We start from the raw sequence: 56,284 nt of genomic DNA, 5'->3' as shown, positions 1-56,284 counted from the left end.
GGCGACACGTTCGTCGTGCACCCGCGGGGCGACAAGGACATGGCCGACTGGGTCGACCAGACGGCCCGCAAGGGCGAGGTGGTCGAGATCGGCTCCGGGACGGGCAAGCCGATGCGGTGGACACTGCCCGCCGACTCCCCGACCGTGCAGGGCCGCCAGGACCCGATGGGCACCCCCCACTGGGGAATCATGGCCACCACCGGCGCGGTCGACGCGGGCAAGCTGCCCGGGGCGCAGATCACCGCCCAGATCCGGGTCGACAGGAGCGTGCCGGACGTCGCCGAGTACGTACGCAACACGGCCGCCCGGATCGATCCCGGCATGCGCTTCGTCACCCTCGACTCGGTGGAGCGCGACCGGCAGTACGCCAGCATCCAGACCGGCCTCCAGGTCGGGGCGACCGTGGTGCTGCTGCTGATCGCCGCCTCGATGCTGGTCTCCCAGCTGGAGCAGTTGCGCGAGCGCAAGCGGCTGCTGTCGGTGCTGGTCGCCTTCGGCACCCGGCGTACGACGCTGGGCTGGTCGGTCCTGTGGCAGACAGCCGTTCCCGTGGCCCTCGGCCTGGTGGTCGCGGTCGCGGGCGGGCTCGGTCTCGGCGCGACGCTCACCTGGATGATCGAGAAGAGCGTCTCCGACTGGTGGCTGTTCCTGCCGCTGACGGGGGCGGGTGCGGGGCTGATCCTGCTGGTGACGGTGCTGTCGCTGCCCTCGCTGTGGCGGCTGATGCGGCCGGACGGTCTGCGTACGGAGTAGGGGGTGCCGGTGCGGCCAGGGGGGAGCCCCCGGCCGCACCGGTTTCCGTTCACTCCCCGGAGGCCGCCACCACCCGCACCGGCAGCGGCTTCATCGCTCCCCGCAGCGCGGCCGCGAACTCCTCGAACTCACCGCCCCGCGCCGACCCGGTCCGCATCGCCAGCGCCACCCGCCGGGTGGGCGCCGGGTCCGCGAAGTACCCGGTGGCCAGCGCCTCGTTGCGGCCGGTCTCCACCGTCACCGCGGTGCGCGGCAGCAGCGTCACTCCGAGCCCGCCCGCGACCAGCTGGACCAGGGTGGAGAGCCCGGCGGCGGTCGTGGTGACCGGTGCGCCCTGGGTGCGGCCCGCCTCGCGACAGATGTCCAGGGCCTGGTCGCGCAGGCAGTGCCCCTCGTCCAGGAGGAGCAGCGGCAGCTCGCGCAGTGCGTCGCGCGGGATGTCGGCCCGGCCGCCCAGCCAGTGGTCCTGCTCCATGACCAGGACGAAGTCCTCGTCGAACAGCGGGATCTCGGTGACGCCGGGCACCCCGAGCGGCACGGCCAGGAGGAGCAGGTCGAGCCGCCCCGCCGCGAGCCCCTCCAGCAGCGAGGAGGTCTGCTCCTCGTGGACCTGGAGGTCGAGGTCCGGGTAGCGCTCATGGACCAGCCGGAGCACGGTCGGCAGGAGATACGGGGCCACGGTCGGGATCACGCCGAGCCGGAGGACCCCGGTGAACGGCGCCCGGACCGCCTCGGCCTCCTCCATCAGCGCGGCGACGGCGTCCAGTACCGTCCCGGCCCGCACCGCGAGCCGCTCCCCCGCGGGCGAGAGCAGCACCTTGCGCGTCGTACGCTCGATGAGCTGGACACCCAGTGCCTCCTCCAGGGTGGACACGGCCCCCGAGAGTGCGGGCTGACTCATCCCGATTGCTGCCGCGGCGTCCCGGAAGTGCAGATGCTCCGCCACGGCCGCGAAGGCGCGCAGCTGCGACAGGCTGGGCTGCTTGGCGGTCGGCTTACCGGACTGCTTGGGGCGTATGCCCTGTTTACCCTGGCCCACTGATAGGCACCTCCGATCATCACGACCGAGTGTAGCTATTTCCGCGATCAATGCACCCTGTGCCAAGGTGGAACCCGTCCAACCCTCAGGAAGACCCCCCAAAAAGGGAATTCCAGACGTTCCAAGGAGAGCGCGTGCTCACTGTCGGTGACAAGTTCCCCGAGTTCGACCTGACCGCTTGTGTTTCGCTGGAGAGCGGCAAGGAGTTCGAGCAGATCAACCACAAGACCTACGAGGGCAAGTGGAAGATCGTCTTCGCGTGGCCGAAGGACTTCACCTTCGTGTGCCCCACCGAGATCGCCGCTTTCGGCAAGCTGAACGAGGAGTTCGCCGACCGGGACGCCCAGATCCTCGGCTTCTCCGGTGACTCCGAGTTCGTGCACCACGCCTGGCGCAAGGACCACCCGGACCTGACCGACCTGCCCTTCCCGATGCTGGCCGACTCGAAGCACGAGCTCATGCGTGACCTCGGCATCGAGGGCGAGGACGGCTTCGCCCAGCGCGCCGTCTTCATCGTCGACCAGAACAACGAGATCCAGTTCACGATGGTGACCGCCGGTTCCGTGGGCCGTAACCCCAAGGAGGTCCTGCGGGTCCTCGACGCCCTCCAGACCGACGAGCTGTGCCCGTGCAACTGGACCAAGGGCGAGAACACCCTCGACCCGGTCGCGCTCCTCTCGGGCGAGTGAGCTGACAGCGACATGGCTCTCAACGAACTCAAGTCCGCCATACCGGACTTCGCCAAGGACCTGAAGCTGAACCTCGGTTCGGTCATCGGCAACAGCGAGCTCCCGCAGCAGCAGCTGTGGGGCACCGTGCTGGCCTGCGCGATCGCCTCGCGTTCGCCGAAGGTGCTGCGCGAGCTGGAGCCCGAGGCGAAGGCCAACCTCTCCGCCGAGGCCTACGCCGCGGCGAAGTCGGCCGCCGCGATCATGGCGATGAACAACGTCTTCTACCGCACCCGGCACCTGCTGTCGGACCCGGAGTACGGGACGCTCCGCGCGGGTCTGCGGATGAACGTCATCGGCAACCCGGGCGTCGAGAAGGTCGACTTCGAGCTGTGGTCGCTCGCCGTCTCCGCGATCAACGGCTGTGGCCAGTGCCTGGACTCGCACGAGCAGGTGCTGCGCAAGGCCGGCGTGGACCGTGAGACCATCCAGGAAGCCGTCAAGATCGCTTCGGTGATCCAGGCGGTCGGTGTGACCCTCGACGCCGAGGCCGTACTCGCCGAGTAGTCACACCGCACCACCCCTGCGTACGGGAAGAGCCCCGAGGACGACCGACCGTCCTCGGGGCTCTTCTTCTCCTTCGTCCAAGCGCTAGTCCTGCGGCGGCCGGTCGTCGGGGGCGCGTCCGGCCGGGCCCTCCTGGACCTCGCCGCTCCGGGTCTCACCGCTCCGGGTCTCGCCGCCCCCGACCTCCGCGCTCCCGGTGGCGGCCCCCGGCGTGGCGTGTGCCGGGCGCATCGACAGGGCTGTGGAACCGTGGCGTCCGCCGGTCTCGCTCGGTGAGCCGAAGGAGTCCGGCTGGGCGTACGAGCGCAGATAGCCGACCACCGTGTTGGTCACGGCGACCAGCGGTACGGCCACCACCGCGCCGCCGATGCCCGCTACCAGGCCGCCCGTCGCCACCGCGAGGACCACCGCGAGCGGGTGCACCCGGACCGCGCGGCCGAGGATGAACGGCTGGAGGATGTGGCCCTCGATCTGCTGCACCGCGAGGACCACCACCAGCACCATCAGCGCGGTGAACACGCCCTCGGTGACCAGCGCCACGACCACCGCCAGTGCCCCGGAGACCACGGCGCCGAGCAGCGGGATGAAGGCGAACAGGAAGATGAACACGGCCAGCGGCACCGCGAGCGGCACATTGAGGAAGTAGAGCCCGAGCCCGATGAACACGGCGTCGATCAGGGCGACGAGCACTGTGCCCCGCACATAGGCGGTGAGGGTGCGCCAGGCGCGCGGACCGGCCCCGGCGACCCCTGGCCGGGCCTGGGCGGGCACCAGCTTGAGCGTCCACTGCCAGATGCGCTTGCCGTCGTAGAGCAGGAAGAGCGTCGAGAACATCGCCAGCAGCAGCCCGGTGAGGAACTCCACCATCACCGTGACGCCCTGGAGCCCGGCGGAGGTGATCTCCTCGGTGTTGGTGCCGATGGTGTCGCTGAGGTTCTTGGCGATGTCGTTGATCTGCGACTCGGTGACGTGGAACGGGCTGTCCAGCAGCCAGCGCTTCAGCTCGTCGATACCGTCGCGGACCCGGTCGGAGAGCGTGTCCAGGTTGTCCATCACCTGCCACACCACGAACCAGCCGACCAGCCCGATGATGACGAAGCCGAGCACGGCGGTCACGGCGGTGGCGAGTCCGTGCGGCAGCCCGAACCGCTTGAGCCGGACCACGGTCGGCTGGAGCATCGCGGTGACGAGCAGCGCGGCCGCGAAGGCGAGGACGACCAGCTGCACGGCGCTGATCACCTGCATCAGCACCCAGAGGGTCCCCGCGAGGACGAGCAGCCGCCAGCCCGCCTCGGCCGCGACCCGCATCCCCCACGGGATCGCCGCGACCGGATCGGGCTTGGCCGCCACGGAGGGGGCGTACGAGGGCGGCGCGGGCACCTGCGCGGAAGCCGCCTCACTCTCCGCGGCGTCGACGGCCGGGTCGCCCGCCACCACGACTGTCCCGGCCACCACCCCGGCCCCGGGGCGCGGAACAGGCTCCTCCGGATCGTCCGAAGCAGCGGCCTGCGCCCGCTGTCGCTCCAGGCGCGCGCCCAGCTCGGTCAGTTCGGCCCCGAAGCGGCCCAGCCAGCCCGGCAGTCTCGACATGCTCTCGTTCCTTCCCCCATCGTGGCTCCCCAGCGTTCTCGGGGCCACCAGGATGCGACCGTACAACGCGCGAGGCCCCTCACCGTCCTGACGGTGAGGGGCCTCGCAAGGTTGAGTGCGCGGAGATACCGGGCCGCGCGCTCCTCCTCTAGTACCAGTTGTTGGCCTGCCAGAAGGACCAGGCGCCGCACGGGCTGCCGTAACGGTTGTCCATGTAGCTGAGGCCCCACTTGATCTGGGTGGCCGGGTTGGTCTGCCAGTCGGCGCCGGCGGAGGACATCTTGTGGCCCGGCAGGGCCTGCATCAGTCCGTACGCACCGGAGGACGGGTTGACCGCACGGTAGTTCCAGGTGGACTCGTGGTTCACGATGTTGCTGAAGCACTGGAACTGGTCGGCGGGCACCATCTGACGGGCCATCGCCTGCACCTGGGCCACGCTGTACGAGCCCTGCGCGGCGAACGAGGAGGCGTCGCGGACGGAGGACCGGCTGGCGCGCTCGGCGGCGTCCTTCTCCTTCTTCGCCCTCTCCGCGGCCTGGCGCTCGGCCTCGGCCTTCTCCTCGGCCGCCGCCTTCTTGGACTTGGCGTCCTTGGCAGCCTGGAGGCGGGCCGACTCCTCGGCCGACTTCTTGGCAGCGGCGTCGGCGGCGGATGCCTGGGCGTCGGCCTGCTGCGTCAGCGAAGCGGTCTGCACCTGGGCCTGCTGGCCCGCGGGGATGTCTGCGAGCAGCGTGGTGTCGGCTGCGGCCGCCTCGAAGTTGTTGTCGTCAGCGGCGGGAGCGCCGCCCGAAGCAACGCCTACGACGGCGCCTACGGTGGTGACCGCTGTGGCAGATGCCACGGCGAACCCCCGGACCGAGATCCGGCTCACATGATGTCCTTCCAGCATCGCCCGCTTAGGTGACCTCGCGGGCGCAATCGTGCCCCTGGCACTGGCCTCCCTACTGCGTGGGTCACGGGAGGCACGGGCCCGTTGGGCAACCCCCGCGAAGGGGCTGCCGCGTGGTGCTCGCGGGCGGCATACGGACGTCATGTGTTGAGTTGTGTGGTGCGTGGCGCCTCTGGAGGTGCCCAAGTGCCGTATGCGGGGCCTGACGGAAGCAAGACTCTGCCGGACAGGGCCGCCGGGAGGCAATTCTGTGCTGGGTGGGAAAGGTCACACCCCGTTTGGGTCACCGGTTTTGTGGAAATGACGGCGCAGCACAATGCCGCCCGGCTAAGCTGCTTGGCTTGCCGGGCGGCATCAATGGGACATGCGGGTCAGATCTGGCCTTCCTCCAGCATTTCGGTCACCAGCGCGGCGATCCGCGAACGCTCGGACCGGGTGAGCGTGACGTGGGCGAACAGCGGATGACCCTTCAGCTTCTCGACGACGGCGACGACTCCGTCGTACCGGCCGACCCGGAGGTTGTCCCGCTGGGCGACGTCGTGGGTGAGCACGACACGCGAATTCGTCCCGATCCGGGACAACACGGTCAGCAGGACGTTCCGTTCGAGCGACTGCGCCTCGTCCACGATCACGAACGCGTCGTGCAGCGAGCGGCCGCGGATATGGGTGAGCGGCAGGACCTCCAGCATCCCGCGCCCGAGTACCTCCTCGATGACCTCGCGCCCGGCGACCGCCGAGAGCGTGTCGAAGACGGCCTGCGCCCAGGGGCTCATCTTCTCGGCCTCGCTGCCGGGGAGATAGCCGAGCTCCTGCCCGCCCACCGCGTACAGCGGCCGGAAGACCATCACCTTCTTGTGCTGCCGACGCTCCAGCACCGCCTCCAGGCCCGCGCAGAGCGCCAGCGCCGACTTGCCGGTGCCGGCCCGGCCGCCCAGCGAGACGATGCCGACGTCGCCGTCGAGCAGCAGGTCGAGGGCGATCCGCTGTTCGGCGCTGCGGCCGTGGATACCGAAGGCATCCCGGTCGCCCCGCACGAGCCGTACGTTGCCGTCGGCCGTCACCCGGCCGAGCGCCTTGCCGCGCTCGGACTGGAGGACCAGGCCGGTGTGGACGGGCAGGTCGGCGGCCTCGGGGACGTACAGCCTCTCCTCACCGAACAGCAGGTCGACCTGCTCCCCGGAAAGGGATAGTTCACCCATTCCGGTCCAGCCGGAGTCGGTGATGGCGAGCTCCGCGCGGTACTCCTCGGCGAGGAGGCCGACGGAGGACGCCTTGATGCGCAGCGGCAGATCCTTGGAGACGACCGTGACGTCGAACCCCTCGGCCTGAAGGTTGCGTGCGACCGCGAGAATCCGTGAGTCGTTGTCCCCCAACCGGTAGCCGGCGGGCAGGACGCCGGGATCGGAGTGGTTGAGTTCCACACGGAGCGTCCCGCCCAGATCCCCGAGCGGGATCGGGGCGTCCAGTCGGCCGTACCGGACCCGGAAGTCGTCCAGCAGACGCAGGGCCTGCCGGGCGAAATACCCGAGTTCGGGATGGTGCCGTTTGGCCTCCAGCTCCGTGACCACCACGATCGGCAGCACGACTTCGTGCTCGTCGAAGCGGGCCATCGCGCCTGGGTCGGCCAGCAGGACGCTGGTGTCGAGAACATAGGTGCGCCGGTCGGGCATGCGGCGCTTAGTGCTGGTCACCACGGAAGGACGTACCCCCTCGGACGAGGTCGGGGAGTGCGACGAACGGTCGCGGAGCTTCCCGAAGGGAGAGGACGGACCGGGTTCTGGCCCCCGTGCGCGGGCCGAACCACGGCCTCCGCGTCGGCCGCACGCTGTGTACGGTCCTTCGTGTGCAAAGGGCCTCCCGGGCGAGCGGGCTGGGTGCCGCTCACTTGGATGCGACATCCGCCTGGTTGATGACCGGATGTCGCCCTGTCAGAGGTATTCCCTTCATCCCGGGAAGCCATGCCGCCGCATATGACACGGTGTGGAGAAGTCCCGGTGGACGCGCGATGACTCCCCTCTATATAGGGGAGTCGTCCCCGTGGGCCGTTCAGGCGCCGTAGCGCCGGTGGCGGGCGGCGTAGTCGCGCAGGGCCCGCAGGAAGTCGACCTTGCGGAAGGCGGGCCAGAAGACCTCGCAGAAGTAGTACTCCGAGTGGGCGCTCTGCCAGAGCATGAAGCCGGAGAGCCGCTGTTCGCCGCTCGTCCGGATCACCAGGTCGGGATCGGGCTGGCCGCGGGTGTAGAGGTGCTCGGAGATCAGGTCGGTGGAGACGACCTCGGCCAGCTCCTCGAAGGTGGTGCCCTTCGCCGAGTGCTCCAGGAGCAGGGAGCGCACCGCGTCCGCGATCTCCTGGCGGCCGCCGTAGCCGACGGCGACGTTCACGATTATCCCGTCGATGCCGGACGTCGACTCCTCGGCCTCCTTGAGCACCGTCTGCGTCTCCGGCGGGAGCAGATCGAGCGTGCCGACGTGGTGGACGCGCCAGCGCCCGTCCGCGGCGAGATTGCGCACGGTGTTCTCGATGATGCGCAGCAGCGGCTTCAGCTCGTGCTCGGGCCGGTCGAAGTTGTCCGTGGACAGCATCCAGAGGGTGACGACCTCGACATCGGTCTCGGTGCACCAGCCGAGCAGCTCGGAGATCTTGTCCGCACCGGCCTGGTGGCCCTGCACCGCCGATCCGCCGGAGGCCTTGGCCCACCGCCGGTTGCCGTCGAGGATGACCCCGATGTGCTTCGGCACCTGGTCGTGGTCCAGGCGGCCTTCCACCCGGCGCGCGTAGAGCCTGTACACCAGGTCGCGGAAGTTCACTGCGTTCACCCTCTCGGTTCCGTGCGGGCCCGGGGCCCGCCCTCCCCGTCGCCGGGGGTCCGGGGGCCACCCCCGCGGGGGAGCGCTGCACGGTCCGCACGCGCGCGGGTATGAGCCGCGCCGCACATCGGCATTCCCCGAAGCCGCCACATTACTGCGATCGGGTCACGGGGGCCCAACCCGGCCTGTCACAAGTCCGTGATAAGGAGAGAAACGTGACTGATTACCTCTCCCCCGACCTGTATTACCGCGCCGACGGTTCGCGCTACGACTCCATGGAGTACCGCCGGACCGGGCACAGCGGCCTCAAGCTGCCCGCCCTGTCGCTGGGCCTGTGGCACAACTTCGGCGACGACCGGCCCCTGGACTCCCAGCGGGCGATCCTGCGCCGCGCCTTCGATCTCGGGGTCACCCACTTCGACCTGGCCAACAACTACGGCCCGCCGCCCGGCTCGGCCGAGCTGAACTTCGGCAAGCTCTTCGCACAGGACTTCGCCCGATACCGGGACGAACTGGTCATTTCCACCAAGGCCGGCTATCTGATGCACCCCGGCCCGTACGGCGAGTGGGGCTCCCGGAAGTACCTGCTGTCCTCGCTCGACGCCTCCCTCAAGCGCATGGGCGTCGACTACGTCGACATCTTCTACTCGCACCGCTTCGACCCGCAGACCCCGCTGGAGGAGACGATGGGCGCCCTGGCGTCCGCCGTGCAGCAGGGCAAGGCGCTGTACGTGGGCGTCTCCTCGTACAACGCGGAACAGACCGCCGAGGCAGCCGGGCTGCTGAGGGAGATGGGCGTCCCGGCCCTGATCCACCAGCCGTCCTACTCCATGATCAACCGCTGGATCGAGGACGACAGCCTGCTCGACACCCTGGAGGCAGCGGGCATGGGCTGCATCTCCTTCGTGCCGCTAGCGCAGGGCCTGCTCACGAACAAGTACCTGAAGGGCATCCCGGAGGGCTCGCGCGCCACCCAGGGCAAGTCCCTCGATCCGGGCCTGCTCTCCGACGAGGTGGTCCGCCGCCTCAACGGGCTCAACGACATCGCGCGGAGCCGGGGCCAGTCGCTCGCCCAGCTCGCCATCGCGTGGGTGCTGCGCGACAGCCGGATGACCTCGGCGCTGATCGGCGCGTCGAGCGTGAAGCAGCTGGAGGAGAACGTCGCGGCGCTGGCGGGCCCGGCGCTGACCACCGAGGAGCTGAAGGAGATCGACACCTTCGCCGTGGACACTGCGGGTACGAACATCTGGGCCGGGCGCGGCTGACGCGTGGTCAACGGGGCCGCCGCAGAAGGGGGCTTCCGTGGAAAGGAAAAAACGGGCCGGTCCGTGGGGGGGGGATACGGACCGGCCCGAGGGGGGGTTTCCACCATAACCCTTCGTAAGTGATATCGCGCGCCACGCCACTCCACAATTACTCTCCGGATTCACCGGACTCCCTTCCGAGCACGGCGCACGCACCCCGGTGCCTGCGCTTCCCGGGGCAGGTTGAGGACAGACCCTGACCGGAAGGGGCTCTACGTTCGAGGTATGACGACACGAGCCCGTGCGACCGTGACCGTGAGCTGGCCCGAGGCGAACACCCGGCGGCTGGCCCGCCAGCACCTGACCGCTCCCGCCCCCTCCGCGCCTGCCTCCGCCCCCTCCGCGCCTGCCTCCGCCTCCACGGCGGAGGCGGTCGGCGCGATGCTCGGCGCGCATGCCCAGGTGCTGTCGGCTGCCGAGCTGTCGGTAGGGCTGCGGGGCGACGGACTGACCCGTACGGACGTGCGTGCGGCGCTGTGGGCGGAGGGGACCGGTGAGTCCGGGCGGACCACCCTGGTGAAGACGTTCGGGCCGCGCGGCACGGTGCATCTCCTGCCCGTGGCGGACCTGCCCCTGTGGACCGGCGCGCTGTCCGCCGTACCGACGGGCCCGAACCTCTTCTCCAAGGACGCCCGGATGACCCCGGACCAGGTGGAGGCGGTCGTCACGGCGGTCGGGGACGCGTTGCAGGGGGTGGAGCTCACGGTCGACGAGCTCTCCGACGAGGTCGTCGCGCGGACCGGTCCGTGGGCCGGGGACCCGGTGATGCCCGCCTTTCAGACGATGTGGCCGCGCTGGCGGCAGGTCCTGCACCTGGCGGGCCACCGGGGCGCCCTCGCCTACGCCCCGAACCGGGGCCGGAAGGCGACGTACACCAACCCCGGGTGCACCCCGATGCCCGGCCCCGCGGCACTGGCGGCCCTGGTCGAGCGGTACCTGTACGCGTACGGGCCCGCGACCCCCGCCCACTTCGCCCGGTGGCTCGCGGCACCGAAGCGCTGGGCGGCCGAGCAGTTCGCCGCGTCGGCCGCGTCGGGGGCGATCGAGGAGGTGGAGTTCGCGGACGAGGGGTCCGCCTGGGTGGTGGCGGGCGATACGGACTTCCCGAACGAGCCGGCGCGGGGCGTGCGGCTGCTCCCGTACTTCGACGCGTTCACGATCGCCTCGCACCCCCGGGGGCGGCTGTTTCCCGGCACCGCGTACGAGCGGGCGCTCGGCGGCGGGCAGGCGGGGAACTACCCGGTGCTGCTGGTGGACGGCACGGTGGCCGGGGTCTGGCACCAGCGCCGCTCGGGCCGCCGGATCGCGGTGACGGTGGAACCCCTGAAGCCGCTGACGGCCCCCCGGCTGCGGGACCTGGAGGAGCAGGTGGAGCGGGTGGCCGCGATCATGGAGGGAACGGCGGAGCTGACGGTGGGTACGGTGACGGTGGGACCGCACGCGTAGGAGTGCGGGAGGGGTGCGGGAGCGGCGCACGGATCGTGCGTACGGGCCTCCCTGCGGATCAGGGGTGGCTCTCTGCGGATCAGGGGTGCTGGTCGAAGCGGACCGCCATCGTCTCCCCGGCCTCGACCACGAAGTCCCCTTCCTGGCACCGGATCACGGCCTGCACCACCTCCCCGTTCGCGTGCCTGCGCTCCCGGGTGCCGACGACCGTCCAGGCTCCCCCGTACGGCACGGGCGGTAACAGGGCGGGCGGGGCGTGCTGCCACTGGCTCGCCGGTACGCACCAGTCGGGCAGCCGGGGCCAGGCGCCGGGGGTGACCCGGAGCGTCCCGTCGGAGGCACAGGTCAGCAGCACGGACTGGCCCTCCGCGAGCACGAACTCGACGGCCTCCGGCTCACCCGCGCGCCCCTCGGGCCGGTAGTACACCCCGAGGACGGCGGTGATCCGGGACCCCGTGAGCCAGTCGGCGTTGCCGTGCCGCGGGCGCCCGGTCCGCGCCGCACAGTCCTCCCGCTCCAAGGGCATGGCCACTCCCACTCCTTCGCTTCGCCGTGCGTGCTCCCGTCGAGTAGGACGGCGGCACCCGCGATCCCGTTGCCTCCGAGACAGGAGTGAACTGGCGTCCGGGGTAGGCGGGTTGACCGGGAGGCGGTCTCCCGGTCCGGTCACCGACCGCACCCCCGGGCCGGTCACCCCGGCTTGCGGGCCTCGATCAGGAAGCGGGTCGTGTGGGCGAGGAAGGGCCCCTCGTCCTCGATCCTGCGGTGCAGGGCGGCGAGTTGGGGCAGGTACCCCTCGACGGTGAACCCGGGCACCATCCAGATCACCTTGCGCAGGAAGTAGACGACCGCCCCGATGTCGAAGAACTCGGTGCGCAGGCTCTCGGCCCGCAGGTCCACCAGCTCAAGTCCGGCCGCCGTCGCGGCGGCGCGCGCGTCCTCGGGGTCACGGGCCCGGCGCACCTCGGGCGGCTGCGGGCCGAGGAAGAACTCGACGAGTTCGAAGACGCTCGCCGGTCCGACCTGCTGTGAGAAGTACGTACCGCCGGGGGCCAGGACGCGGGCGATCTCCGCCCACCAGGTGGTCACCGGATGACGGCTGACGACGAGGTCGAAGGCGGCGTCGCCGAAGGGCAGCGGCGGTTCGTCCTCGTCCGCGACGACAACCGCGCCCAGAGGATGCAGGAGCGCGGTGGCGCGGGCGATGTTCGGCGGCCAGGCCTCGGTGGCCACGGTCACCGGCGGAAGCTTCGGTGCGGCGGCCAGCACCTCGCCGCCCCCGGTCTGGAGGTCGAGCGCGGCACGGGCCCGGCCGAGCCGGTCGGCCATCGCGCGGGCGTACCCCCAGGAGGGTCGCTGCTCGGTGGCCCGGCCGTCGAGCCAGGAGAAGTCCCAGCCTTCGACGGGGACGGCGGCCGCCTCGGCGACCAGGGCCTCGAACCGGTCGCGGGAGGCGGCGGAGGAAAACGGGAGGGGGGTGGACTCTTCGGGCATAGGGAAATCGTGTCAGGTGAGGCAGGGGTACGCGAACGGATTCCGGGGCCGGGCCCGCGACGACCGGTCGGCACCCGCAAAGAGCCGTCGCCCCCGGACGAGCGGGCGCGCGCCGGACCTGGCGCACGTCCCGCTCGGGCGTCAGGCGGCGAGGGCTCCGAGCAGCAGCCCGGCCAGCGCCCCGGCGATCATGAACGGGCCGAACGGGATGCCCGTCCTGCGCCCCGCCCGGCGCAGGATCACCAGCCCCAGTCCGTACGCCGCCCCGAACAGGAACCCGGCGAACCCGCCGACGAACAGCACCTCCCAGCCGTACCAGCCGAGCGCCACGCCCAGGGCGAGGGCGAGCTTCACGTCACCGAAGCCCATGCCGTTCGGGTTGATCAGGAAGAGCAGGAAGTAGAAACCGCCCAGGGCCAGACCGCCCAGCAGCCCGGACGTCCAGGAACCCGCGTGTCCGGGGAACAGGGCCGCGCCGCCGAGCAGCAGGACGGCCGCACCGGCCAGGGGCAGGGTCAGCGGGTCGGGGAGCCGGTGGACGCGCCGGTCGACGACGGCGAGGAGCACGGCGACGGGGGCCAGCGCCAGCCATCCGAACAACTCGGGCCGGGCCCCTGTGGCGGCGGCCAGCACGACACAGGCGAGCACGGTGACCAGGGGGGCGAGGACGCCGGGGGCGTAGGGGGCGTAGTGCGTACGGGGAGGCGGACCGGTGCCGGGACGGGTGCCGGTGCCGGGACGGGTGCCGGTCGCCTCGGTGCCGTCCGGATCGGTGCAGACCGCCTCGATGCCGTCCGTGTCGGCGTCGGCGGGCGCTTCCGGGGCTGTGGCGCAGGGCGTGCAGCGGGCCGGGCCGAGCCAGCCGCCCGCCGGCCCGGTGAGCGGATGACCGGCGGGGCACGCGGTACGCCAGGGCTCCTCCGGCGCGACGGCGAACCGGTAGGCGGCACGCGGGATCAGCAGTCCGGTGGCGGCACCCCAGACAGCGGCGAGGGCGAGCAACGCGACGTCCACGGGGCGACCCTAATCCCGGTTGCCGCCAGGGGTCTTGGGCCCGGGGGCCCATACGTGGCCTTGGAGGCCCATGCGTGGTCGTCAGGGACCCGCGCGGGGCCGCCGGGGGCTACGGTCGGTGCCCATGTGGACAAGGACATGGCGCGACGGAGACGGAACGCTCACGGTCGGCGCGAACTCCGGCGAGGGGCCCCGGGAGGTCCCGCTGCGGATAGCGGCCTCGTACCGGGCACGCACCCGGGGGCTGCTCGGGCGGGACGGGATCGAGGGGGCGCTGATGCTCACCCCGTGCGGGAGTGTGCACACCTTCCGGATGCGGTTTCCCATCGATGTGGCTTATCTGGACCGGAAGTTCAGGGTGCTGGCGGTCCGCACGATGAAGCCGGGCCGACTGGGACTGCCCCGGCTGCGGGCCCGGCACGTGGTGGAGGCGGAGGCCGGGATGATGGAGCGGTGGGGGGTGCGCCCGGGCGTACGGGTGGAGCTGCGGGCGGCGGGCACCCCGTAGGCGTACGGCGGGCCGGGGCGGCCTACGGCGGGCCCGCGCCGAGCAGGGTCCAGGCGCCGTAACCGGCCGACAGGCAGGCGAGCACGGCGAGGACGGCTGCCGCGCGCCCGGTCGTCCGCAGCCGCATCAGGGCGACGGCGGGCGGCAGGAGCAGCGGGAACGCGGGCATCATCAGGCGCGGCCGGGAGCCGAAGTACCCGGCGCCGATCAGCGAGATGACGACGATCGCAAGGGTGTAGACGAGGACGGGGAGCGGCTGCCGCTGCCGTACGCAGAGCACCACGAGCCACCCGAGCAGCCCGAGCGCCGCGCACAGCCCGAGGGCGGCGGGCCACGGGAGACCGGCGATGAAGGAGGCGAGGGCGCGGCCGCCGTCGATGTTGTTGCCCCACTGCGCCTGGACGTCGAAGTACGCGAACGGGCTGCCTTCTCGTACGGCCACGAACACGACGTACGCCAGCCAGCCCAGCGGGGCGAGTGCCACGCCCGCGATCATCCGGTCGTTGCGGCGGAGGACCGGACCGGCACCGCCTCCGGCACGGCACTCCCGTACGAGGGTGACGGCGGCGGTGATCGCCAGGGCCGCGATGAGGGCGGCCGCCGACGGCCGGGTGAGCCCCGCCAGTGCGCACAGGGCACCGGCCGCGATCCAGCGGCTGGTGAGGACGGCGTACAGCGCCCAGGCGGCCAGCGCGGTGAAGAGCGTCTCGGTGTATGCCATCGACTGGACGAACGCCGTCGGATACACCCCCCACAGCGCGGCCAGCACCACCCCCGTGCGCCGCCCGTGAAGGTGCGCGCCGACGGCGAAGACGCCCCAGGCCGCGAGCAGCCCGGCCGACCAGGCGACCAGGAGTCCGGCGCCGCCGGGGGTGAGCGGAGTCACCTCTGAGATGCCGCGTTCCAGGGCGGGGAGGAGGGGGAAGAAGGCCAGGTCGGAGTGGAGGGCGCCGTCGGGGAGCGTGACGGTGTACCCGTATCCGTCCTCGGCGATGCGCTGATACCAGACGGAGTCCCAGCGTCCGCTGAGCCGCGTGAGTGCGTCCTTCCCGGTGGCCGAGGCGGCTGCCCAGAGGACCAGGAGCCCCAGGGCCCGCACGGCGGCGTAGACCGCGAGGGCGGGCGCGGCGGCCCGGAGCGCGGCGGTGGCCCGGGGCCCGGGAGCGATGGGCCTCGGGCCCGGGGCGTCGGGCGTCCGGGTACGGAGCTGGTTGTCGGACATACGGCCGATTATGACGCCGATGTCGGACACTCCTGGACGGCGGAAGGCCGGGCGCGCGGCTGGGCACGCGAGGCGGGGGACGTGGAGGGGCGCGACTGGGCATGCGAGGCGGGGGGCGTTGGGGGGCGCGACTGGGCATGCGAGGCGGGGGGCGTTGGGGGGCGCGGGGTGGGGGGCACGGGGTGGGGGGGGCACGGGGGGGCGCGAGGTGGGGTACTGAGGGTCACACGCCGAGCACCGCGTTCCCGAACACCTTCCAGGGCGAGATCTCCACCGCGTCCATGACAGCCAGCTGGGGGTGGCGGGCCGCCGTCTCGCCGCGTACGGCGACGGCGTCGGGCCAGGCGTCGAGGTGGGCGGTGCCGTCGATGACGACACCGTCCCAGTCGGTGGCGCCGGTCGCGCCGCTCCGGTCGACGACGAAGCCGATGCAGAGCACGGACGCCCGCCCGATCGTCCGCCGGATGGCGTTCACCGCGTGCTCCCGCTCCGGTGGGGGCAGCTCCCCGACGGAGAACTCGACGGCGACGACGCCGGCCCGCGCCCGCCGGATGCGCACCAGGAGGTCGAGGTCCCCGTCCGCCCACAACCGGAAGCCGACCTCCTGAAGCCGCTGGAGCCCGGCGACGGACAGCAGCTGTTCACGCGTGACCGGCGAACGAGCGCCGGAGGATGGGGAGTCGAGGCTGACGAGGACGATGCGGCCGGTCACCGGGTGCGCCGGACGGAGCCCCTCCGCCTCCAGGTCCCCCAGGAGCGCCCGGGCGTCCGGCCGGGACCAGCCCAGGTGGTACGAGTAGAAGAATCCGGCGCTCATCGACGCCCCACCCCATCACACGTCATCACGGTGTCGTGGTCGGCGACCACCGGCACCACCGAGCGTACTGAGCGGCGGCCGGGGTGGCATGGGCCCCCGGACCCACGGGCGGCCCAAAAGCGGAGCACCCGGCGAACAATTGGCACAACCCACGCCCGTCCCAATGGACTTGGGCCCATCTTTGGGACCGTGGACCCGGGCCGTCGCGGCATCCCGGCCGTACGCTCTCGGCCGTCGGACAACATGCGCGGGGTCGGATCCGGGTTCGGGTCCCACACCCAGGGAGAGGGTGCGGTGTGAGCGGTGGCGGCGGTGACGGACGCGGCGGAGGCAGTGGCTCCGTTGCGCACGGCCAACAGGACGGCCGGCTCTTCGCGTTGACGCGGAGCTGGGTGGCGGGCGCGCTCGTCTATCTCACCGCCGGGCTGCTGGTGAGCCGGATTCTGCTCGGACTACTGGGCACCGAGGCCCGGTTGGACACCTTCGGCTGGCGGCTGGCCCTGATCCACCTGCCCGCGCTCGCCGTGACGCTGCTGACGGTCCTGGCCGCGGCCCGTGTGCTCCCGGACGAGTACCGCGCGTCCTCCCGCCCGCTGTATCTGCTCGCCACCCTCACCGTACCGCTGGGCGGGCTGCTGTACGGCTTCGCCGTCTCGTGGGACGTGGTGGGGATCGAGGGGGTCCTCATGCCCGTGGTCTCGCTGGCGGCGGGGGCGGCGTCCGGGGTTGCGGTCGACCGGCTGGTGGCGGAACGCGCCACCCGGCCCCCGCCTCCGCCGCCGTCGTACTCGTACAACTGGCGTGACGGCGGCGCGACGGCGATGGAGTACCTGGGCGTCGTCGTCCTCGTCGTGCTGCTGATCGGCGCGATGGCGATGGCCGGGGTCGGCGGGCAGATCGGCGAGCGCATCCGGTGCGCGGTCACCTCCCTGGCGGGCGGCGGCTCGTGCGGCGGGGGCGGCCAGGACCCCGAGGCGCGGCCGAGGACGGACGCGGACTACGAGCCGAAGATGTGCCAGGTCTCCTCCATCTCCGACACCGCGGGGGGCAAGGTCAAGATCGGCTGGTTCGAGTGGGGCCAGGAGTACGGCTTCCAGCAGAAGGTCTCCCAGGCGAACACCGATGTGAACGGGGACGGCAAGGTCGACGGCAACGACAAGATCGTCTCCATGACCTTCACGGACGCGGCCTCCGCCGGGGTCACCGCCAGTACGCCCGGCGTCAAGCTCGGGAGCCTCGGCAAGGCGGATGTCGACATCGGCGGCGGCATCAAGATCACCAACGGTGACACCTGGATCTTCGCGAGCGAGGAAGAGGCTCAGCAGATGCGGGACGACATCGAGGAAATGAAGATGTGGGAGACCTCCACCAAGCACAGCGGGGCGTACGGCGGGGGCTGGTACTCCGCGATGAAGTGGGGGGAGAAGAAGGAGCAGGTCGAGCGGAAGATCGGCGACAAGAAGATCTCCTACTCGACCATCGGTCTCGACGCCTACGCCGACGGCGGCCTGTCCGTCAAGGGCGGAGACGAGGACGAGCTGGGTGCCAAGCTGGGCGGCAAGGCGAAGTTCTCGCCCGAGGTGACGATCACCAAGGACGACGTGAACGGCAACGAGTCGTACACGTACACCGCCAAGCTCGAACTGGAGGGCAAGGCCACCGGGAACGTGGGCCCGGTCAGGGGGACCGTGGGCGCCAAGCAGAACCGCACCGGCGCCATCACCGTCACCCGCGACCAGAAGACCGGGAAGATCGTCCGCATCGACATGACGCAGACCGTGGAGAACGGTTCGACGTCCGGCAAGGTCGAGGTGGGCGGCGACAACGGAGAGAACGGCCAGGACAAGCGCGGAGGCAAGGGCAGCGCATCCGACTCCTCAAGCGAGACCGGTATCGACGTGGTGACGAACTCGATCGTCTTCGGCAAGGAGACGGACGCGGCGACCGAGGCCGAGCGCGCGATCGCCGAACAGTGGCTGGACGGCTCCGGCAACAACACCGCCCCGTTCGAGTACCTCTTCGGCGACCAGGGCATGGACTCCCGCCCGCAGGGCAACGATCCTTTCCGGCAGCTGATGTTCGAGGACGGCCTGTCGAGCACGATGCGGTATCTCGGCGAGAGCGACGCCCAGGAGTTCGGCTTCGAGATCTCGCTCGGGATGAGCCTCGGCCTCTCCCTCTCCTCCGAGGAGAAGAAGGAGACACTGACGGACGCACGGTTCCTCGGGGCCCCGCAGGGCGACCGACGCACGTATCTTCCGTACAGCTACTGCGCGAACTGACCGAGAGGACGTGAGGGGCGGTGACAAGGGCGATGAGGGCCAGGACGCGGACGACCCAGGTGCGCGGGACGGCGGTGGCCGTCCTGGGGGCGGCGCTGCTGCTCACCGGGTGCGGCGGCGACGGCTCAGAGGGCACGGCGGAGGTGCCCGAGGGCTGGGGCACGCTGGACACCAAGAGCCTCAGCGTCGGCTACCCGAAGAACGAGGGGTACGCCGAGCAGCCGGCGGCCGAGCGTGCGAAGAGCAACGCCGCTGTCGCGCTCAAGGAGGAGAAGGGCATCCGTACCGGCATGGTCTCGGTCCAGCTGGACTTCGCCACCGGCGTGCGCGACGCGGCCGGGGCGGCGGCCGCCGCGGGCGCGGGCATCGGCCTGGGCTCCACCCGCAAGGCCACGGAGGACGTACGCCTCGCGGGCCCGGCGAGCGCCCGCGAGGCCCGCGATGCCCGTCGGATCGACTACGACTTCACGGCGGACGGCCGCGAGTCCACCCCGAACGCCGGTACACCGATGACGGGCGTGCTGGTCGCCGGGGTGGACTCGAAGGGCGTGCCGTTCGTGGTCCGTCTCAACGCGGTGAAGGACGCGGTGAGCGGGGAGGAGCTGGACGCGTTCGTGGGGTCGATCACCGTGAAGTAGGCCCTGCGCGCTCCGCGTTGGGGTGCGCGCAGGGCCGGGCTGGGGCTACTTCCTGGGGTGGCGCTCGCCCAGGCGGGCCTCCTGCTCGCCGCCGACGTTGTCGCGGACGCCTTGGAGCAGGAAGCCGATGTATTGGAGGTCGTCGAGCAGTTGCTCGTAGTTCGCCTGCGCCTGGATGTCGCGGAACTCGATGCGGCGGTGCGCGGTCTCCGTGTCCTCACCCATGTGCTCCAGGTTCACGGCCTGGTAGTGCAGCCGGTCCTCGGGGTGGGCGTCCACCTTCTCCCGGAGGTGCTGGGGGGCGTTCGCGTGCAGGGGGAGGTTCACCATGTGGGCCTGTAGCTCCCCGATCGCCTGCGGCAGATGCGTCCTTCCGCTCCGCGCCTCGGCGAGGATGCGGTCGAGGAGGTCCCGCACGGCGGGCAGGTGGTCCTGGGGCAGGCTTCCGGTCCACGGTGCGTTCACCACATCCGTCTCTCGCGGTTCGGCACCGAACTTCGCCACCCAGTTCTCCCAGTTGTCCTCCCATTCCCGCATGGACTGGACGAACAGCTCGACGCTTCCGCCGAACGCCGAGGCACTGTCCATGGAGATGTGGCCGCCACCACCGGCGATGCTCTGGTCCACGCGCAGGCCGGAGGCCTGGGCACCGCCGAATATGTGATTCTTGATGATGGTTCGCACGTGGGGGTCGCGCATGCTGCTGACCGAGGTCGGGTCGGTCCGCGTCTCCAGGCACGCATCGTCCATGGTGATCTCCCACCACCACCGGGTGTTGCCCTGGGAATACGTGAATCGCTTCCCGGCCTGGTCCTTCACGGTGACATCACTCACCGTCATGGTGAACCCGTTCGGCGGGGCGGTGCCCTGCACATGCGCGGTCCAGGCGTTCATCTTGTTCCGGGCGTAGGTGATCGCGGCCCTGGCGTTGGCGTCCGCCTGCCCGGTCAGTCCACCGATGTCCACGCGCAGCGGGTTACCTCCGGCGATCCCGTTGAGGGTGTCGTCCGTGAACGTGAACTCGGTCCCGATGACGCTTCCCGGCAGCGGATTGGCATAGTCCGGATCTTCCCTGACCTTGGCCGCCGTCGCGCACTCCTCCTCCATGATATTCAGGTACTTCACCACCGCGTTGAGCTCCTGGTCACTGACCTCGGCGCCACCGTTGGCCACGGCCCGGGACAGGATCTCGGGAAGGTTGTCCTGGGACGCCGCGCCCATCTGCCGAAGAACGCGCACCTTGGCCTTCTGCTCGACCGGCGCCGCCGCTTCCATTCCCAGCACCACACGCGTGTACTGCGTCACGATTCCCGCGTAGTTGCTCCTGATGTACTCCCGGGCGGTCTGCGCCCAGTCGGCCGGAGCGTTGTCACCGGCGAAGGGCCGGTGGAACCGCTGAACCGCTATGGCTGCGGCGTGCGCGGGGGCGGCTTCGTGCCGGGCCGGTGCGGGGGCCTGCTGGACGGAGGCGGGCTCGTGCGCTGCAAGGGCCGGGGCCTGCTGGACGGAGGCGGACTCCTGCGCTGCAAGGGCCGGGGCCTGCTGGACGGAGGCGGACTCATGCCGGTCCGGTGCGCGGCTCGCGCCACCCGGGCGGGAGAGGGCGCGGCGGGCGTTGGCCTCGGCTTCGCGTTCGAACCGGTCGGAGGGATCACTTACGGAGACCCCGTTGCCCTGATCGGTCCCGGACACCGGCCCCTGCCGCTGCTGGATCACATGGGTCAGCTCGTGGGCCAGAGTGTGCCGGTCACCGCCGCCTTCCCCGATGACGACATGACTGCCGGAGGTGTAGGCGCGGGCCCCCATGTCCGCGGCGGTAGCCTTCGCGGCGGCGTCGGTGTGAACCCGCACGTCGGAGAAGTCGGCGCCCAGCCGGGATTCCATGTCGCTACGGGTCGCGTCGTCCAGCGGCCGTCCGGGCGCACGCAGTACGTCGTGGACGGCGGCGCGCTGCACAGGGGCGGCCCGGTCGCCGTGGTGACCGCACCCTGCGGAGTGCTGGTGCTGCTCCTCACCACGGTCCTGGCCCTGGCCCTGGGCCCGAGGGTGTCCTGCCTCGCGCAACATCTGGACGACGGCAGCGTTGCCCGCGCGGGCCTGTAAGGCCGCCAGACCGGACGTCGCTGCCGCCGCCTGCTCTTGGGACGCGAACTGAGCCCGCGCCTGGCGTCGACCGGACCCCTCGGCGGCTTTGCCGGGCTCGTTGTGCAGATGGGAGTGGGACATCTCTACTGCCTTCGGGACGGCGACGTTCGCGCGGCGTCGGATACAGGACAATCAGCTAGCAGGGGAAATCAACTCGATACCAGGAAAATGCGCGTGTACCGGAGAGTATCGACTGTCAAACTATCGTGCGACTTACGCCGGCCCGCCGACAGTTGGCCGTCGGCCCGGGGCATGGCGAACGACGGGGGCTTCACTCGTCGCCGGACGCTTCGTCGGATTCGATGGATCGGCACCCAGGACCGGCACCATGCCGCCCGAACATCCCGTCACATGAGACTGCCTCTAAGCCTCGATCGGTGCGGCCGACCTGGCGGCCTGCTCGATCTTCGCGCAGTAGGCCGCACGGGCTTCCTCGTCGATCGGCTTCTCGTGTTCGGCGCGCAACCCGGTCCGGCCGTCGAGGCCCTCGCGCAGGATATCGGCGTGCCCGGTATGCCGGATGGACTCGCCGAGGACATGGACCATGATGGCGAACAGGTTCGTATTGGCCCAAGGCTCCGGCCACCACGGCACGTGGCCGGGGGCGTCGAGGGGAAGTTCGTTGATCGTCGCGTCCGAGTGTTCCCACGTACGCCGGTAGAACCCGATGATCTGATCGCGGGTCTCTCCCTCGGTCGCCCACAGATCGCTGCCGTCGGAGTCCTGCCACTGGGGCAGCGGTTCCGGGGAAGGGCGGTCGAAGACCTCGCCGAAGTACCTGGCCTCGACGGTGGCCACGTGTTTGACCAGGCCGAGGAGGTTGGTCCCGGTCGCTGTCAGCGGTCGGCGGGCGTCGTATTCGGACAATCCGTCGAGTTTCCAGAGCAGCGCCTGGCGGTCCCGCCGCAGTCTCCCGTGCAGGTTGTCCTTCGCGAATTCATCGATCACGCGCCACGAGCCTGCCATGCGCTGCTCGTGGCCTCAAGATCCCGTACGTGGCCCGCAATGACTGGCAGAGCCGAAGCCTGGCCACGGCCCTGGCCTGGCCTGCTACAGCCCGACCCGCCACAGCCTGACCCGCTAGAAGAAGTTCGCGACCCCCGGCGCACGTGACAACCTTCAGGAGGTTGCCCCTTCGCGCGTACCGGACTGTGAGGCGGCGGTAGCCGAAGAGCCGGGCGATCTCCCTCTCGACCTTCCACTGTCACGGCGGAGGCGCTCGATGGACTACGTACAACTCTCTGCCGGGCACCATCCGCGTTGCCACGGAGAGGAGTTCGCCCGGGGCCAGCGTGGCGGGCCAGGCGTAGCAGGTGAGCCCGCGAGTCCGCAGCGCTGCGGCGGGCAAGCCTCGCCCGGCCGCCGCGCTCCGCGGGTCGCCCAGCGGGTCCTGCTCGCCCATAGGCGAACTCAGGGCCGAAGAGGAGGAGACGACACCCCTCCCATCACATCCGTACCTCGTCCTCTACGAACGCCCCGCTATTACGCTCCCCGCTCTGGTGCCTGGAAGCCGCCGATCCTCTGCTCAAGCAGTTCGGCCAGGCGCAGAGGAGTACGGTCCTCGAACATCGGGCCTATGAGCTGCACTCCCACCGGCAGGCCCTCCGGGGATCGGCCCGCCGGGACGGCGGTGGAAGGCAGACCGGGCATGGTGGCCAGGCCGGCCCAGACGAGTTGGTCGAAGTACGGGTATTCGATGCCGTCGATGTCGATACGGCGTTGCCTCGGGTCGGGGTGATGGTCGTGCGGGAACGCCGGAGTGGGCGTGATGGGACAGACCACGGCGTCGAACTCGGCGAAGAGCTGTCGCCAGCCGTGGCGGTGGTACTCGCGACGGGTGTCCACCTCGATCCAGTCGCGGTGACTGAGCACCATGCCGCGCAGCCGCACCGCGTCAAGGCTGTGGTCATCCGTGCTCAGTCCGGCGGCCTGGGAGCGCAGTTGTTCGTAGGACTCGACAGGAAATCGTGCAACGGAGCCCGCGACCAGCAACTGCATGTAGATCGTCGCGGCCTCGGCCAGATCGGGCAGCAGCTGACTGTGCCACTCGACGCGGGCGCCGGCGTCGACCAGCGCGTCGGCCACCCGGTCCACGCCCGCCCGTACGGCGGATCCGGTCGGAATGAACGGATGCTCGTCGAGGACCAGGACCCTGAAGTCGCACAGCCGCTCGTGGCGCGCGGGCGGCAGCGTCACGTGGTGCGCCACACCGAACGTCAGCGGGTCCGGCCCGGCCATGACGTCGAGCAGGAGCGTGAGGTCGCGGGCGCTGCGCGCCATCGGACCGACGACGGCGAGGTCGGGGGCGACCGGCAACGCAGGTGTGTGGGGCGGGACCATACCGCGGCTCGACGCCAGCCCGAGCGTCGGTTTGTGTGCGTAGACACCGCAGAAATGCGCGGGGGTCCGCAAGGAACCGGCGAGGTCGGAGCCGATGGACAGCGCACCGAATCCGAATGCCAGGGCCGCCGCGGAACCGCCGGAGGATCCGCCCGAAGTGCGGCCGTGATCCCACGGGTTATTGGTGGTGCCGTAGATCTCGTTGAAACTCTGTATGTCTTGCAGCCCCAAAGGCACATTCGTCTTACCGAGCACCACCGCACCCGCGCTCTTCAGCCGTGAGACCTGCACCGCGTCCTCGGTGGGCAGGTAGTCCCGGTGCGGCGGCATGCCCCAGGTCGTGGGCAGCCCGGCCACGTTGTAGGACTCCTTGACCGTGACCGGTATGCCGAGCAGCGGCCGGTCCTCACCTCGGGCGCGTGCCTGGTCGGCATCGCGCGCGGCTGCCCGGGCGCGGTCGAAGTCCGGCACGCAGATGGCGTTGATCGCCTTGTCATCCCGTTCGATACGGGCTATCGCCTCGTCGGTCAGTTCCGCCGAGGTCACCTCACCGGAACGCAGGGCGGCCGCGATTTGTTCGGCCGTCAGAAACTTCCGCTCCATGAACTCCGTGAACTCCATGAATCCGAACGTATAGGCCTCCGGGACAGGGCACGAAACAGCGATTCACACAACGGGATGGATAGCCCGGTCCTCCACCATGAGCCGCGCCCCGCCGAGAACGCACGTACCCGCCACCGCTCAGTGAGCGATGGCGGGTACGCCGAACAGTGAACCTCTCGGCCCCACACAGTACGTGGGGGAAGAGGTCAGGATCCCTCCCCGCGCGGGAAGGAGACCTCCACGCGGCGGTTCTTCTTCCGGCCCTCCTCGTTGCTGTTGCTGGCGATCGGGTACTGCTCGCCGTAGCCACGGATCTCGTACGTGATCGAGGAGCCGAGCTGCTTCGACAGGACCTTGTGCACGGCGTCGGCACGCTGCTTGGAGAGGACGTCGCCGTGGGCCGAGGAACCGAGGTTGTCGGTGAAGCCGAAGACGCGGACCCTGGTGGCGTTCTGCTTCTTGATCTCCTCCGCGATGGCGGCGATCCGGGCGTTGGCGGCCGAGCCGAGCTTCGCGCTGTCCTTGCCGAAGAGGACTTCCGCCTGGAGGGCGAACTTGATGTTGGCGTTGCTGTCCTCACGGCGTTCCTCGCCACCGAGGTCTTCGACTACCTGGACGATGTCGAGGACCTTGGCCGGTCCGAGGGTTCCGCCGTCGGGCATCTTCAGGTCGGGGTCATTGGCATCGACCTGCACCGGTGGGACCGACTGCGCCTCGGTGCCCGGCGGAACGCTGGGGCTGTCATCGGCCAACGCGGGTGTCGTTCCGAAGAACGTGAGGCTCGCAACGACCAGGAGCGCTGCCGCCGACCGGCCACGCGGTCGCATTCGAGTGCGTGTGTGCGTCATGGCGGCCGTCACCCGGAGATCTTTACCGAGGTGGTCGCGAAGGTCGGAAGTGTGAAGTCGACCTCCGTCGTCGCCTCCGGCGGTGCCGGGAACTGCATGAACACGGAAGTGGTCTTCCCGGCCAGGAGGGGCGGAATACCGGTCGTGCACAGGCAGCGGTTCTCAGTGTCGCGCAGGATGTAGTAACGCTTCTTGCCGACCTTGTCGACGAGGGTCGCCCCAGCGACCGAGTTCGGGTTCTTCGCCAGGAGAGCGGTCTCCGTGCCCGCCCACGCAGTCGTGTTCTTGGACTGTGTGCCTTCGTTCTTGATCGACGCCTGGATGGTGACGAACCCTCCGGAGTCACGCTTGGCCTGATGGACGGTCAGCACAAGACCGTCGCCGCGGATCTCCGCCAGCTTCGCATTCGGGTCCACGTTCTCACCTGCGGCGGTGTCCGGCTGCTGCTCGCCTTTCTCTTCCGTGGACGGAGTGGTGGGCGCCGGAGGCTTCGCAGAGTTCTCGGTACCCTGCTTGGCCTCGTCGCTGCCGCCGCCGTCGTCACCGCAGCCGGTGAGGGCCAGGCTGAAGACGGCTGCCAGAGCGGCAGCCGCCAGCGCCCTTCGGCCTGTCGTGGTGTGCCGAATGCTCATGTTCGGATTCCTCTACTCATGGATCGCTGTCACTGGTCGACCAACCGCACATCAAAGAGGGTTCTGCTCACGCTCTCCCACGGGGGAGGGCTGCCCGGCGCGATCTCAAGGACCTCGCCGTTCCGGCACGTGAAGATGAAGAGGTCCTGGACTCCGTCGCTGTTGAAGTCCAGGGCTTTCGGGCGAGGGCAACGGAACTCGATGAGTGCGGTGGCCTTGGCCTTGGCGAACTTGCTCTCCGAGCCGGGCAGCACCGACGAGTCCACCGGTCGACGGCCCTCGACATCGACCGTGATCCGGTCACGCAGGTAGCCGTAGGCCGGGACGCAGGAACGCAGGTCGGTCCCATTGATGTCGGCCAGCCGCCCCGCCTCGTCGCAGCGCGGAGCGAAGGGCGCACCCAGGAAGAGGTCCAGCGTGTTGGCGGGAAGCGAGGCATAGAACTCCGTCCCGAGATCGTCACGTGCGCTCTGAGCGGCGGCGAGTGCGGCGGCGTCGGCAGCGCCCTGCGAGCCGTTGCGCAACGCGGAAGCCTTACCGACAGCAAAGAAGGCAAACGCGAGGAAGAGCAGGCCCGCCACCATCACTACGTAGATGGGGAAGGCCTGCCCTTCGTCGTTGCGAGAACGACTGATCATCACTGAGCCGTGATGGAATCCACCAGCCCGCTGATGCGCTCCGAGATCGCCCCGCCGATCCCCGTCGCCACGATCGCCCCGATGATCGCCACGACCACCAGGATGATCCCCAGGTACTCGAACGCCGTCTGACCCCGGTCCTTCGCCCCCGCGCGCTTCTGGATGCTGCTGACCGCGGTGCTCGCCCAGCCGTTGACGCGGACGGCGGTCTTCAGGGTGATGTTCGACATGGTGTGCCCCTCCTGGTTCGGCCGACCAGTTGCCGGCCGACTCGCACGCTTCTGCGGTGTCGTTCGCGGTACCGGCTTCCTCCTGGCCGGTTTCGCTGGCGACATGAGAAACATAGGGGGCCAACACCGTTCGGCCAGAGGGCCCGTGGGCCCATTCACGGGCCCAAAGGGCCGCCTGGGCCCGCGTGGGGGCCGTCGTGGGGGTGCGCTCGCTCATGGCCGCCGCCCCGGGGCCCTCGGCGCTGTGCCGAGCCAGTGGGCTATCGCCTCGCTGCGGGTGGCGCTGTGGAGCTTGGTGAAGATGCGGTTGATGTGGTTCTTGACCGTCTTCTCACTGATGAAGCAGGTGGCGGCGATCTGCTGATTGCTCATTCCGGACGCAATCAGGTCCATGACCTCCACCTCCCTCGAACTGAGCCCGTACTGCTGCCTGTTGGGGGCAGATACCGACCCCCCGCCTACCGAAGACTGTCCCACAACAGGTTGCAGTTGCGAAAGGCTTTCCGAAGGTTCAGCCGGGTGTGAAGGGGGTGGGGGCGGTGTTGCCGTCAGTGCCGAGCCGAGGCCCTCGGGGAGGGGTGCCCGGTGCGGGGCCGTGCCGTGGCGCATGTGGGCCAGGAGGGCGTCAGCGGCGGTGACCGTGAAGTTCGCGCGGCCCTCCTTCGTGTCGCGTACCGCCTGGACCAGCTGGTCGGCCGTGAACTCACCGTGCACCAGATAGCCGCCCGCCCCCAGCCGCAGGGCCTCGTGGACGATCTGGCTCTCCCTGCTGTACGTCAGCATCAGTACGGGGGCGATGCCCACCAGGTGCGGCAGGGCCGAGATGCCGTCCACACCGGGCATGCGGACGTCCAGCAGAACCACGTCGGGGCGGTGTTCGAGGGTCTTCTCGTACGCCTCTCGGCCGTCCGCCGCCTCCGCGACCACCTGGATGTCCGCCCGGCCCGAAAGCAGGACGCCCAGGCCCGCCCGGACCACCGGGTTGTCGTCCGCGACCACCACCCGGAGCCGCTCGGTCTCCGGTGCGGTGGGTCCGGAGGGAAAGCCGGAGGAGACGGGGGGCGCGGGGTTGATCGCAGAGTGCTGGGGGGTGCGGTGGTCAGGGTGGCCCGCGGGGCCGGGGTCCGACGCGAGCGGGATGTGCGACGAGGCGTGCTGGGAAGCGTGGGGGTGGGCCACCGCCCCGTGGGGGTGGCCCACCGCTCCGTAGCCACTCGTCGCGGGGGAGACATCGTCCGGCATGCTGCGACCTCCTCTCAGGGTTGGAAGTTATAGGGGCTGTGGGGGTTGTGGGGGTTGTGGGCGTGTTACTGGGTGTTTGCTGATGGCGGGTGGCTTCGGTCGAGCCGGACCGGGTTGGGGTGAGGTCGGCTTGGGTGGGGTCGGCTTGGGTGGGGTGTTCCTTCGCGCCCCCGCAAAGCCGCCAACGGCAGTTCCAGGCGCACCTCCGTGCCCTTCTCCGCCTTTCCCCGGCCGATCCTGATGCGGGCCCCGATCGACGCGGCCCTCTCGACCATGCCGACCAGGCCGAAGTGACCCGCCCGGCGCAGCCCTTCCAGAGTCGTACCGGCGGGGAGGCCCCGGCCGTCGTCGTACACGCTGATGCGGAGCACATCGCCCTTCACGCCCGCGAGAACGATCAGGTACGTCGGGCCCGCGTGGCGGTGGGCGTTCTCCAGGGCCTCGGAGGCGACGGTGAGGAGTTGCCGGGCGACCGCCTGCGGGACCGGGGGGACCGGGATCTCCTCGGACAGGCGGCGGAAGGTGGCCGTTACCGGATGGCGCTCAGTGAAGTCCTTCGCCTGGAAGGCCAGTTCGGCGACGATGTCCACGCCGCCCTCCAGGCCCTGCTCCCGCCGCAGGTCCGTCAGGAGTTCCCTCGATTCGGCCGCGGCCCTTCGCGCGGCTCGGGCCACCAGTTCCGCCTGGAGTTTCACGGTGGGCGGGTCCATGCGGTCCGCCGAGCCCGCCAGGCCGTCGGCGGCCAGCGCCAGGCCGTGCAGGGTCTTGGCGACCGAGTCGTGCATCTCCCGGGCCAGGCGGGTGCGTTCGCCCTCCACCGCCTCGTTCACCGCGAGCCGCGCCCGGGTCTCGGTGAGCGCCTGCGTGGCCGCCCCGAAGCGCAGGAGCAGGTTGCGCAGGGTGACCCCGACCGCCCCGGCCAGTACGCAGAAGCCGGGCAGCAGAAGGGCCGTCGCGCCGCCGCCCTCCAGCTTCGGCACGCTCGCGTACACGCCGAAGACGATCACCACCTGGAGCGCCGCGAAGACCGCCGCGCCCCGCCAGCCCTGGATCAGGCCCGCCAGCAGCGGGGTGCAGACGGTGACGTACGCGAGGGTCGACTCGGGGGTCGCCGTGACCAGCAGCAGGGCGCCGAAGAACACGTCGACGGCGAGCAGCCAGGGGCGGCGCAGCAGGAACGGGCCGAAACGCTCCCAGTCCCGGAACAGGAGGTACGAGCCCATGAAAGTGACCAGGATCGCCGTGCCGATGAACCAGGTGGGCAGACCGGGCGCGGTGTGGCCGATGGCGTACGGGGTCGCTATCGCGATCATCGCCAGACGGAAGCCGAAGACCTGGCGGCACATCGCCTGGAGCGCGTTGACCTGGATGGCGAAGGCCGGGCGGGCCGGGGTGCCGGTGTGTACGCGGGTCAGTTCCGCGCTCAGTCCGGGCTGGGCGCCGCTCAGCTGGTATGCCATGTGCCTGTCACCTCCGTCCCGTGCCCCGTACGGCCCCTGCATCCCGGGTATCCCGCACATCCCGCATATGCCGCGGATCTCGAACATCCCGTACATCCGTCGCTCGAAGAGCGCTCCGGGGCGCAGAGGTTGCGTCCCCATCCCGCCCGTCGTTCATGTCAGCCGCCCGTGATAAATGCGAAGTCGACATCCGCCCCGTACACGAATCCGACCGTGAGGAGCACGAGCGTGCCGGGGAGCAGGAACGACGTCACCGCGAACGTCGCCTTCGGGACCGCCTTGGCCGCCTTGCGGCGGGCGTTCTGGGCGTCCGTGCGGCGCATGTCGTTGGCGATCTGGATGAGCGTCTCGACGATCGGCGCGCCCAGTTCCTCGCCCTGCTGGAGCGTGGTGACGAACATGGCGACCTGCTCGGAGTCGTTGCGTCTGCGCAGCTCCTCGAAGGCCTGGCGGCGGCTGACGCCCATGTCCATCTGCCGCAGGGTGATGCGCAGTTCGTCGGACCACGGGCCTTCGTACTTCTCCGCGACCCGGTCCAGCGCCTGCCGGAAGCCGAGCCCGGCGGAGACGACGACGGCCAGCACGTCGAGGAAGTCCGGCAGGGTGCGTTCGATGTGCTCGCGGCGCACCCGGATCGCCGACCAGATCCCGGCCTCCACCCAGAACAGGCCGAAGGCGATCATCAGGAGGGCCAGGAACAGCTGGCCGCGCAGGAGCATCGAGAACGCGCCGAGGAGGCCCAGCGCCCCGTAGACCGCCCGGCGGGCCGCGTAGCGGTCGATGGTGAGGCCGCCGGGGTTGCCCGCCAGGTCGATCTGGCGGCGCTTCTTGTTGACGGCCTTGGGGCCCATCATCCGCAGCACCATGGGGGCCCAGCGGATGCCCAGGCGGTCGATGCCCGAGCCGACCGCGCTGGTGCGGGTGGCCCCGGATTCGAGGGCTACGGCGAGGTCGCCGGGGAGCTTGGCGTCGGCCCGGTACATCCGGATGCCGTGGATGGCCCCGTACACGGCGAGGCCGACGACCAGAGCCAGCAGCAGATCCATGTCCGTCCTTCCCCTCTCTCTTCCTGGCGTCAGACGTCGATACGGGACAGGCGGCGGATCACCACGAACCCGATGGCGTACAGGGCGATGGCGACGACGACCGCCGCCTGGCCGATGAAGGCGCCCGTCATCCGGTCCAGCGCGCCGGGCATCACCGCGTTCATCAGGAGCATCGCGCCGATACCGAAGGCCGGTACGGCGTAGGCGGTGACCGTGACCTGGGAGAGCTGGGTCTTGACCTCGCGGCGGGTCTCCTTGCGCTCCTCCAGGGTCTCGGTGAGGTTGCGCAGCGAGCTGACGACCGTACCGCCCGCCCGGTTGGAGAGCACCAACGTCGTGACGAGGACGACCAGTTCGCGGGAGGGAAGGCGGTCGGTCAGTTCACCCAGGGCGTCCTCCAGAGGCTCGCCGACCGCCAGGCGCCGTGCCACTCTGGCCAGTTCCTCGCCCGCCGGGTCCTCCAGCTCCTCGGCGGCCATGGAGAGCGCGGTGCGCAGAGCCAGGCCGGCCTGGGTGGCGTTGGCGAGGATCCGGGAGAGCTCGGGGAGCTGGTTGATGAAGCGCTCGGTGCGCTTGGCCCGCTGCCAGTTGAGGAAGGCGTTGGTGCCCCAGAGGCCGATCAGCGCGGCGACCGGGCCGAAGAACGCGGCGAGCATGGCGGAGGCGATCATCCACAGGCCCGCCATCGCCACGAGCGCGTAGACGAGGAATTCGCCGGGGGTGAGCTCCATGCCGGTCGCGGCGAGCTTCAGCTCCAGCTTCCGGCCGAGCACGGTGCCGCGCAGCCTGCGGTCCAGGCCCTTGAAGCGGCGGACCCGGCCGGACTCGGGGAGCTGCCCGACGTGGGAGAGGCGTTCGACGAGGGCGTCGCGGTCGGCCTTGCCGCCGGAGTAGGCGTACAGGCCCATCACGCCGAGCACACAGGCCACCAGCGTGACGCCGACGGTGATCAGGGGGAGGTTGACGTTGTCCATGGCTCGGTACCTAGTTGGCCTCTCGGGTGGCGAGTTGACCGGCGCTCTCGGCGACGCCGAACGCCTGCGGGATGGGCTGGCTCGCCATGTAGAGGCGGTCGGCGATCTTGCGGGGCAGCGGGAGGTACTGGAAATCTCCGTGGATCCGGCCGTCCGGGGCCATCGGCCGGGCGTTGAACCGTGCGACCGTGACGATCCGGTACGGGTCGCGGCCGTGCGAGTCCAGTACGGCGATCTCGGTGATCTTCCTGGCCCCGTCGGCGTGCCGGGTGAGCTGGACGATCACGTCGACGGCGCTGTTGATCTGGTCGTGCAGCGCCTCGAAGGGGATCTCGACCTCCGACATGGAGGCGAGGGTCTGGAGCCGCATCAACGCGTCCTCGGCGCTGTTGGCGTGGACGGTGGCCAGCGAACCGTCGTGGCCGGTGGACATCGCCTGGAGCATGTCGAGGGACTCTCCGCCGCGGACCTCACCGACGACGATGCGGTCGGGGCGCATACGCAGGGAGTTGCGGACCAGGTCGCGGATGGTGATCTGGCCCTTGCCCTCGACGTTCGCCGGGCGGGACTCCAGCCGGATGACGTGGCTCTGCTGGAGCTGGAGCTCCGCGGAGTCCTCGATGGTGACGATGCGCTCGGAGTTGGGGATCAGCCCGGACAGCGCGTTGAGGAGGGTCGTCTTGCCGGTGCCGGTGGCGCCCGAGACGATGACGTTGAGCTTGGCCTGTACGAGACCGGCGAGCAGGACCAGCATCTGTTCGTCCAGCGAACCGAAGCCGATCATCTCCTGGAGCGTGAAGGAGCGCGGGAAGCGTCGGATGGTGAGCGTCGCGCCGGTGAGCGAAAGCGGCGGGATGATGACGTTGACACGTTCACCGCTGGGCAGGCGCGCGTCGACCATCGGATTCGACTCGTCGACACGGCGGTTGACGGTCGACACGATCCGCTCGATGGTCTGCATCAGCTGCTCGTGGGAGCCGAAGCGCATCGGGAGCTGTTCGACCTTGCCATTGCGTTCGACGAAGATCTGGTCGGGGCCGTTGACCATGATCTCGGTGATGGACGCGTCCTCCAGGAGCGGTTCCAGGATGCCGAGACCGAGCGCCTCGTCCACGACGCGGCGGATCAGCTGGGAGCGTTCCACGGTGGAGAGCACCGGGCCCTCGCGGCTGATGATGTGGCCGAGGACGCGCTCCAGCCGGGCCCGCCGGTCGGCGGCGGCCAGCGAGGACATCTCCGCGAGGTCGATCTCCTCCAGCAGCTTGGCCCGGTAGGTGGCCACCAGGTGACCGTCCTCCCGTGCCCCGCCCTGCTCCTCCGGAGCGGTGATGCGTGACCGCAGGCTCATCTGCGTAACTCTCCTCGGTGTCGCGGATGGTGCTGGTCCGGTCGGTACGTGCGGCCTCCGGCCCGCCGGTGCTACTCGCGGGGCATCGTCGAGCTGCGCTCGGCCCGCCAGTCGTCCAGCCCCGGGACGATGGAGGGGATGCGGATGCTGACCGTCGCGGTCACGTCGCTGCCGCCGCCCTCGCTGTAGCGGAAGCCGTCGCCCTTCCGCACCCAGTCGCTGACCGCGTTGCGGGCCGCGGCCTCCCCGGTGCCGTAGGCGTCGTAGCTGGCCGCCGTACGGGCTCCGGCGCGGGCCGCCGTGCCCGCCTGGTTGGCGGCGTACGCGGCCAGGCCGAGCTGGATGGCGAGCAGGGCGACGAGGAGGAGCAGCGGGAGGAAGCCCAGGTACTCCATGGCCACCTGGCCGCGGTCCCGGCGTCCGGCTTTCGTACGGGTGCGCAGGGAGCGGGGGCCGATGGGAGTGCGAAGAGCTCGGGGGCCGGTGGGGTGGCGGCGCGCGCGAGGGCCTGTGGGGTGGCGAAGAGCGCGGGCGTCGGTGCCGTCGGGGATGGTCGTCGTCATCGCTCAGTTCTCCCTCGCCGATCCGGCCTCGCCGGTGATGTGGGTGTCGAGATCGAACAGGCCGGGCACCAGCACCGGCACCTTCAGCCGCACCTTCGCCTCGTACAGGTCGCCGTTCGGGCCGCATGTCACCTCGACCGTGCTCGACCAGGCGTCGGGCAGGTCCTCCCTCGCGCCCGCATCGCAGGCGGCCCCCTGCGCGAACTCGGCACCGCTCCCCTTGCGCGCGCCCACGTCCGCCGCGTTGCCCGCGAGGCTGAACGTGTAGCCGATCAGGGCGCACTCCCAGAGCACGAGCATGATCAGGATGATGAAGGGGGTCATGCCCAGGAACTCGACAGCGGTCTGCCCCCGGTCATCCCGCCGGGCCGCCCAGGTCCCCCGCCGCCCCCGGCTCCCTCGTATGCCGCTGTCCGCGTCCACTGTCGTCGTGGTGGTGGTCATCGCTCAACGTGTCCCCTCGGAGTCTGCGGGTCCGCCCCACCGCCGGAGCGGGCGTCCGATCGAGCCGCGGTCGTTCTTGAAGGTGCCGCTGTTCCTCTTGGCCAGGGCGCCGCCGGCCTTCTTCGTCGTCGCGTTCTCCTTGACGATGCCCAACTCCCCGGCCAGCCCCCAGAGTGCCTGCTTCACGGTGCTCTTGGCGTCCAGTTCGTGCAGGCGACCGGCGTCGACGCAGGCCTGGAGCTCCTTGAAGTTGGCGGGGACCGCCGCCGAGGCGACCCGGGTGCCGGTGATCTTCTGGATCAGGGGCGGCTGGATCTCGGTGTTGCGGGTGAAGCGGTTGACGAGGGTGACGGTCTCCTCGGCCTTGCGGATCTGGAGCCGTTCCCACATCCGTACGATGCGTTTCGCGCCACGCACCGCGACCACGTCGGGGGTCGTGACCAGCAGGGCCACGTCCGCCATCTCGATGGCCGCCGCGTTGGCCCCGTTCATCTGGCCGCCGCAGTCGATGACGACGATCTCGTAGCGGGAGCGGAGCGCGCTGACGATCTGGCGGGCCGAGCGGTCGGTGACCTCCTCGCCTCGTTCGCCCTCGCCGGGGGCGAGCAGCAGGGCGAGTCCGGTGGAGTGGGAGAACACGGCGTCGGACAGCACCCGGGGCGAGATGTCGGTGATCAGGGCGAGGTCGACCAGGGAGCGCCGGAACTGGACGTCGAGGAACGAGGCGATGTCCCCGGTCTGGAGGTCCATGTCGACCAGAGCCACCGAGTTGCCGGACGCCTGGGCGGCCAGGGCGAGTTGGATGGCCGTGACGGTCGCGCCGACGCCGCCCTTGGCGCCGGTGACCGTGACCACCGTGCCGCCGGGGCCGGTGAAGACGTCGTTGCCGGAGGAGAGGTGGCGGCGGACCCCGGTCGACCACTGGGCGGCCGCCTGGACCCGGTTGGCCAGCTCCTCGTAGCTCAGCGGCAGGGTGACCAGGCCGCGCGCACCGGAGTCCATCGCGGCGGCGAAGAGGCCGGGGCTCGCGTCGGCCGTGATCATGACGACGCCGACGGAGGGGAACCGCAGGGATACCTCCCGGATCAGCTCCAGGGCCGGGACCGGGCCGATCCGCTCGTGGACGAGCACCACCTCGGGCAGCTCGTCGAGCGCCTCGCCCGCGAGGCGGGCCAGGGTGTCGATCAGCTGGGTGGAGTCGCCGACGGGGGTGGCCGGTTCGGCGTCGGGCAGCTGGCTGAGCAGCGTGGTGACGGAACGGGCCGCGTCGAGGTCACCTACGGCGGGGAGGATCCTGGTGGTCATCCGGACCTCACTTGTCCTTGTCGAGCGTGTAGGTGCGGTCGCCGGGACGGATGGTGCCGTCGCTACCGGGGGCGACGAGCGCGAGGCGCACGTGCTCCGCGAAGGACTCGGCGTAGGCGATGCGCTGGGTGTCCAGGGTGTTCAGGGCGAAGGTGATCGGCACGGCCTCGGTGGCCCGCGTCCGCCGGTCGTCCGCGCCCGGCTCCAGAGCGGTGAGCTTGCCGACGTCCAGCACCTTGGCGTTGGCCACGATGACCTTGGACTGGGCGGGGTCGCCCTGCTGTTCACCGGCGAACGTGGCGTAGACGTTGACCGTGGCGCCCGGAGTGATCTTGCCCGCGACGCCGGTGGAGGCGTCGATCATGATGGCGATCTCCTGTTCACCGGCCCTCAGTTCGGGCTTGCGCACCATCATGTCCGACTGGAGGAGGGAGCCTTCGCGGAGCTCGGTGACCGCGATCTTCGACTCGACCTCCCGCAGATCGGTCACGGCGTTCTCCGAGAGCCAGCGCTTGGGCATCTTGATCTTCTCGAACTGGCCGCTGTTCAGGGCCGTGTACGGAGCCACGCTGGTTTTCAGCTGGTACGCGGTCACCTCGGGGCCGACCTTCGAGTTGACGTCGCTGATCACCGAGAGCACGCCGGCGAAGGCCGCGAAGGCGCACAGGACCGACAGGAGCAGGAGTATCACGCCGCGGCGCTGGCGGGAGTTCATGGTCCGGACAACCTCGTTCGAATCGGGTGCGTGGGGCAGCGGACAGAGAAGCGGGACACGGGGCACGGGACAGACAGAGGGACGACGAAGGACGGAGGACGGACGGAAGCCTTGGGGTTCGCGGGCGGTGCGGCGGCGGCGCGGGTGGGGGACGGTGGCGCTGGGCGGTACGCGGGTGGCCGTCGGCGGGGAAGGGACGACGGGAGCGGTGCACCCGGGGACGGCAGGAGCGGGAAGGGGGCGGGGAGCTGAGCGGGTGGGTCCGGGCGGAAAGCCCGGGGCCGGGTGGCCCAGGGCCTGAGCGGTGGAGCTAGGGGCCCGCCGACGCGTCGGCCCCATGGTGGAGGACACCTCCGGAGGCCGTCCGGTTCTCCGGGGGCGCGAGCGGTGCGGAGCAGAATGCGCAGCGGTCGCCGATGAGTTCCATGGCGCACCAGTGGCACTTCTCCCGGCGTACGGAGGAGACCAGCTGGTAGAGCACGGAGAGGTCCGGGAGGTAGGCGGTGAACTCCACCAGTTTTCCGGTGCCCCACCAGCGCGGCGAGTCGGCGGGAACCGCCGTGTCGTGCAGGGCCTGGACCTTCCAGGCGGGCGCGAGGGTCTCCTGCACCCAGTCCGACTGCAAGTTCCCTTTGGCCAGCAGAAGATGTGTGCCGAATTCCGGTCCGGCCAGCGGTTCTGCGGCCGGGCCGACTTTCACGAGCTGCGGTTCGGGACCGGCGAGCACGGCGAACTGGGATCCGGGAACCCAGGACTTGGCGTGGCTCTTGAGGCTGACCGGGACCCGGTCGAGCCGGGCGACCGAGTTGAGGAGGGCGCCCGCGTAGATGTAGTGCGAGAGCAGCCGGGCCGCGGAGGCGACCACTCCGGGGCTGAAGTCGCAGATGGACAACTGTCGGAGCTGGCGCACCAGTACGGCGACGCCGAGGGGCGGGAGGTCCACCTTGACGAGGGCGATCCGGTCGCTCTCCAGGACCGAGCGGATGGAGTGCAGGCGCCGCTCATGCTCGGGGCGGATGCCCGAGGAGTAGACGGCGATCACATACCCGTGCTGTTCGAGCAACAGGTGCATGTCGCCGATCGCCAGCTCCAGGGCCTGGGCTTCGGGGGCCTGGAGCAGCGCCGCGGTCGGTGTCTGCTGATCGGTGGGCGGCAGCACCTGATCGGCACTCGTCACTGCTATTGCGGTCGGCACGCTCTTCCCCGTTTCGGCTCCGGCCGACGTCGGGACGTCGGCCGCAATCGCTCCTGCTCGTGCTCCTGCACCAGCACTTTAGCCACGTCTCACCAGGCAGAGAACAGTTATCGGAGACCAGTGCGTCATCATGCGAACACCGTTCGTACGGGGCTCGGGTGCCAAACAGGATGAAATCGATTTCACTCAACTCTCCCGACCTTGCGGAGCGTCACCAAAGCGCGCGTCCGGAATTCGATCACGTATTCATTCGCGCACGTCAGCCGTGAATCGAGGACGTCCAGGGGCACCGAGGGGCCTTTCGCGGTTGCCGTTTCCGTCACCGTCCGAAGGCCTTCGCAAGATCACCCGTGCGGGGGGGGAGAGCCACACCCGCCGAGAAGCCTCCGAGTCACCTCCGGGCAAAGAAGCCCTGCCCGGAGTCCGTCGCGGAGTCCACCCCGGGCCCACCGCGGGCACCACCGGGGCCCCGCCCGGGCCCACCCTGGCGGACCGTGGAGCGCCCGGACGCCGCCAGAGGCCTTGACAACTCGATTGGTCTGGACCAGCTTATGCGCCAAGCGATGGCCACACCCCAGCCGTCATCCCCGGCCGCCGCACATCCCCAACTCCCCCACCCGGAGGCACCAGTGGAACGCTCCGCAGGCAGCAGACGCAGAAGCAGAAGGCGTCACTCCCGCCCGGTCCTCAGCGGCACCATGGCCGTCATCGCGGCCGGAGCCCTGACCGTCACCGGACTCGTCAGCACCGCACAGGCCGCCGACGTCAACAACGCCAAGAACCCGGGCTTCGAGTCGGGACTCACCAACTGGACCTGTACGGGTGGCAGCGGCACCGTCGTCTCCTCCCCCGTACGCAGCGGCACGTCCGCGCTGAAGGCCACCCCGGCCGGCCAGGACAACGCCAAGTGCACGCAGACCGTGGCGGTGCAGCCCAACTCCACTTACGCGCTGGGCTCCTGGGTCCAGGGCAGCTACGCCTACCTCGGCGTGAGCGGCACCGGCACGACGGACGTCTCCACGTGGACCCCGGGCTCCACCAGCTGGACCAGGCTGTCCACCAGTTTCACGACCGGCGCCGACACCACCTCGGTGACCGTTTACACCCACGGCTGGTACGGGCAGGACGCCTACTTCGTCGACGACTTCGAGGTGACGGGACCTGACGGCGGGGGCGGGGGCGAGGAGCCTCCGGTCGTCCCGGACACCCCCGCGGGCCTGACGGCGGGCGCCACCACGACGTCCTCCGTGGCCCTGTCCTGGAACGCGGCGCCCGGCGCCACGGGCTACAAGGTGTACAGGGACGGTGTGCAGGCCACCACCTCCACGGGGACCTCGGCGACCGTCACGGGGCTGTCCGCGGACACCGCGTACCAGTTCTCGGTGAGCGCCACCAACGCGGCCGGCGAGTCGGCCAAGTCCGCGGCCGTCAGCGCCCGTACGGCCGAGGAGGGCACGGGCCCCGGCCCCGGGCCCGCCGTGCCCAAGCACGCGGTGACCGGCTACTGGCAGAACTTCAACAACGGCGCCGCCGTCCAGAAGCTCACCGACGTCCCGGCCGACTACGACATCATCGCGGTCTCCTTCGCGGACGCCCTGCCGACGCCGGGCGCGGTCACCTTCAACCTGGACACGGCCGGGCTGAACGGCTACACCGACGCCCAGTTCCGGGCGGACATCAAGACCAAGCAGGCGCAGGGCAAGAACGTCATCATCTCGATCGGCGGCGAACTGGGCACGGTCCGGGTCGAGAACGACGCCTCCGCCACCGCGTTCGCCGACTCCGTCTACGCGCTCATGCAGGACTACGGCTTCAACGGGGTCGACATCGACCTGGAGAACGGCCTCAACGCCACCTACATGACGAAGGCGCTGCGCCAGCTGTCGGCGAAGGCGGGCAGCGGACTGGTCATCACGATGGCCCCGCAGACGCTCGACATGCAGTCGACGTCGGGTGAGTACTTCAAGACGGCCCTGAACATCAAGGACATCCTGACCGTCGTCAACATGCAGTACTACAACAGCGGTTCGATGCTGGGCTGCGACGGCAAGGTCTACCACCAGGGCTCGGTGGACTTCCTCACCGCGCTCGCCTGCATCCAGCTGGAGGGCGGCCTCGACCCGTCCCAGGTCGGCATCGGTGTCCCCGCCTCCACCCGGGGCGCGGGCAGCGGATACGTCGCCCCGTCGGTCGTGAACGCGGCGCTGGACTGCCTGACCAAGGGCACCAACTGCGGTTCCTTCAAGCCGTCCAGGACCTACCCGTCGCTGCGCGGCGCGATGACCTGGTCGACGAACTGGGACGCGACGGCCGGGTTCGCCTGGTCGAAGGCGGTCGGCCCGCACGTGCGCGGCCTGCCGTAACCCCGCGTCGAACAGCGGTCCCCGAACCCGCAGCGCCGCCGCTCCCCCGGCGGCGCTGCGGCGTTCACCGTCCGTCCGTCACCAGGGCAGGTCGCGCACCTGCTGGACGCACAGGACGACGAACAGCAGCCCGGCCAGGGCGAGCATCCCGTTACTGAGCCATCCGTTGCGCCATTCCCTCGGCGTACGGGAGGAGTTGAGCAGCCAGAGAAGGGTCAGAGCGAGGAACGGCATGAAGAACGCGCCGAGCACCCCGTAGGCGATGACCAGGCCGAACGGCTCGTCCAGCCAGAGCAGCGCCATGGGCGGGAAGGTCAGCCAGAGCAGGTACGCCCGGAACGGCAGCGACCGCTGGCGGCGGTCGGCGACGGCGGGCCCCGCGCCCTCCTCCGCCGGAGCCGCCGGGGCCGCCGGGGCCCGGAACCGCTCCACGAAGTCGGCGAACATCAGGCTCACCCCGTGCCAGACGCCGATCAGCGAGGAGAACGAGGTGGCGAGGAAGCCGATCAGGAACAGCTTCGCGGTGCCCGCGCCGAACCGGTCCTCCAGCACCTTGCCCAGGTCGACCAGCCCCCGGTCGCCCGAGGTCAGCGCGATCTGCGAGGCGTGCAGCAGCTCCGCACCCACGATGAGCATCGCGACGACGAAGACGCCGGTGGTGATGTAGGCGACCCGGTTGTCGAGCCGCATCACCTTCATCCAGGAGGAGTCGCTCCATCCCTTGGCGTTGACCCAGTAGCCGTACGCCGCCATCGTGATCGTGCCGCCGACGCCGCCGATCAGCCCGAGGGTGTAGAGGAGCGAGCCGTCGGGGAGGACGGGCACCAGCCCGGCGAAGGAGGCCCCGACGTCCGGCACGACACGGGCGGCCACATAGACGACCACCACGAACATGATGCCGATCAGGACCGTCATGACCTTCTCGAAGACGGCGTACCGGTTGAACCAGACGAAGGTCAGGCCGATCAGGCCCGTCACGATCGCCCAGAACTTCAGCCCCGGCCCGTCCGGGAACAGTGCCACGATGGGCAGGGCGCTGGAGGACATGGCCGTCGCCCCGTAGATGAAGCCCCAGACGACGACGTAGATCGCGAAGTACACCGTGGTCCACGGGCCGAGGCTGCGCCAGCCGTCGAAGAGCGTGCGGCCGGTCGCGAGATGCCAGCGGCCCGCCGCCTCGGCCAGCGAGATCTTGACGAGACAGCCGATGACCGCCGCCCACATCAGGGTGTACCCGAACTTGCTGCCGGCGATCAGCGTCGCGACCAGGTCCCCGGCGCCGACACCGGTCGCCGCGACGACGATCCCCGGGCCGATGTACTTCCAGCTGGACTTACGCGGATGGGAGGCCGGCTCCCCTGTCTCTGTGGTTGCGCTTGTCTCCGCCATGCCGATCAAGGAAGCGCAATCGGCGGGTCCGCACAAGAGGGCGTGCGGGAAGCGGGGCGGTGCGGGAAGCGGGGCGGTGCGGGGGCACCAGGAGTGCGCGGGGGCACCAGGAGTGTGGGGTCTGAGCGGCTTCAGTCAGTCCAAGTAGGCTGAGGTAGCCTTAGTCCATCACTTAGTCCAGTCCTTCGCCCCCGGTGAGAGGCAGCCATGGAAGCAGCCCGGCAGTACAACGTGCACGAGGCCAAGACGCACTTCTCCCGGATCCTGGAGCAGGTCGCCACCGGCGAGGAGATCGTCATCTGCAAGGCCGGCGAGCCGGTCGCCAAGGTGGTGCCCCTGCGCCCGAAGGTCCGGAGGACCGGACGGGGATCGCTGGCGGGCCGCATCCACATCGCGGACGACTTCGACGAGCTGCCCGATGACATCGCCGACGCCTTCGGGATGCGCTGATGCGCCTCCTGCTCGACACCCATGTGATCCTCTGGTGGCTCGGGGACTCCGACGAGCTCTCCGACCAGGTCAAAGAGCTCTTGGACACCGAGCCGTCGGTGCACCTCAGCGCTGTCTCCGCGTGGGAGATCACCATCAAGCAGTCCCTGGGAAAGCTGGACGGCCCTGACGACCTGGCGGAGCGCACACGCGACAGCCAGTTCACCGCACTGCCGATCACCGCCGGACATGGGGTGCGTGCGGGGCGGTTGCCCTCCCTGCACCGCGACCCCTTCGACCGGATACTGGTCGCCCAGGCGCAGATCGAGGGAATGACCATCGTCACCCGGGACAAGTGGATCCCGCAGTACGACGTCGCGGTCATGGCCGTCTGAACGGCGTAACGTTTACAGGGGACCCATCGGTCGGCGGTGTGCGGCGGATACGGGGGGGCAGGGACGCGATTCCGGCGGCGCGCTGCGGCCTACCGGAGGAGGCGTCATGACCCAGCAGACGATGGACCCCGTCAGGCAGGAGGAGTTCGCGGGCCGGATGGGGCAAGTGCTCAACGATGCCTGCCTGGGGTATCTGTGCAGCCTCGGGCACCGTACGCGGCTGTTCGACGTGATGGCGGAGCTGCCGCCGTCGACCAGTGAGCGGATCGCCGAGGCCTCGGGCCTGAACGAACGCTATGTACGGGAGTGGCTGGGCGGGGTCACCGTGGGCGGGATCGTCGTGTACGACCCGGCGGACCGTACGTACCGGTTGCCGCCCGAGCACGCGGCTTCCCTGTGCCGGGCCGCCGGGCCCGACAACCTGGCGTCCTTCCTCCAGGATCTCGCGCTGATCGGGCTCGTCGAGGACGAGGTGGTCACGGCGTTCCGGGAGGGGGGCGGGGTGCCGTACTCCTCGTATCCGAGGTTCCAGGAGCTCCAGGCCGAGGAGACGGCACGGGTGTACGACGCCGCCCTGGTCGACACGATCATTCCGCTGGTGCCCGGGCTGCCGGAGCGGCTGGGCTCGGGCGACGGTCTGGACGTGCTCGACATCGGTACGGGCCAGGGGCACGCCGTCAATCTCCTGGCGCGGGCGTTCCCGGCCAGCAGGTTCCGCGGGGTGGACATGTCGGAGGGCGGTATCGCGGCGGCCCGGGCCGAGGCGGAGCGGCTGGGACTGCGGAACTCACGGTTCGACCTGGCGGACGCGGCGACGGTGACCGGCCCGTACGACCTGATCACCGCCTTCGACGTGATCCACGACCTGGCCCGTCCGGCCGAGGCGCTGGCGGCCGTCGCCGGTGCGCTGCGGGACGACGGGGTGTTCCTGATGGGGGACATCGCCGCCTCCAGCAGGCTGGAGGAGAACCTCGACCACCCCTTGGGCCCCACCCTCTACACCTTCTCGGTCTTCTACTGCATGACCGTCTCGCTGGGCGAGGGCGGCGCCGGCCTGGGGACCGTATGGGGCAGGGAGACCGCGCTGAAGATGCTGGCGGAGGCGGGCTTCGGCGATGTCGAGGTACGCGAGGTGGAGGACGATGTCCTCAACGTCTACTACGTGGCACGCAAGGGGAGTTGAGGCCTGACCCGGGAGGGGTGGGGTCGCGGGCCGGCCCCGACCGCGGATCTGTCGTGGGCCTGGCGTGGGTTTGGCATGGCCTGGGTTTGGCCTGGATCTAGATCACCAGAGTAAGCAGCGCCGCGACCACGAAGCCCGCCACCGACAGCACCGTCTCCAGCACCGTCCAGGACTTCAGGGTGTCCCGCTCGCTGATGCCGAAGTACTTCGACACCATCCAGAAGCCGCCGTCGTTGACGTGCGAGGCGAAGATCGAGCCCGCCGAGATCGCCATGATGATCAGCGCGAGGTGGGCCTGGGACAGGTCCTGACCGTCGACCAACGGGACCACGATCCCGGCGGTCGTGACGATCGCGACGGTGGCCGAGCCCTGGGCGACGCGCAGCACGACCGAGATCAGCCAGGCGAGGAGGATGACGGGGAGGCCCACGTCGTTGAAGGTGTCGGCCAGCGCGTCCGCGATGCCGCTGCCCTTGAGGACCGCGCCGAAGATGCCGCCCGCGCCGACCACCAGCAGGATGTTGCCGACGGGCTTCAGCGAGGACGTGGAGACCGATTCCAGGGACTTGCGGGACCAGCCGCGGCGGAGGCCCAGCAGGTAGTACGCCAGGAGCAGCGCGATGGTCAGGGCCACGAACGGGTTGCCGAAGAACTCGACGACCGAGCGGAGTGTGGAGGGGTCCAGCGCTATGGAGGAGAACGTCGCGGCGAGGATCAGGACCAGCGGGGTGCCGATGATCGCGAGGACCGTGGCGAGCGGGACCGGCTTCTCGTGCGGGGTGCCGCCGGCGGCCCGCTGTTCGGCGGCGACCGCCGCCTTGGCCTCGGCGGCGGCGTCCACCATGTCCTGCGGGACCTCGACGAAGATCCGCTTCCCGATCCAGGCGGCGTACGCCCAGGCGGCGAGGACGGACGGGACGCCGACCACGACCCCCATCAGGATGACCCAGCCGAGCGAGACGTTGAAGAGTCCGGCGGCGGCTACCGGGCCGGGGTGCGGCGGCAGGAACGCGTGGGTCATCGACAGGCCCGCCAGCAGCGGCATCGCGTAGAGCAGGATCGATTTTCCGGAGCGCTTGGCGGCGGCGTACACGATCGGCGCGAGGACGAAGATGCCGACGTCGAAGAAGACCGGGATACCGAAGATGGTGCCGGTCAGGCCCATCGCGAGCGGGGCCCGCTTCTCACCGAAGAGGTTCAGCAGGCGGGCGCTCAACACCTCGGCGCCGCCGGACACTTCGAGGATCGCGCCGAGCATGGTGCCGAGCCCGATGATGATCGCGACATGGCCCAGGATGCCGCCCATGCCGGACTCGATGACCGAGACGGCGGCGGATTTCTGCACGGTTCCGAAGAGTTCGGTGACCGAGAGCCCGGCCCCGAGGCCGACGGCTATGGAGACCGCGAGCAGGGCGACGAACGGCTGGAGCCTGACCTTGATGATCAGGAAGAGGAGGAGGGCGATACCGAGGGCGGCGACGGTCAGCAGACCCGCGGTGCCGTCGATCAGGAGGAGCAGACCACCGGTGTGCGGTGGCGTCTCGGCCGGCGAGGGGCCGGCGGCGGCGAGCGACATGGGGACTCCGATGGTGCTGGAGGGCAGGGGGGAGCGCGGCACGGCGCCCCCGGGGGGCGGGGCGCCGTGCCGTGCGGCGTGCTGGAGGGGTGGTGCGGGTGAGGCAAGAGGATCAGGCGTTCGGTAGGGGCGGAACGGTCAGCTGAGCACCGCGAGGGCGTCGATCTCGATGAGCAGGCCCTTGGGCAGGCCGACGTAGACCGTCGTACGGGCCGAGGGAGCCTCCTTGAGGTTCTGCTCGGCGAAGTACGCGTTGTAGATCTCGTTCATCTCCGCGAAGTGGTCCACGTCCGTGAGGTAGACGCGCATCATCATCACGTCGTCCCAGCTCGCGCCGCCCTCCTCCAGGATCGCCTTGACGTTGGCGAAGGTCTGGAGGGTCTGCTCGCGCAGGGTCGGACCGGCCGGGGTCGGGGCCTGGCCCTCCACGGCCGGGAGGAAGCCGACCTGGCCGGCGACCTGGAGGATGTTCCCCTTCTTCACGCCGTGCGAGAACTTCGCGGGCGGCGTGGTGTGGGTGGAGGGGGTGAGCGCGGTCTTCTCGGTCATGGCTGATCAGGCTTTCTTGGGTTGGGTGGTGCCGGAGTACTCCCGGCTGATCGTCTCGGCGGTGCGCCGGACCAGCGGGAGCAGGGTGAGGAGTTCCTCGGCCGTGACGACCACGTTGGGTGCGGACACCGACATGGCCGCGACGACCCGTCCGTCCGCGCCGCGGATGGGGGCGCCGACGCAGTTGATGGACTCCTCGTGGCCACCGAGGTCGGTGGCCCAGCCCTGTTCGCGGACGACGGCCAGCTCCTTGAGGAAGGCGGCCGCGTTGGGCGTCGAACGGGACGTGTACATGGGGTAGTCGAGCTTCTCGGCGATGACGCGCCGCTCGGGCTCGGCGAGGTCGGCCAGCAGCAGCTTGGCGACGGCCGCGACGGTGATCGCGACGGGCTTGCCGATCCGCGAGTACATCCGGACCGGGTAGCGGCTCTCGACCTTGTCGATGTAGAGGACTTCCTGCTCCTCGTACACGGCGAGGTGCACGGTGTGCCCGCACCGGTCGTTCAGCGCGACCAGGTGGGAGTGGGCGATCTCGCGTACGTCGAGGTTCTCCACGGCCTCCTGCGCGAGCGCGAAGAGCCGGGCGCCGAGGCGGTAGCGCTGGTCCTGCTGGCGGTAGACGAGGCCGTGCTCGTGGAGCGTACGCAGCAGGCGCAGCGCCGTGGACTTGTGGACGCCGAGCCGCTCGGCGACCTGGCCGAGGTCGGCGGGTCCCTGGGCGAGCAGGGGCAGGATGCTCAGTGCCCGGTCGACGGTCTGACTCATGGGGTGCGTACCTCCTCGGGTGCCCGGTCGGCTGCGGTCCAGCCGGGGCCGAGACGAAGTCTCCCCCAGGCCTCGTCGTCGAGGGCGGCGAGGCGGTCGGCGTGGTCGCGGGCGGGCGGATCGGTGAGGTCGCCGGGGACGGTGAGAACGGCGGCGGCCATCAGGTGCCCGTGCCGGACCCGGTCGCGTACGGGCAGCCCGCGCAGGGTGGCGGAGAGGAACCCGGCGGCGAACGCGTCCCCGGCCCCGACGGCGGCGACGACGTCGACGCGGAGGGCGGGCACGACGGTGACGGTGTCCCCGCCCTCCCCGACGGCGCTTTCGGCCCCTCCGGAATTCTCGGCCCCTCCGGCGTTCGAGGAGCGGAGACCGGGGCGGTGCCCCGAGAACACCGTCGCGCCCGCGCTCCCGCGCTTCACCACCACCACGGACGGCTCCGGCAGCGCCGCCCGGATCGCCCCAGCGCCGACGATCCCCCACGCCTCCTCCGCCTCGTCCTCGCCCACGAACACCAGGTCGGCCCGGCGGGCCAGCTCCAGGAGGACCGAGGCGTCAGCGGTCCCGCCCCGCCACAGATGCGGCCGGTGGTTCACGTCGAAGGAGACGAGGGGGCGGTCCGCCCGGGGTGCCGTCAGGTCCCGCAGCAGCGCCAGGCAGTCGGCGGACAGCGCTGCCGTGATCCCGGACAGATGGAGGACGCGGCCCGCGAACAGGTCCTCGTACGGCACGCTGTCCGGCGACATCGCCGATGCCGCCGATCCCGCCCGGTAGTAGGCGACCTCGTGCGCGTCGGTCCCCCGGTCCGTGGCCGTACGGAAGTAGATGCCCGTCGGGCGGACCGGGTCCCGGCGGACGGCCGAGGTGTCGACCCCGTACCCCGCGATCGTCTCGACCAGGTGGTCGCCGAAGCCGTCCGCCCCTACCCGGCCGACCCAGGCCGCCCGGTGCCCGGCGGCGGCGAGCGCGCAGGCCACGTTGGACTCGGCACCCCCGATCCCGCGTCCGAAGGAGGGCACGTCGGCGAGGCGGCCGGGCCGCGAGGGCAGGAACGTCACCATGGACTCACCGAGACAGACGGCATCGGTGGTCGTGGCGGCGCTGGCCGTCCCTGCTGCGGGTCCGGACACGGAAGGCTCCTCGCTGATCGGCGTGCGGGCCGGTGGACACCATCGACCGGGCATCTGGTCACCATTGACCCGGCGTCGGCTCGGATGTTAGACAGCGTTGAGCGATATACGCAATGGGTGTTGCATATGTTGCAACGAACTTCGAGGAGCTTCCCTTGACAGCCGAACGCCCCACCGCACCCCGCCCCGGCGACCTCGCCGCCGGCCTCGCCGCCGGCCTCGCCGACGAGCGCGTCGACCACCGCTTCAAGGCCCTGCCGCCGGACGCGGACGGCCTCACCGTCGGGGCCCTGGCCGCCGAGCGCCGCAACCTCTTCACCGGCGGGTTCACCACCCCCGTACTCGCCCTGTCCGCCGAGTCGGTCGAGCACAACCTCGCGCTCCTGGAGACGTACGCCGAGCGGCACGGCCTCGCGTTCGCCCCGCACGGCAAGACGTCCATGTCGCCGCAGCTCTTCGCGGACCAGCTGAAGCGCGGCGCGTGGGGCATCACGGCCGCCGTGCCGCACCAGGCGCGGGTCTACCGGGCGTACGGGATCGGGCGGATCTTCCTCGCGAACGAGCTCGTCGACGCCGTGGCCCTGCGCTGGCTGGCCGCCGAGATGACGGCCGACCCGGAGTTCCGCTTCATCTGCTACGTCGACTCCGTGCGCGGCGTCGAACTGATGGAGGCGGCCCTGAGGGCGGCGGGCGCCACCCGCCCGGTCGACGTGGTCGTGGAGCTGGGCGCGGGCGAGGGCGCGCGCACCGGGGCGCGTACGGAGGCCGACTGCACGGCGGTGGCCGACGCGGTGGCGGCGGCCGGATCGCTGCGCCTGGTGGGGGTCGCCGGGTACGAGGGCGAGGTGCCGGAAGCGGACCCCGAGCGGGTGGGGGCGTGGCTGCGGCGGCTCGTCGCGCTGGCGACCGCCTTCGACGGCGAGAAGCGGTTCGCCGGAGCCGACGGGATCGTCATCAGCGCGGGCGGCAGCGCCTGGTTCGACGCGGTCGCGGAGGTCTTCACAGACGTCCCCGAACTCAGCCTGCCCGTAATCAAGTTGCTCCGCTCCGGTGCGTACGTCTCGCACGACGACGGGCACTACAAGCACCTCACCCCGTTCAACCGGGTGCCCGAGGAGGGCGCGCTGGAGCCCGCCTTCCGCCTCTGGGCGCAGGTCGTCTCCCGCCCGACCGGTGAGCAGGCGTTCCTGAACGCGGGCAAGCGGGACGCGGCGTACGACCTGGATCTGCCCGAGGCGCAGGTGGTCCGCTCCGGCCGGGACGGTTCGGTCCGGCCCGCCACCGGGATCACGGTCACCGGACTCTCCGACCAGCACGCCTGGGTGCGCACGGAGGAGGGGGCCGAGCTGGAGGTGGGCGACTGGGTCGGCATGGGCCTCTCGCACCCCTGCACCAGCTTCGACAAGTGGCAGCTGATCCCGCTGGTGGAGGCGGACGGCACGGTCGCCGACTACATCCGCACGTTCTTCTGAGCCGTAGGCGCTTCTGAGCGGTACGCGAAGAGACAACGCACCCGAAAGGTGACCCATGGACCTGGTCCTGCGTGACGCGCTCGTCGTCGACGGCACCGGCGCCCCCTCGTACCGCGCCGATGTGGCCCTCGACGGCGGCCGGATAGCCGAGATCCACCGCGAGGGCTCCCCCGGCCCTCGCCCCACCGCCACCCGGGTACTCGACGCGCACGGGCTCGCCCTCGCCCCCGGCTTCATCGACATGCACGCCCACAGCGACCTGGCGCTGCTGCGCGACCCTGACCACAGCGCGAAGGCGGCACAGGGCGTCACCCTCGAAGTGCTGGGCCAGGACGGCCTGTCGTACGCCCCCGTCGACGACCGTACGCTCGCCGAGGTCCGCCGCTCCATCACCGGCTGGAACGGCGACGGCTCCGACATCGACTTCGACTGGCGTACGGTCGGCGGCTATCTGGACCGCCTGGACCGCAACTTCGGCGGCCAGGGCATCGCGGTGAACGCCGCCTACCTCATCCCGCAGGGCACGGTCCGGATGTACGCGGTCGGCTGGGACGACCGCCCGGCCACCGGCGCCGAACTGACCCGGATGCGGGAGCTGGTGGACCAGGGCATGCGCGAGGGCGCGGTCGGCATGTCCTCCGGTCTGACCTACACGCCGGGGATGTACGCGGACGACGCCGAACTCACCGAGCTGTGCCGGGTGGTGGCACGCCACGGCGGCTACTACTGCCCGCACCACCGCAGCTATGGGGCGGGCGCGCTGGAGGCGTACGAGGAGATGGTGCGGCTGGCGCACGACGCGGGCTGCGCGCTCCATCTCGCCCACGCCACCATGAACTTCGGCGTCAACAAGGGCAAGGCTCCCGACCTCCTCGCCCTGCTCGACGGCGCGGTCGCCGCCGGGGCCGACATCTCGCTCGACACCTACCCGTACACCCCGGGCTGCACCACGCTCGTGGCGATGCTGCCGAGCTGGGCGAGCGAGGGCGGCCCGGAGTCGGTCCTGACGCGGCTCGCGGACGCGGAGAGCGCGGAGAGGATCCGCCACCACCTCGAAGTACTGGGCTCGGACGGCTGCCACGGTGTGCCGATCGAGTGGGACACCATCGAGATCTCCGGCGTCGGCGCCCCGCATCTCGGCGAGTACGTGGGCCGTACGGTCACGGAGTCGGCGGCGCTGCGGGGCGAGGAGCCCTGGGTGACCGCGCGGCGGCTGCTCACCGAGGACCGGCTCGGGACGACGATCCTCCAGCACGTGGGCCACGAGGAGAACGTCCGGCAGATCATGGGCCACCCGGTGCACACCGGCGGCAGCGACGGCATCCTCCAGGGCGACAAGCCGCACCCACGCGCGTACGGCACGTTCCCGCAGTATCTGGGGCGGTACGCGCGGGAGTTGGGCATCCTCTCACTGGAGGAGTGCGTCGCCCATCTGACCTCGCGCCCGGCCGCCCGCCTGCGGCTCGCGGACCGGGGCCTGGTGCGCGAGGGCTACCGCGCGGACCTGGTGCTCTTCGACCCGGAGACCGTGGCGGCGGGCTCGACCTTCGAGGAGCCGCGCACGCTGCCGGTGGGCATCCCGCACGTACTGGTCGACGGCCGGTTCGTCATCGAGGACGGCAAGCGGACGTCGGTGCTGGCGGGGCGGGCGGTCCGGGGCGCGGGGGCGACAGTGACCTGACCGCGCCCCCTCACCCGGAGTCGGCGGGCGGCAGCTCCCGTCCCAGGACGGCGCGCCCCCTCCCCACTGATACCTTACGACGTAATGAGTTATCCGTCGGGTGTTGCTTCACGACGTAAGGAGTCGCACGTGGTGGTCTTCGCGGGGCAGGGCGACCCCCGCAGTTCCCTCTCCCTCCTGTGGCGCGCGGCCGCCCCGCAGCCGACGCGCGGCGGCCCGGGGCCGAAGCCCCGGCTGAGCGTGGACGCGATCGTGGCGGCCGCCGTCGCGCTCGCGGACGAGGAGGGGATGGGGGCCCTGTCGATGCGCGCGGTCGGCGACCGCCTCGGGCGCACGGCGATGGCGCTCTACACGTACGTCCCCGGCAAGAGCGAGCTGGTGGACCTGATGTACGACTCGGTGCACGCCGAACTCCCGTCCCACTACCCGGAGCCGGAGGAGTCGGACGACGGCTGGCGGGCGGCGCTGACCGTCTGGGCGGGAGACCTCCTGGAGTTCTACGTCCGCCATCCCTGGGTGCTCCAGGTCTCGCAGGCGCGGCCGGTGCTGGGGCCGCACGAGTACGCGGGCCTGGACACGCTGATCACCCTGTTGCGGGCGACGGGGCTGACGGCCGGGGCGGTACGGCGACTGGTGGGGACCCTGTTCCCGTTCGTCCGGGGCTCGGCGCAGACGGTGGCCGATGCCCGGCTGGCCGCGGCGGCCACCGGGAGCTCCGACGCGGAGTGGTGGGCGGCGCGCTCGGCGGCGCTGACGGAGCTGGTCCCCGACTTCGCGGAGCGCTTTCCCGCCGTGAGCCGCCTGGAGGCGGAGGGGGCGGTGGAGCCGTATCCGGACCCGGGCCTGGAGGAGGGCACGGAGGCGGTGCCGTATCCGGAGCGGGAGGCTCGGGAGACGTTCCGGGCGGGGCTCGGGGTGCTGCTGGACGGGATCGAGGCGGCGCGCGCCCGGCGACCCTGAGGGTGGCCGGGCCCGCCCGGCGCGCCCGGGATCACGCACGTACGACCAGGGCTACGGCCTACCGCTACGGCTTGGGCAGCGCACAGCCCGCGCGGTCCAGGTCGATCTTGTTGCCGGTGCCGATGCACGGGACCATGTTGTACGTCTGCTGCGCGTAGTTGATGCCCTCGCGGACGGTCACCTCGCCGTGCTCGTCGACCTCGCACGGGTTGTTGACCGTGCACTCCCGGCCGCTCTCGTTACCGGTGTTGTTGACGGCGACCACCTTGCCGGTGGCGTCGTCGATCACCGGCGAGCCGGACGTACCGCCGATGGTCCGGCACTCCGGGGTGTAGCGGACCGAGTCCTTCCAGGTCCACCGGCCCTCCTTGAGCCGGTGGACGAAGCCGTCGATGTCGCAGCTGTAGGTGCGCCTCCAGCAGCCGGAGGCGACCGTGATGGCGGTGCCCGCCACCGGGTGGGCGGTCTCCAGCTCCAGCGCCCGGATGCCGTAGCGGTCCGCGATCTGCCGGTAGGTGCTGGTGAGTTCGTAGAGCGAGAGATCGGTGTCGGTCATGGTGCCGTACGCGATCTTGCTCGCCCTCAGGGTGCCGACACCTCTGCCCGAGGCGTTGAGCAGGGTGAACGTCCGGGAGGACGGCTGGTCGACGACGACCTCGCCGGGACCCGGGAAGCCGGACTCCATGCAGTGCCCGTTGGAGAGCACGAGGGCGGGGTCCGTGGGGGCGGAGTCCGGCGAACGGACCACGGAGCCCGAACAGTTGCTGAGCGCGACGGTCCCGGCGAAGGTCACGGCCTTCGGGCCGGGGCCCGCCTGGGGCACGTCTTCCCGGACCTGTGTCCGCGGTGCGGGTTCGGCTGCGACGGCGGGCGCGACACCCGCCCCCAGGAGCAGGGCGGCGAGAAACGCACCGACGAGAGGCTTGTTCATGTGGGGGTCCCCTCCAGTGATGCCAAGGGCCGGAGATCTTCCGGCTTTTGACATGCGCATGCTGGCGCAGATGTCGGGGCATCACAAGGGGGCGATTCCGGCCGAAGCCTAGGCCGAGGCAGCGGCCGTGACCGTGGCTGTGACCGTGGCTGTCGCTGTGGCCGTGACCGTTGCTGCGGCTGTGGCCGTGTCCGTGCCCTCGTCCCCCCCGCGGTGGATGTGGTCGCGCCCCCACTCACCCAGCGGTTCCAGCGCCGCGTTCAGCGAGAAGCCCAGCGGCGTGAGCGAATACTCCACGCGCGGGGGCACTTCAGCGAACACCTCTCGGTGCACGATGCCGTCGTCCTCCAGCTCCCTGAGCTGGGAGCTGAGCACCTTCTCGGTCACCCCGGGCACGGCCCGGCGCAACTCGCCGAAGCGGCACGTCTTCTCGTTCAGCGCCCACAGGATGAGCACCTTCCACTTGCCGCCGATCACGTCCATCGCCGCGTCGATCCCGCAGACGAAAGCCCCCGGCCTCCGTACGATCCGCATCCTCCACCCCTCCGCCACCTGGTCGCTCACCGCGAGGTAACCACCCACTCGGAAGTGCGTACTTGTTGCCCCCGGCGCCTTCGGCCAGCCTAGTCGGCATGCCTGACAACACCACTGCTTCCGCCTCTCCCGCCCCTCTCACCCTGCTCGGCCTCGGCTCGATGGGCGCCGCGTTCGCCCGTACCTGGCTCGCCGCCGGCCACCCCCTGACCGTCTGGAACCGCAGCCCCGGCCGGACCGCCGAACTCGCCGCCGCGGGCGCGCGGGTGGCCGCCACGGCGGCCGAGGCGGTGGCCGCGAGCCCGCTCGTCGTCGCCTGCCTCATGGACGACGCCTCGGTCCGTGAGGCGCTGGCCGACGCGGACCTCACGGGCAAGGACCTGGTCGACCTCACCACCTCCACCCCGGGCGAGTCGCGCGCCCGTGCGACCTGGGCCGAGGGGTGCGGCGCGCGCTTCCTGGACGGCGGGATCATGGCCGTGCCCCCGATGGTCGGCGTGCCGCAGTCCGGCGCCTACGTCTTCTACAGCGGTTCGCAGGAGGTCTTCGACTCCCATCGCGAGACGCTGACCGTACCGACGGACGCCCGGTTCGTCGGCGGCGACCCCGGGGCCGCCGCACTGCACGACGTGGCCCTGCTCAGCGCGATGACCGCGATGTTCGCCGGGGCCCGGCACGCGTTCGCGCTGGTGGAGAACGCGGGGATCGACCGGAAGGAGTTCGGCGCGCTGCTGGCGGGCTGGCTCACGGCGATGGCCCCGCACACCGCCCTGTTCGGCGAGGACGTGCCGCCCGAGGACGCGACCAGCCCGGCTGTGGTGGCGGCGGGCGACGCGGCGCTGCTGCGTACGGCCCGGGAGCAGGGCGTGGACACGGCGTTGCTGATCGCGGCGGCCGGCGCGGTGAACGGGGTCTGACGGCCGCCGGGTCAGACCTTCGCCGCCGCGGCCTCCTTCGCGTACGTCACGGCCTGGAGCAGGGTGAGCCCCGGTTCGGCCCGGCGCAGGATCTTGATGGCCTCGACGGAGTCGGCAGGCCCCTCGTGCCCGGCCTCGGTCAGCCGCCGTCGCACCCAGCGGCCGCGCAGCTCCTCGTCCGGACGCTCGGCCGCGTCCTCGGCCAGGGCGAGGGCGCGTTCCAGGCCGGGCCGCTCGGCCTCCGTCGCGGTCTCCAGCGCACGGCGGAGCGCGGTGACGACATCGGGGGCGTCGCGGAGGACGTGTACGGCGAGGGGCTGGGGCTTGCGGAACAGGCTCATGAAACGACCGTTCCCCGGGCGGGTCCGGTCCGCACCGGAGTTGAGCAAGATCTGAGCCCGCCGCGCGACAGGCCCCGGAACGCCGCCCGCCGGGCGACGGAACCGCCGGGGCTCCCGGCGCCCGGGTCCGGCCCAACGTCCCGGCCCAACGTCCTGGCCCAGCCTCCCGGCCCGAGGTCCCGGTCCCCGCGGCCGGGCGTGTGTCGGTCCGCGGGCCGAGGTGCCGCACCGCCCCGGCTGCGTACGGTCGACCCATGACACTCGACCTCGACGCCTACCTCGCCCGCATCGGCTGGACCGGTGAGCCCGGGGATCTCCGTCCCACTCCGGAAGTACTGCGGTCCCTGCACCACGCCCATCTGCTGGGCATCCCCTTCGAGAACCTGGAGCCCGTGCTCGGCTCAGCGCCCTCGCTGGCGCTCGACGACCTGGAGGCGAAGCTGGTCCGCAGCGAGCGCGGCGGGTACTGCTACGAGCACAACACCCTCTTCTCCGCCGTACTGAAGCGGATCGGCTTCGGTGTGACGCCGCTGACCGCCCGGGTGCTGCTGGGCGCCGCGCCGGGCGACATCCGGCCCCGCACCCACATGCTGATGCGGGTGGACGTGCCCGGTGAGCCGCGGCCGTATCTGGCGGACGTCGGCTTCGGCGTGGTCGGGGCCCTGCTGGAGCCGATCGAGCTGGTGGAGGGCGCCGAGCTGTCCGTCGCCCCGCGCCACCACCGGCTGGTCCACGCCCCGCACGACGGCCCGCTGCCCATGTGGGAGCTCCAGGCGGAGAAGGACGGCTTCTGGGAGGCGCAGTACGCGTTCACCCTGGAGCCGTTCGAGGCGCCGGACTACGAGGTGATCAACTGGCACATCGCGACGCACCCGCGCTCACCGTTCCGCCAGGCGGTGTACGCGAACCGCACCCGGCCCGGCTCGCACCTGGCGCTGTCGGGGCTCGCCCTGGTGGAGACAGCCGACGACGGCACGGTCGAGGAGCGGCAGCTGAAGGACGGGGCCGAGGCACTGCGCGTCCTGGCGGACGACTTCGGCGTACGGCTCCCGGAGGGGACCCGGCTGCCGGAGTGACCCCCTCCGGCCGCCCGGCCGGGGCCCGCCCGCCCCGGGGGCCGCGGGACCCGCGTGGCGCATCTCACCCGCCCCGGCCGCCCACGCCCCATTCCAAGCCGCGACCCCGCCGCGACCGGGCGATCCCACGGCCCGGAGCGGTGGCGGGCATAGCGATGGAAGACGGACCGGGGCCGCGCGGCGCCCCTGAGGGCGTACGGCCGGAGCAATCCCCGCGCACCGCGCGAAACGCGGCCGTAAGCTCGCGGACATGCAGGTCATCCAGTCCACGAAGCTCGCCAATGTCTGTTATGAGATCCGGGGCCCCGTGCTGGAGGAGGCGATGCGGCTGGAAGCGGCCGGTCACCGCATCCTCAAGCTCAACACGGGCAACCCCGCCGCGTTCGGGTTCGAGTGCCCGCCGGAGATCCTGGAAGACATCCTGCGCAACCTCGCGGGCGCGCACGGCTACGGCGACGCGAAGGGCCTGCTGTCCGCGCGCCGCGCGGTGATGCAGCACTACCAGACCAAGGGCATCGACCTCGATGTCGAGGACATCTACCTCGGCAACGGCGTCTCCGAGCTGATTCAGATGTCGATGCAGGCGCTGCTCGACGACGGCGACGAGGTGCTCGTACCGGCCCCCGACTATCCCCTGTGGACCGCCTCGGTCTCCCTGGCGGGCGGGACGGCCGTGCACTACCGGTGCGACGAGCAGGCCGACTGGATGCCGGACCTGGCCGACATCGAGCGGAAGATCACCGACCGCACCAAGGCCCTGGTGATCATCAACCCGAACAACCCCACCGGCGCGGTGTACGACGACGAGATGCTGCGCGGTCTCACCGAGATCGCCCGGCGGCACAACCTCATCGTGTGCTCCGACGAGATCTACGACCGCATCCTCTACGACGGCGCGACGCACACTCCGACGGCGACACTGGCCCCGGACCTGATGGTGCTGACCTTCAACGGCCTTTCGAAGAACTACCGGGTGGCGGGCTACCGCTCCGGGTGGCTGGCCGTCTGCGGTCCGAAGGCGCACGCCACCTCGTACATCGAGGGGCTGACGATCCTCGCCAACATGCGGCTCTGCGCCAACATGCCCTCTCAGCACGCCGTGGCCACCGCTCTCGGCGGGCGCCAGTCCATCGAGGACCTGGTGCTGCCGGGCGGCCGGATTCTGGAGCAGCGGGACGTGGCGTACGACCTGCTGACCTCGATCCCCGGCGTGACCTGCGTGAAGCCGAAGGGGGCGCTGTACCTCTTCCCCCGGCTCGACCCCAAGGTCTACAAGATCAAGGACGACCGGCAGATGGTCCTGGACCTGCTGCGGGCCGAGAAGATCATGGTCGTACAGGGCACCGGCTTCAACTGGCCCGAGCCCGATCACTTCCGGATCGTCACGCTGCCGACGGCCGAGGACCTGACCGACGCCGTGACCAGGATCGGCACCTTCCTGGACGGTTACGGACAGCCGTAGCGCGATCACCCTCCCGGACCGCACACAACTTTAGACTGATTCCAAGGTAGGATGGTCCCTACGCACCACCGGGAGGCCATCCATGTACGAGCCGATCCGCAGCCCTTCGGTCCACACGTCGACCGGCGGCGCGGACTTTCCGCACCGCAGCCGCGAGGAGGAGCTGGACATCCAGCTCGCCGGACATCTCGCCGCGCTCCTCGCGGTCACGGACGAGCTGGGGCTCGCCGAGGCGGGCGACCGTATCGCCGAGCAGGTGGCCCGGCTGCGCGGCGCCCCGCCGGCCCGGCACGCCGGGCTGACCGACGCCGCCCCCGCCGACCTCCACCGCCGGGCCCACGCCCTCGCGGGCCGCGCGCTGGTCGTG

The 56,284-nt window shown here is 70.8% G+C and carries 54 protein-coding genes (1 of these 54 cut by a window edge); 19 read left to right on the top strand and 35 right to left on the bottom strand.

Going from position 1 to position 56,284, the window contains the following annotated elements; translation table 11 throughout:
* Positions 1–753, top strand: partial view of an FtsX-like permease family protein gene (locus tag CIB93_RS23550; RefSeq protein WP_096629599.1) — the 3' end only. 1,650 nt of this gene lie to the left of the window's left edge; 753 of the gene's 2,403 nt are visible here — the last part of the coding sequence; its start codon lies off the left edge, out of view; the stop codon is at positions 751–753.
* Between the two features lie 49 nt (positions 754–802).
* On the opposite strand, the gene CIB93_RS23545 is transcribed toward CIB93_RS23550, so the two are convergent.
* The gene (locus CIB93_RS23545; protein WP_096629598.1) at positions 803–1,792 is read right to left on the bottom strand and encodes a hydrogen peroxide-inducible genes activator; all 990 of its coding nucleotides are present in this window, start codon (positions 1,790–1,792) and stop codon (positions 803–805) included.
* A 134-nt stretch (positions 1,793–1,926) separates the two neighbouring features.
* Between CIB93_RS23545 and CIB93_RS23540 the strand changes: the two genes are divergently transcribed.
* Positions 1,927–2,481, top strand: coding sequence for a peroxiredoxin (locus CIB93_RS23540; protein ID WP_003966619.1), 555 nt, complete (start codon positions 1,927–1,929; stop codon positions 2,479–2,481).
* 12 nt (positions 2,482–2,493) lie between these two features.
* Entirely contained in the window at positions 2,494–3,027 is a 534-nt protein-coding gene (locus CIB93_RS23535; RefSeq protein WP_096629596.1) for an alkyl hydroperoxide reductase, read from the top strand.
* Positions 3,028–3,111: 84 nt separating this feature from the next.
* Here the strand turns inward: CIB93_RS23535 and CIB93_RS23530 are convergent, their stop codons facing one another.
* From CIB93_RS23530 to CIB93_RS23515, 4 genes are all read right to left on the bottom strand, one after another.
* Positions 3,112–4,617, bottom strand: coding sequence for an AI-2E family transporter (locus CIB93_RS23530; RefSeq protein WP_096629595.1), 1,506 nt, complete (start codon positions 4,615–4,617; stop codon positions 3,112–3,114).
* Positions 4,618–4,765: 148 nt separating this feature from the next.
* Positions 4,766–5,488: a transglycosylase SLT domain-containing protein gene (locus CIB93_RS23525; RefSeq protein WP_096629593.1), complete on the bottom strand. Its 723-nt coding sequence runs from the start codon at positions 5,486–5,488 to the stop codon at positions 4,766–4,768.
* 389 nt (positions 5,489–5,877) lie between these two features.
* Positions 5,878–7,200, bottom strand: a complete 1,323-nt coding sequence (locus CIB93_RS23520) for a PhoH family protein (RefSeq protein WP_096629592.1) — start codon at positions 7,198–7,200, stop codon at positions 5,878–5,880.
* A gap of 352 nt (positions 7,201–7,552) precedes the next feature.
* Positions 7,553–8,314: an isoprenyl transferase gene (locus CIB93_RS23515; RefSeq protein WP_096629622.1), complete on the bottom strand. Its 762-nt coding sequence runs from the start codon at positions 8,312–8,314 to the stop codon at positions 7,553–7,555.
* A 215-nt stretch (positions 8,315–8,529) separates the two neighbouring features.
* Between CIB93_RS23515 and mgrA the strand changes: the two genes are divergently transcribed.
* Both mgrA and CIB93_RS23505 read left to right on the top strand, forming a co-directional pair.
* Positions 8,530–9,579 (top strand): L-glyceraldehyde 3-phosphate reductase, encoded by a 1,050-nt coding sequence (gene mgrA / locus CIB93_RS23510; protein WP_096629590.1) that lies wholly within the window; start codon positions 8,530–8,532, stop codon positions 9,577–9,579.
* Between the two features lie 264 nt (positions 9,580–9,843).
* Positions 9,844–11,064, top strand: coding sequence for a winged helix DNA-binding domain-containing protein (locus tag CIB93_RS23505; protein WP_096629589.1), 1,221 nt, complete (start codon positions 9,844–9,846; stop codon positions 11,062–11,064).
* Between the two features lie 79 nt (positions 11,065–11,143).
* On the opposite strand, the gene CIB93_RS23500 is transcribed toward CIB93_RS23505, so the two are convergent.
* From CIB93_RS23500 to CIB93_RS23490, 3 genes are all read right to left on the bottom strand, one after another.
* On the bottom strand, positions 11,144–11,590 hold the full coding sequence (locus CIB93_RS23500; RefSeq protein WP_096629621.1) for a hypothetical protein: 447 nt from the start codon (positions 11,588–11,590) through the stop codon (positions 11,144–11,146).
* Between the two features lie 164 nt (positions 11,591–11,754).
* A complete protein-coding gene (locus CIB93_RS23495) occupies positions 11,755–12,558 on the bottom strand; it encodes a class I SAM-dependent methyltransferase (protein WP_096629587.1) in 804 nt (267 codons plus the stop codon).
* A gap of 141 nt (positions 12,559–12,699) precedes the next feature.
* A complete protein-coding gene (locus tag CIB93_RS23490; RefSeq protein ID WP_096629586.1) occupies positions 12,700–13,572 on the bottom strand; it encodes an A24 family peptidase in 873 nt (290 codons plus the stop codon).
* 124 nt (positions 13,573–13,696) lie between these two features.
* On the opposite strand from CIB93_RS23490, the gene CIB93_RS23485 reads away from it, so the two are divergent.
* Positions 13,697–14,080 carry a DUF192 domain-containing protein gene (locus tag CIB93_RS23485; protein ID WP_096629584.1) on the top strand — a complete coding sequence of 128 codons (384 nt, stop codon included), beginning with the start codon at positions 13,697–13,699 and terminating at the stop codon, positions 14,078–14,080.
* Between the two features lie 22 nt (positions 14,081–14,102).
* Here the strand turns inward: CIB93_RS23485 and CIB93_RS23480 are convergent, their stop codons facing one another.
* Positions 14,103–15,302: a hypothetical protein gene (locus CIB93_RS23480; RefSeq protein ID WP_096629583.1), complete on the bottom strand. Its 1,200-nt coding sequence runs from the start codon at positions 15,300–15,302 to the stop codon at positions 14,103–14,105.
* A 223-nt stretch (positions 15,303–15,525) separates the two neighbouring features.
* Positions 15,526–16,119, bottom strand: a complete 594-nt coding sequence (locus CIB93_RS23475) for a hypothetical protein (protein ID WP_096629581.1) — start codon at positions 16,117–16,119, stop codon at positions 15,526–15,528.
* Positions 16,120–16,415: 296 nt separating this feature from the next.
* On the opposite strand from CIB93_RS23475, the gene CIB93_RS23470 reads away from it, so the two are divergent.
* Together CIB93_RS23470 and CIB93_RS23465 are read left to right on the top strand one after the other, a co-directional pair.
* Positions 16,416–18,401 (top strand): hypothetical protein, encoded by a 1,986-nt coding sequence (locus CIB93_RS23470; RefSeq protein WP_373558796.1) that lies wholly within the window; start codon positions 16,416–16,418, stop codon positions 18,399–18,401.
* 32 nt (positions 18,402–18,433) lie between these two features.
* Positions 18,434–19,039 carry a hypothetical protein gene (locus tag CIB93_RS23465; protein ID WP_096629578.1) on the top strand — a complete coding sequence of 202 codons (606 nt, stop codon included), beginning with the start codon at positions 18,434–18,436 and terminating at the stop codon, positions 19,037–19,039.
* A 45-nt stretch (positions 19,040–19,084) separates the two neighbouring features.
* Here CIB93_RS23465 and CIB93_RS39025 read toward each other — a convergent pair whose 3' ends face one another.
* The 17 genes from CIB93_RS39025 to CIB93_RS23380 all read right to left on the bottom strand — a co-directional run bounded on the left by CIB93_RS39025 (position 19,085) and on the right by CIB93_RS23380 (position 36,749).
* The gene (locus tag CIB93_RS39025; protein WP_096629577.1) at positions 19,085–21,265 is read right to left on the bottom strand and encodes a DUF4157 domain-containing protein; all 2,181 of its coding nucleotides are present in this window, start codon (positions 21,263–21,265) and stop codon (positions 19,085–19,087) included.
* Positions 21,266–21,547: 282 nt separating this feature from the next.
* Positions 21,548–22,132 carry a DinB family protein gene (locus CIB93_RS23455; RefSeq protein ID WP_096629619.1) on the bottom strand — a complete coding sequence of 195 codons (585 nt, stop codon included), beginning with the start codon at positions 22,130–22,132 and terminating at the stop codon, positions 21,548–21,550.
* Between the two features lie 534 nt (positions 22,133–22,666).
* Entirely contained in the window at positions 22,667–24,127 is a 1,461-nt protein-coding gene (locus CIB93_RS23450; protein ID WP_096629617.1) for an amidase, read from the bottom strand.
* A 206-nt stretch (positions 24,128–24,333) separates the two neighbouring features.
* Positions 24,334–24,954, bottom strand: coding sequence for an OmpA family protein (locus tag CIB93_RS23445; RefSeq protein ID WP_179500219.1), 621 nt, complete (start codon positions 24,952–24,954; stop codon positions 24,334–24,336).
* A 29-nt stretch (positions 24,955–24,983) separates the two neighbouring features.
* Positions 24,984–25,607, bottom strand: a complete 624-nt coding sequence (locus CIB93_RS23440) for a hypothetical protein (protein WP_096629575.1) — start codon at positions 25,605–25,607, stop codon at positions 24,984–24,986.
* Positions 25,608–25,636: 29 nt separating this feature from the next.
* Positions 25,637–26,245 carry a pilus assembly protein TadG-related protein gene (locus CIB93_RS23435; RefSeq protein ID WP_096629614.1) on the bottom strand — a complete coding sequence of 203 codons (609 nt, stop codon included), beginning with the start codon at positions 26,243–26,245 and terminating at the stop codon, positions 25,637–25,639.
* Positions 26,245–26,475 carry a hypothetical protein gene (locus CIB93_RS23430; protein WP_096629574.1) on the bottom strand — a complete coding sequence of 77 codons (231 nt, stop codon included), beginning with the start codon at positions 26,473–26,475 and terminating at the stop codon, positions 26,245–26,247. Before CIB93_RS23430 ends, CIB93_RS23435 begins: the two co-directional genes overlap by 1 nt.
* A gap of 213 nt (positions 26,476–26,688) precedes the next feature.
* Positions 26,689–27,717 carry a response regulator transcription factor gene (locus CIB93_RS23425; RefSeq protein ID WP_096629572.1) on the bottom strand — a complete coding sequence of 343 codons (1,029 nt, stop codon included), beginning with the start codon at positions 27,715–27,717 and terminating at the stop codon, positions 26,689–26,691.
* 65 nt (positions 27,718–27,782) lie between these two features.
* On the bottom strand, positions 27,783–29,177 hold the full coding sequence (locus CIB93_RS23420) for a sensor histidine kinase (protein WP_107470976.1): 1,395 nt from the start codon (positions 29,175–29,177) through the stop codon (positions 27,783–27,785).
* Positions 29,178–29,335: 158 nt separating this feature from the next.
* Complete coding sequence (locus CIB93_RS23415) at positions 29,336–30,223, bottom strand: DUF5936 domain-containing protein (RefSeq protein WP_096629570.1); 888 nt, start codon at positions 30,221–30,223, stop codon at positions 29,336–29,338.
* Between the two features lie 29 nt (positions 30,224–30,252).
* Positions 30,253–31,197: a type II secretion system F family protein gene (locus tag CIB93_RS23410; RefSeq protein WP_096629569.1), complete on the bottom strand. Its 945-nt coding sequence runs from the start codon at positions 31,195–31,197 to the stop codon at positions 30,253–30,255.
* A 10-nt stretch (positions 31,198–31,207) separates the two neighbouring features.
* The gene (locus CIB93_RS23405) at positions 31,208–32,545 is read right to left on the bottom strand and encodes a CpaF family protein (protein ID WP_096629567.1); all 1,338 of its coding nucleotides are present in this window, start codon (positions 32,543–32,545) and stop codon (positions 31,208–31,210) included.
* A 71-nt stretch (positions 32,546–32,616) separates the two neighbouring features.
* The gene (locus CIB93_RS23400) at positions 32,617–32,940 is read right to left on the bottom strand and encodes a TadE/TadG family type IV pilus assembly protein (RefSeq protein ID WP_096629566.1); all 324 of its coding nucleotides are present in this window, start codon (positions 32,938–32,940) and stop codon (positions 32,617–32,619) included.
* Positions 32,941–33,111: 171 nt separating this feature from the next.
* Complete coding sequence (locus CIB93_RS23395; protein ID WP_096629564.1) at positions 33,112–33,552, bottom strand: TadE family protein; 441 nt, start codon at positions 33,550–33,552, stop codon at positions 33,112–33,114.
* Between the two features lie 3 nt (positions 33,553–33,555).
* Complete coding sequence (locus tag CIB93_RS23390; protein ID WP_096629563.1) at positions 33,556–34,857, bottom strand: AAA family ATPase; 1,302 nt, start codon at positions 34,855–34,857, stop codon at positions 33,556–33,558.
* 7 nt (positions 34,858–34,864) lie between these two features.
* Positions 34,865–35,572 (bottom strand): Flp pilus assembly protein CpaB, encoded by a 708-nt coding sequence (cpaB, locus tag CIB93_RS23385; protein ID WP_096629561.1) that lies wholly within the window; start codon positions 35,570–35,572, stop codon positions 34,865–34,867.
* Between the two features lie 310 nt (positions 35,573–35,882).
* Positions 35,883–36,749 (bottom strand): hypothetical protein, encoded by an 867-nt coding sequence (locus CIB93_RS23380; protein WP_179500218.1) that lies wholly within the window; start codon positions 36,747–36,749, stop codon positions 35,883–35,885.
* Between the two features lie 647 nt (positions 36,750–37,396).
* On the opposite strand from CIB93_RS23380, the gene CIB93_RS23375 reads away from it, so the two are divergent.
* The gene (locus tag CIB93_RS23375; RefSeq protein WP_179500217.1) at positions 37,397–39,130 is read left to right on the top strand and encodes a chitinase; all 1,734 of its coding nucleotides are present in this window, start codon (positions 37,397–37,399) and stop codon (positions 39,128–39,130) included.
* 78 nt (positions 39,131–39,208) lie between these two features.
* Here CIB93_RS23375 and CIB93_RS23370 read toward each other — a convergent pair whose 3' ends face one another.
* On the bottom strand, positions 39,209–40,519 hold the full coding sequence (locus CIB93_RS23370) for an Nramp family divalent metal transporter (RefSeq protein WP_096629558.1): 1,311 nt from the start codon (positions 40,517–40,519) through the stop codon (positions 39,209–39,211).
* Positions 40,520–40,726: 207 nt separating this feature from the next.
* On the opposite strand from CIB93_RS23370, the gene CIB93_RS23365 reads away from it, so the two are divergent.
* From CIB93_RS23365 to CIB93_RS23355, 3 genes are all read left to right on the top strand, one after another.
* Positions 40,727–40,969, top strand: coding sequence for a type II toxin-antitoxin system Phd/YefM family antitoxin (locus CIB93_RS23365; protein WP_096629557.1), 243 nt, complete (start codon positions 40,727–40,729; stop codon positions 40,967–40,969).
* Positions 40,969–41,343, top strand: coding sequence for a type II toxin-antitoxin system VapC family toxin (locus CIB93_RS23360; protein WP_096629555.1), 375 nt, complete (start codon positions 40,969–40,971; stop codon positions 41,341–41,343). The genes CIB93_RS23365 and CIB93_RS23360 overlap by 1 nt, the downstream gene beginning before the upstream one ends.
* 106 nt (positions 41,344–41,449) lie before the next feature.
* Positions 41,450–42,526, top strand: coding sequence for a methyltransferase domain-containing protein (locus tag CIB93_RS23355; protein ID WP_096629554.1), 1,077 nt, complete (start codon positions 41,450–41,452; stop codon positions 42,524–42,526).
* Positions 42,527–42,623: 97 nt separating this feature from the next.
* Here the strand turns inward: CIB93_RS23355 and CIB93_RS23350 are convergent, their stop codons facing one another.
* The 4 genes from CIB93_RS23350 to CIB93_RS23335 form a co-directional block, all read right to left on the bottom strand.
* Complete coding sequence (locus CIB93_RS23350) at positions 42,624–44,102, bottom strand: GntP family permease (protein ID WP_096629552.1); 1,479 nt, start codon at positions 44,100–44,102, stop codon at positions 42,624–42,626.
* Between the two features lie 138 nt (positions 44,103–44,240).
* Positions 44,241–44,651 (bottom strand): RidA family protein, encoded by a 411-nt coding sequence (locus CIB93_RS23345; protein WP_006127176.1) that lies wholly within the window; start codon positions 44,649–44,651, stop codon positions 44,241–44,243.
* A 6-nt stretch (positions 44,652–44,657) separates the two neighbouring features.
* Positions 44,658–45,416, bottom strand: coding sequence for an IclR family transcriptional regulator (locus CIB93_RS23340; protein WP_096629551.1), 759 nt, complete (start codon positions 45,414–45,416; stop codon positions 44,658–44,660).
* Positions 45,413–46,543, bottom strand: a complete 1,131-nt coding sequence (locus CIB93_RS23335; protein ID WP_096629549.1) for a sugar kinase — start codon at positions 46,541–46,543, stop codon at positions 45,413–45,415. Before CIB93_RS23335 ends, CIB93_RS23340 begins: the two co-directional genes overlap by 4 nt.
* A gap of 155 nt (positions 46,544–46,698) precedes the next feature.
* On the opposite strand from CIB93_RS23335, the gene CIB93_RS23330 reads away from it, so the two are divergent.
* The 3 genes from CIB93_RS23330 to CIB93_RS23320 all read left to right on the top strand — a co-directional run bounded on the left by CIB93_RS23330 (position 46,699) and on the right by CIB93_RS23320 (position 50,656).
* Positions 46,699–48,015, top strand: a complete 1,317-nt coding sequence (locus CIB93_RS23330) for an alanine racemase (RefSeq protein ID WP_373558795.1) — start codon at positions 46,699–46,701, stop codon at positions 48,013–48,015.
* 55 nt (positions 48,016–48,070) lie between these two features.
* A complete protein-coding gene (locus tag CIB93_RS23325; protein WP_096629546.1) occupies positions 48,071–49,696 on the top strand; it encodes an amidohydrolase family protein in 1,626 nt (541 codons plus the stop codon).
* Positions 49,697–49,825: 129 nt separating this feature from the next.
* Positions 49,826–50,656, top strand: coding sequence for a TetR/AcrR family transcriptional regulator C-terminal domain-containing protein (locus CIB93_RS23320; RefSeq protein ID WP_096629545.1), 831 nt, complete (start codon positions 49,826–49,828; stop codon positions 50,654–50,656).
* A 64-nt stretch (positions 50,657–50,720) separates the two neighbouring features.
* Here the strand turns inward: CIB93_RS23320 and CIB93_RS23315 are convergent, their stop codons facing one another.
* Together CIB93_RS23315 and CIB93_RS23310 are read right to left on the bottom strand one after the other, a co-directional pair.
* Positions 50,721–51,587, bottom strand: coding sequence for a serine protease (locus CIB93_RS23315; protein WP_096629543.1), 867 nt, complete (start codon positions 51,585–51,587; stop codon positions 50,721–50,723).
* A 108-nt stretch (positions 51,588–51,695) separates the two neighbouring features.
* Positions 51,696–52,121 (bottom strand): helix-turn-helix domain-containing protein, encoded by a 426-nt coding sequence (locus CIB93_RS23310; RefSeq protein ID WP_257002322.1) that lies wholly within the window; start codon positions 52,119–52,121, stop codon positions 51,696–51,698.
* A gap of 98 nt (positions 52,122–52,219) precedes the next feature.
* Between CIB93_RS23310 and CIB93_RS23305 the strand changes: the two genes are divergently transcribed.
* The gene (locus CIB93_RS23305; RefSeq protein ID WP_096629541.1) at positions 52,220–53,038 is read left to right on the top strand and encodes an NAD(P)-dependent oxidoreductase; all 819 of its coding nucleotides are present in this window, start codon (positions 52,220–52,222) and stop codon (positions 53,036–53,038) included.
* 11 nt (positions 53,039–53,049) lie between these two features.
* Here the strand turns inward: CIB93_RS23305 and CIB93_RS23300 are convergent, their stop codons facing one another.
* Positions 53,050–53,379 carry a hypothetical protein gene (locus tag CIB93_RS23300; RefSeq protein ID WP_096629540.1) on the bottom strand — a complete coding sequence of 110 codons (330 nt, stop codon included), beginning with the start codon at positions 53,377–53,379 and terminating at the stop codon, positions 53,050–53,052.
* A 254-nt stretch (positions 53,380–53,633) separates the two neighbouring features.
* Between CIB93_RS23300 and CIB93_RS23295 the strand changes: the two genes are divergently transcribed.
* From CIB93_RS23295 to CIB93_RS23285, 3 genes are all read left to right on the top strand, one after another.
* Complete coding sequence (locus CIB93_RS23295; RefSeq protein ID WP_096629538.1) at positions 53,634–54,455, top strand: arylamine N-acetyltransferase; 822 nt, start codon at positions 53,634–53,636, stop codon at positions 54,453–54,455.
* Positions 54,456–54,705: 250 nt separating this feature from the next.
* Complete coding sequence (locus CIB93_RS23290) at positions 54,706–55,917, top strand: pyridoxal phosphate-dependent aminotransferase (protein WP_096629537.1); 1,212 nt, start codon at positions 54,706–54,708, stop codon at positions 55,915–55,917.
* Positions 55,918–55,999: 82 nt separating this feature from the next.
* The coding region (locus tag CIB93_RS23285; RefSeq protein ID WP_096629611.1) for a hypothetical protein at positions 56,000–56,284 on the top strand (285 nt) is incomplete at its 3' end.

The organism is Streptomyces sp. WZ.A104, from assembly GCF_002382885.1.
In the GTDB taxonomy this organism is placed as follows: Bacteria; Actinomycetota; Actinomycetes; order Streptomycetales; family Streptomycetaceae; genus Streptomyces.
Note: the sequence above shows the minus strand (reverse complement) of the source record. Positions and strands in the feature narration are given on the sequence as shown.

What these genes read in the sequence shown, in the direction of transcription:
- CIB93_RS23535 (WP_096629596.1), top strand. Translation starts at nt 2,494, where the DNA reads ATGGCTCTCAACGAACTCAAGTCCGCCATACCGGACTTCGCCAAGGAC.
- CIB93_RS23530 (WP_096629595.1), bottom strand. Translation starts at nt 4,617, where the DNA reads ATGTCGAGACTGCCGGGCTGGCTGGGCCGCTTCGGGGCCGAACTGACC.
- CIB93_RS23505 (WP_096629589.1), top strand. Translation starts at nt 9,844, where the DNA reads ATGACGACACGAGCCCGTGCGACCGTGACCGTGAGCTGGCCCGAGGCG.
- CIB93_RS23500 (WP_096629621.1), bottom strand. Translation starts at nt 11,590, where the DNA reads ATGCCCTTGGAGCGGGAGGACTGTGCGGCGCGGACCGGGCGCCCGCGG.
- CIB93_RS23495 (WP_096629587.1), bottom strand. Translation starts at nt 12,558, where the DNA reads ATGCCCGAAGAGTCCACCCCCCTCCCGTTTTCCTCCGCCGCCTCCCGC.
- CIB93_RS23485 (WP_096629584.1), top strand. Translation starts at nt 13,697, where the DNA reads ATGTGGACAAGGACATGGCGCGACGGAGACGGAACGCTCACGGTCGGC.
- CIB93_RS23480 (WP_096629583.1), bottom strand. Translation starts at nt 15,302, where the DNA reads ATGTCCGACAACCAGCTCCGTACCCGGACGCCCGACGCCCCGGGCCCG.
- CIB93_RS23475 (WP_096629581.1), bottom strand. Translation starts at nt 16,119, where the DNA reads ATGAGCGCCGGATTCTTCTACTCGTACCACCTGGGCTGGTCCCGGCCG.
- CIB93_RS23465 (WP_096629578.1), top strand. Translation starts at nt 18,434, where the DNA reads ATGAGGGCCAGGACGCGGACGACCCAGGTGCGCGGGACGGCGGTGGCC.
- CIB93_RS39025 (WP_096629577.1), bottom strand. Translation starts at nt 21,265, where the DNA reads ATGTCCCACTCCCATCTGCACAACGAGCCCGGCAAAGCCGCCGAGGGG.
- CIB93_RS23450 (WP_096629617.1), bottom strand. Translation starts at nt 24,127, where the DNA reads ATGGAGCGGAAGTTTCTGACGGCCGAACAAATCGCGGCCGCCCTGCGT.
- CIB93_RS23445 (WP_179500219.1), bottom strand. Translation starts at nt 24,954, where the DNA reads ATGCGACCGCGTGGCCGGTCGGCGGCAGCGCTCCTGGTCGTTGCGAGC.
- CIB93_RS23440 (WP_096629575.1), bottom strand. Translation starts at nt 25,607, where the DNA reads ATGAGCATTCGGCACACCACGACAGGCCGAAGGGCGCTGGCGGCTGCC.
- CIB93_RS23435 (WP_096629614.1), bottom strand. Translation starts at nt 26,245, where the DNA reads ATGATCAGTCGTTCTCGCAACGACGAAGGGCAGGCCTTCCCCATCTAC.
- CIB93_RS23430 (WP_096629574.1), bottom strand. Translation starts at nt 26,475, where the DNA reads ATGTCGAACATCACCCTGAAGACCGCCGTCCGCGTCAACGGCTGGGCG.
- CIB93_RS23425 (WP_096629572.1), bottom strand. Translation starts at nt 27,717, where the DNA reads ATGCCGGACGATGTCTCCCCCGCGACGAGTGGCTACGGAGCGGTGGGC.
- CIB93_RS23420 (WP_107470976.1), bottom strand. Translation starts at nt 29,177, where the DNA reads ATGGCATACCAGCTGAGCGGCGCCCAGCCCGGACTGAGCGCGGAACTG.
- CIB93_RS23415 (WP_096629570.1), bottom strand. Translation starts at nt 30,223, where the DNA reads ATGGATCTGCTGCTGGCTCTGGTCGTCGGCCTCGCCGTGTACGGGGCC.
- CIB93_RS23410 (WP_096629569.1), bottom strand. Translation starts at nt 31,197, where the DNA reads ATGGACAACGTCAACCTCCCCCTGATCACCGTCGGCGTCACGCTGGTG.
- CIB93_RS23405 (WP_096629567.1), bottom strand. Translation starts at nt 32,545, where the DNA reads ATGAGCCTGCGGTCACGCATCACCGCTCCGGAGGAGCAGGGCGGGGCA.
- CIB93_RS23400 (WP_096629566.1), bottom strand. Translation starts at nt 32,940, where the DNA reads ATGGAGTACCTGGGCTTCCTCCCGCTGCTCCTCCTCGTCGCCCTGCTC.
- CIB93_RS23395 (WP_096629564.1), bottom strand. Translation starts at nt 33,552, where the DNA reads ATGACCACCACCACGACGACAGTGGACGCGGACAGCGGCATACGAGGG.
- CIB93_RS23390 (WP_096629563.1), bottom strand. Translation starts at nt 34,857, where the DNA reads ATGACCACCAGGATCCTCCCCGCCGTAGGTGACCTCGACGCGGCCCGT.
- cpaB (WP_096629561.1), bottom strand. Translation starts at nt 35,572, where the DNA reads ATGAACTCCCGCCAGCGCCGCGGCGTGATACTCCTGCTCCTGTCGGTC.
- CIB93_RS23370 (WP_096629558.1), bottom strand. Translation starts at nt 40,519, where the DNA reads ATGGCGGAGACAAGCGCAACCACAGAGACAGGGGAGCCGGCCTCCCAT.
- CIB93_RS23365 (WP_096629557.1), top strand. Translation starts at nt 40,727, where the DNA reads ATGGAAGCAGCCCGGCAGTACAACGTGCACGAGGCCAAGACGCACTTC.
- CIB93_RS23360 (WP_096629555.1), top strand. Translation starts at nt 40,969, where the DNA reads ATGCGCCTCCTGCTCGACACCCATGTGATCCTCTGGTGGCTCGGGGAC.
- CIB93_RS23355 (WP_096629554.1), top strand. Translation starts at nt 41,450, where the DNA reads ATGACCCAGCAGACGATGGACCCCGTCAGGCAGGAGGAGTTCGCGGGC.
- CIB93_RS23350 (WP_096629552.1), bottom strand. Translation starts at nt 44,102, where the DNA reads ATGTCGCTCGCCGCCGCCGGCCCCTCGCCGGCCGAGACGCCACCGCAC.
- CIB93_RS23345 (WP_006127176.1), bottom strand. Translation starts at nt 44,651, where the DNA reads ATGACCGAGAAGACCGCGCTCACCCCCTCCACCCACACCACGCCGCCC.
- CIB93_RS23340 (WP_096629551.1), bottom strand. Translation starts at nt 45,416, where the DNA reads ATGAGTCAGACCGTCGACCGGGCACTGAGCATCCTGCCCCTGCTCGCC.
- CIB93_RS23325 (WP_096629546.1), top strand. Translation starts at nt 48,071, where the DNA reads ATGGACCTGGTCCTGCGTGACGCGCTCGTCGTCGACGGCACCGGCGCC.
- CIB93_RS23315 (WP_096629543.1), bottom strand. Translation starts at nt 51,587, where the DNA reads ATGAACAAGCCTCTCGTCGGTGCGTTTCTCGCCGCCCTGCTCCTGGGG.
- CIB93_RS23310 (WP_257002322.1), bottom strand. Translation starts at nt 52,121, where the DNA reads ATGCGGATCGTACGGAGGCCGGGGGCTTTCGTCTGCGGGATCGACGCG.
- CIB93_RS23305 (WP_096629541.1), top strand. Translation starts at nt 52,220, where the DNA reads ATGCCTGACAACACCACTGCTTCCGCCTCTCCCGCCCCTCTCACCCTG.
- CIB93_RS23300 (WP_096629540.1), bottom strand. Translation starts at nt 53,379, where the DNA reads ATGAGCCTGTTCCGCAAGCCCCAGCCCCTCGCCGTACACGTCCTCCGC.
- CIB93_RS23295 (WP_096629538.1), top strand. Translation starts at nt 53,634, where the DNA reads ATGACACTCGACCTCGACGCCTACCTCGCCCGCATCGGCTGGACCGGT.
- CIB93_RS23290 (WP_096629537.1), top strand. Translation starts at nt 54,706, where the DNA reads ATGCAGGTCATCCAGTCCACGAAGCTCGCCAATGTCTGTTATGAGATC.